The sequence below is a fragment of the Scytonema sp. NUACC21 genome (genome assembly GCF_054684315.1).
This window is the reverse complement of the sequence record NZ_BAAFZH010000104.1, coordinates 115,343-173,013: the sequence shown is the minus strand read 5'-3', so window position 1 is coordinate 173,013 and position 57,671 is coordinate 115,343. Positions and strand designations below refer to the sequence as shown.

49 protein-coding genes and 4 pseudogenes (2 of these 53 running past the window's edge) are annotated in these 57,671 nt (G+C 42.9%); 19 read left to right on the top strand and 34 right to left on the bottom strand.

What is annotated here, in order from left to right; genetic code table 11:
• From ACYRY3_RS36290 to ACYRY3_RS36280, 3 genes and pseudogenes are all read right to left on the bottom strand, one after another.
• Positions 1-116 carry the 5' end (the start) of an SDR family NAD(P)-dependent oxidoreductase gene (locus ACYRY3_RS36290; protein ID WP_460206566.1) on the bottom strand. It extends 688 nt beyond the left edge of the window, so 116 of the gene's 804 nt are visible here — the first part of the coding sequence; its start codon is at positions 114-116; its stop codon lies beyond the left edge, outside the window.
• A 332-nt stretch (positions 117-448) separates the two neighbouring features.
• Complete coding sequence (locus tag ACYRY3_RS36285; protein WP_460206565.1) at positions 449-1,012, bottom strand: DUF4126 domain-containing protein; 564 nt, start codon at positions 1,010-1,012, stop codon at positions 449-451.
• A 265-nt stretch (positions 1,013-1,277) separates the two neighbouring features.
• Positions 1,278-1,769: pseudogene (locus ACYRY3_RS36280) on the bottom strand (adenylosuccinate lyase); the annotation flags it as partial.
• On the opposite strand from ACYRY3_RS36280, the pseudogene ACYRY3_RS36275 reads away from it, so the two are divergent.
• Positions 1,769-2,092, top strand: a pseudogene (locus tag ACYRY3_RS36275) (GTP-binding protein); the annotation flags it as partial. The pseudogenes ACYRY3_RS36280 and ACYRY3_RS36275 sit on opposite strands and share 1 nt — an antisense overlap.
• A gap of 150 nt (positions 2,093-2,242) precedes the next feature.
• Here ACYRY3_RS36275 and ACYRY3_RS36270 read toward each other — a convergent pair.
• On the bottom strand, positions 2,243-2,647 hold the full coding sequence (locus ACYRY3_RS36270; protein WP_460206564.1) for an Rpn family recombination-promoting nuclease/putative transposase: 405 nt from the start codon (positions 2,645-2,647) through the stop codon (positions 2,243-2,245).
• 16 nt (positions 2,648-2,663) lie between these two features.
• Between ACYRY3_RS36270 and dtd the strand changes: the two genes are divergently transcribed.
• The 3 genes from dtd (at position 2,664) to ACYRY3_RS36255 (ending at position 4,269) form a co-directional block, all read left to right on the top strand.
• On the top strand, positions 2,664-3,119 hold the full coding sequence (dtd, locus tag ACYRY3_RS36265; protein WP_460206563.1) for a D-aminoacyl-tRNA deacylase: 456 nt from the start codon (positions 2,664-2,666) through the stop codon (positions 3,117-3,119).
• Between the two features lie 225 nt (positions 3,120-3,344).
• The gene (gene psb28, locus ACYRY3_RS36260; protein WP_460206562.1) at positions 3,345-3,680 is read left to right on the top strand and encodes a photosystem II reaction center protein Psb28; all 336 of its coding nucleotides are present in this window, start codon (positions 3,345-3,347) and stop codon (positions 3,678-3,680) included.
• Positions 3,681-3,768: 88 nt separating this feature from the next.
• Complete coding sequence (locus ACYRY3_RS36255) at positions 3,769-4,269, top strand: MogA/MoaB family molybdenum cofactor biosynthesis protein (RefSeq protein WP_460206561.1); 501 nt, start codon at positions 3,769-3,771, stop codon at positions 4,267-4,269.
• A 65-nt stretch (positions 4,270-4,334) separates the two neighbouring features.
• Here the strand turns inward: ACYRY3_RS36255 and mraY are convergent, their stop codons facing one another.
• Together mraY and ACYRY3_RS36245 are read right to left on the bottom strand one after the other, a co-directional pair.
• Entirely contained in the window at positions 4,335-5,438 is a 1,104-nt protein-coding gene (gene mraY / locus ACYRY3_RS36250) for a phospho-N-acetylmuramoyl-pentapeptide-transferase (protein ID WP_460206559.1), read from the bottom strand.
• Positions 5,439-5,516: 78 nt separating this feature from the next.
• On the bottom strand, positions 5,517-5,756 hold the full coding sequence (locus tag ACYRY3_RS36245) for a DUF3134 domain-containing protein (protein WP_460206558.1): 240 nt from the start codon (positions 5,754-5,756) through the stop codon (positions 5,517-5,519).
• Positions 5,757-5,970: 214 nt separating this feature from the next.
• On the opposite strand from ACYRY3_RS36245, the gene ACYRY3_RS36240 reads away from it, so the two are divergent.
• Complete coding sequence (locus ACYRY3_RS36240) at positions 5,971-6,555, top strand: PAP/fibrillin family protein (protein WP_460206557.1); 585 nt, start codon at positions 5,971-5,973, stop codon at positions 6,553-6,555.
• Between the two features lie 298 nt (positions 6,556-6,853).
• Here ACYRY3_RS36240 and ACYRY3_RS36235 read toward each other — a convergent pair whose 3' ends face one another.
• Positions 6,854-6,982, bottom strand: a complete 129-nt coding sequence (locus ACYRY3_RS36235; RefSeq protein WP_460206556.1) for a hypothetical protein — start codon at positions 6,980-6,982, stop codon at positions 6,854-6,856.
• Between the two features lie 348 nt (positions 6,983-7,330).
• Between ACYRY3_RS36235 and ACYRY3_RS36230 the strand changes: the two genes are divergently transcribed.
• The 4 genes and pseudogenes from ACYRY3_RS36230 to ACYRY3_RS36215 form a co-directional block, all read left to right on the top strand.
• Positions 7,331-7,540 carry a photosystem I reaction center subunit IV gene (locus ACYRY3_RS36230; protein WP_460206555.1) on the top strand — a complete coding sequence of 70 codons (210 nt, stop codon included), beginning with the start codon at positions 7,331-7,333 and terminating at the stop codon, positions 7,538-7,540.
• Positions 7,541-7,748: 208 nt separating this feature from the next.
• Positions 7,749-8,666, top strand: a complete 918-nt coding sequence (locus ACYRY3_RS36225; RefSeq protein ID WP_460206554.1) for a DNA-formamidopyrimidine glycosylase — start codon at positions 7,749-7,751, stop codon at positions 8,664-8,666.
• Between the two features lie 255 nt (positions 8,667-8,921).
• A complete protein-coding gene (gene ndhO, locus ACYRY3_RS36220) occupies positions 8,922-9,137 on the top strand; it encodes an NAD(P)H-quinone oxidoreductase subunit O (protein ID WP_460206553.1) in 216 nt (71 codons plus the stop codon).
• A gap of 87 nt (positions 9,138-9,224) precedes the next feature.
• Positions 9,225-9,428: pseudogene (locus ACYRY3_RS36215) on the top strand (lactate/malate family dehydrogenase); the annotation flags it as partial.
• Between the two features lie 209 nt (positions 9,429-9,637).
• Here the strand turns inward: ACYRY3_RS36215 and ACYRY3_RS36210 are convergent.
• Positions 9,638-10,015: pseudogene (locus ACYRY3_RS36210) on the bottom strand (ATP-binding cassette domain-containing protein); the annotation flags it as partial.
• Positions 9,964-10,365, bottom strand: coding sequence for a hypothetical protein (locus ACYRY3_RS36205; protein ID WP_460206552.1), 402 nt, complete (start codon positions 10,363-10,365; stop codon positions 9,964-9,966). The pseudogene ACYRY3_RS36210 and the gene ACYRY3_RS36205, both read right to left, overlap by 52 nt.
• 303 nt (positions 10,366-10,668) lie before the next feature.
• On the opposite strand from ACYRY3_RS36205, the gene ACYRY3_RS36200 reads away from it, so the two are divergent.
• Together ACYRY3_RS36200 and ACYRY3_RS36195 are read left to right on the top strand one after the other, a co-directional pair.
• The gene (locus ACYRY3_RS36200) at positions 10,669-12,168 is read left to right on the top strand and encodes an ABC transporter permease subunit (RefSeq protein WP_460206551.1); all 1,500 of its coding nucleotides are present in this window, start codon (positions 10,669-10,671) and stop codon (positions 12,166-12,168) included.
• A complete protein-coding gene (locus ACYRY3_RS36195) occupies positions 12,161-12,895 on the top strand; it encodes an amino acid ABC transporter ATP-binding protein (RefSeq protein WP_460206550.1) in 735 nt (244 codons plus the stop codon). Before ACYRY3_RS36200 ends, ACYRY3_RS36195 begins: the two co-directional genes overlap by 8 nt.
• Before the next feature lie 481 nt (positions 12,896-13,376).
• Here the strand turns inward: ACYRY3_RS36195 and ACYRY3_RS36190 are convergent, their stop codons facing one another.
• Positions 13,377-14,297 carry a LysR family transcriptional regulator gene (locus tag ACYRY3_RS36190; protein WP_460206549.1) on the bottom strand — a complete coding sequence of 307 codons (921 nt, stop codon included), beginning with the start codon at positions 14,295-14,297 and terminating at the stop codon, positions 13,377-13,379.
• 262 nt (positions 14,298-14,559) lie between these two features.
• Between ACYRY3_RS36190 and trpB the strand changes: the two genes are divergently transcribed.
• A complete protein-coding gene (trpB, locus tag ACYRY3_RS36185; protein ID WP_460206548.1) occupies positions 14,560-15,825 on the top strand; it encodes a tryptophan synthase subunit beta in 1,266 nt (421 codons plus the stop codon).
• A gap of 37 nt (positions 15,826-15,862) precedes the next feature.
• Positions 15,863-16,690 (top strand): tryptophan synthase subunit alpha, encoded by an 828-nt coding sequence (gene trpA, locus ACYRY3_RS36180; RefSeq protein WP_460206547.1) that lies wholly within the window; start codon positions 15,863-15,865, stop codon positions 16,688-16,690.
• Between the two features lie 288 nt (positions 16,691-16,978).
• On the opposite strand, the gene ACYRY3_RS36175 is transcribed toward trpA, so the two are convergent.
• The 6 genes from ACYRY3_RS36175 to psbQ form a co-directional block, all read right to left on the bottom strand.
• Positions 16,979-17,464: a hypothetical protein gene (locus ACYRY3_RS36175; RefSeq protein ID WP_460206546.1), complete on the bottom strand. Its 486-nt coding sequence runs from the start codon at positions 17,462-17,464 to the stop codon at positions 16,979-16,981.
• Between the two features lie 136 nt (positions 17,465-17,600).
• On the bottom strand, positions 17,601-17,831 hold the full coding sequence (locus ACYRY3_RS36170) for an addiction module protein (RefSeq protein ID WP_460206544.1): 231 nt from the start codon (positions 17,829-17,831) through the stop codon (positions 17,601-17,603).
• 100 nt (positions 17,832-17,931) lie between these two features.
• Entirely contained in the window at positions 17,932-18,510 is a 579-nt protein-coding gene (gene hemJ / locus ACYRY3_RS36165; protein WP_460206543.1) for a protoporphyrinogen oxidase HemJ, read from the bottom strand.
• Between the two features lie 189 nt (positions 18,511-18,699).
• Positions 18,700-19,548 (bottom strand): alpha/beta fold hydrolase, encoded by an 849-nt coding sequence (locus ACYRY3_RS36160; RefSeq protein WP_460206542.1) that lies wholly within the window; start codon positions 19,546-19,548, stop codon positions 18,700-18,702.
• Between the two features lie 317 nt (positions 19,549-19,865).
• Complete coding sequence (locus tag ACYRY3_RS36155; protein ID WP_460206541.1) at positions 19,866-21,002, bottom strand: NAD(P)/FAD-dependent oxidoreductase; 1,137 nt, start codon at positions 21,000-21,002, stop codon at positions 19,866-19,868.
• A gap of 138 nt (positions 21,003-21,140) precedes the next feature.
• Positions 21,141-21,608, bottom strand: coding sequence for a photosystem II protein PsbQ (psbQ, locus tag ACYRY3_RS36150; RefSeq protein ID WP_460206540.1), 468 nt, complete (start codon positions 21,606-21,608; stop codon positions 21,141-21,143).
• Positions 21,609-21,959: 351 nt separating this feature from the next.
• Between psbQ and ACYRY3_RS36145 the strand changes: the two genes are divergently transcribed.
• Positions 21,960-22,388 carry a hypothetical protein gene (locus tag ACYRY3_RS36145; RefSeq protein ID WP_460206539.1) on the top strand — a complete coding sequence of 143 codons (429 nt, stop codon included), beginning with the start codon at positions 21,960-21,962 and terminating at the stop codon, positions 22,386-22,388.
• A gap of 52 nt (positions 22,389-22,440) precedes the next feature.
• Here ACYRY3_RS36145 and ACYRY3_RS36140 read toward each other — a convergent pair whose 3' ends face one another.
• Positions 22,441-22,845: a thiol-disulfide oxidoreductase DCC family protein gene (locus ACYRY3_RS36140; protein ID WP_460206538.1), complete on the bottom strand. Its 405-nt coding sequence runs from the start codon at positions 22,843-22,845 to the stop codon at positions 22,441-22,443.
• A 161-nt stretch (positions 22,846-23,006) separates the two neighbouring features.
• Here ACYRY3_RS36140 and ACYRY3_RS36135 point away from each other — a divergent pair, with 161 nt between their 5' ends.
• The gene (locus ACYRY3_RS36135) at positions 23,007-23,894 is read left to right on the top strand and encodes a helix-turn-helix domain-containing protein (protein WP_460206537.1); all 888 of its coding nucleotides are present in this window, start codon (positions 23,007-23,009) and stop codon (positions 23,892-23,894) included.
• Between the two features lie 23 nt (positions 23,895-23,917).
• On the opposite strand, the gene ACYRY3_RS36130 is transcribed toward ACYRY3_RS36135, so the two are convergent.
• The 14 genes from ACYRY3_RS36130 to ACYRY3_RS36065 all read right to left on the bottom strand — a co-directional run bounded on the left by ACYRY3_RS36130 (position 23,918) and on the right by ACYRY3_RS36065 (position 49,228).
• Positions 23,918-25,375 carry an ATP-binding protein gene (locus tag ACYRY3_RS36130; RefSeq protein ID WP_460206536.1) on the bottom strand — a complete coding sequence of 486 codons (1,458 nt, stop codon included), beginning with the start codon at positions 25,373-25,375 and terminating at the stop codon, positions 23,918-23,920.
• A 157-nt stretch (positions 25,376-25,532) separates the two neighbouring features.
• Positions 25,533-26,918, bottom strand: coding sequence for an ATP-binding protein (locus tag ACYRY3_RS36125; protein WP_460206652.1), 1,386 nt, complete (start codon positions 26,916-26,918; stop codon positions 25,533-25,535).
• 53 nt (positions 26,919-26,971) lie between these two features.
• Positions 26,972-27,358 carry a type II toxin-antitoxin system VapC family toxin gene (locus tag ACYRY3_RS36120; RefSeq protein WP_460206535.1) on the bottom strand — a complete coding sequence of 129 codons (387 nt, stop codon included), beginning with the start codon at positions 27,356-27,358 and terminating at the stop codon, positions 26,972-26,974.
• Positions 27,358-27,582 carry a type II toxin-antitoxin system Phd/YefM family antitoxin gene (locus tag ACYRY3_RS36115; protein WP_460206534.1) on the bottom strand — a complete coding sequence of 75 codons (225 nt, stop codon included), beginning with the start codon at positions 27,580-27,582 and terminating at the stop codon, positions 27,358-27,360. The genes ACYRY3_RS36120 and ACYRY3_RS36115 overlap by 1 nt, the downstream gene beginning before the upstream one ends.
• A gap of 116 nt (positions 27,583-27,698) precedes the next feature.
• Positions 27,699-29,366, bottom strand: coding sequence for an FAD-dependent oxidoreductase (locus tag ACYRY3_RS36110; RefSeq protein WP_460206533.1), 1,668 nt, complete (start codon positions 29,364-29,366; stop codon positions 27,699-27,701).
• 41 nt (positions 29,367-29,407) lie between these two features.
• The gene (locus ACYRY3_RS36105; protein ID WP_460206532.1) at positions 29,408-29,803 is read right to left on the bottom strand and encodes a VOC family protein; all 396 of its coding nucleotides are present in this window, start codon (positions 29,801-29,803) and stop codon (positions 29,408-29,410) included.
• Positions 29,804-29,850: 47 nt separating this feature from the next.
• On the bottom strand, positions 29,851-30,531 hold the full coding sequence (locus tag ACYRY3_RS36100; RefSeq protein ID WP_460206531.1) for a TonB family protein: 681 nt from the start codon (positions 30,529-30,531) through the stop codon (positions 29,851-29,853).
• A 230-nt stretch (positions 30,532-30,761) separates the two neighbouring features.
• Entirely contained in the window at positions 30,762-37,742 is a 6,981-nt protein-coding gene (locus ACYRY3_RS36095) for an SDR family NAD(P)-dependent oxidoreductase (RefSeq protein ID WP_460206530.1), read from the bottom strand.
• Positions 37,743-37,747: 5 nt separating this feature from the next.
• Positions 37,748-45,859: an amino acid adenylation domain-containing protein gene (locus tag ACYRY3_RS36090; protein WP_460206529.1), complete on the bottom strand. Its 8,112-nt coding sequence runs from the start codon at positions 45,857-45,859 to the stop codon at positions 37,748-37,750.
• A gap of 60 nt (positions 45,860-45,919) precedes the next feature.
• Positions 45,920-47,335: a hypothetical protein gene (locus tag ACYRY3_RS36085; protein ID WP_460206528.1), complete on the bottom strand. Its 1,416-nt coding sequence runs from the start codon at positions 47,333-47,335 to the stop codon at positions 45,920-45,922.
• A 58-nt stretch (positions 47,336-47,393) separates the two neighbouring features.
• Positions 47,394-47,540: a hypothetical protein gene (locus ACYRY3_RS36080; RefSeq protein WP_460206527.1), complete on the bottom strand. Its 147-nt coding sequence runs from the start codon at positions 47,538-47,540 to the stop codon at positions 47,394-47,396.
• Between the two features lie 376 nt (positions 47,541-47,916).
• Positions 47,917-48,249, bottom strand: coding sequence for an acyl carrier protein (locus ACYRY3_RS36075; protein ID WP_460206526.1), 333 nt, complete (start codon positions 48,247-48,249; stop codon positions 47,917-47,919).
• A gap of 10 nt (positions 48,250-48,259) precedes the next feature.
• The gene (locus ACYRY3_RS36070; protein WP_460206525.1) at positions 48,260-48,394 is read right to left on the bottom strand and encodes a hypothetical protein; all 135 of its coding nucleotides are present in this window, start codon (positions 48,392-48,394) and stop codon (positions 48,260-48,262) included.
• A 333-nt stretch (positions 48,395-48,727) separates the two neighbouring features.
• Positions 48,728-49,228, bottom strand: coding sequence for an ureidoglycolate lyase (locus ACYRY3_RS36065; RefSeq protein ID WP_460206524.1), 501 nt, complete (start codon positions 49,226-49,228; stop codon positions 48,728-48,730).
• 146 nt (positions 49,229-49,374) lie between these two features.
• Between ACYRY3_RS36065 and ACYRY3_RS36060 the strand changes: the two genes are divergently transcribed.
• Positions 49,375-50,418 carry a BMP family protein gene (locus tag ACYRY3_RS36060; protein ID WP_460206523.1) on the top strand — a complete coding sequence of 348 codons (1,044 nt, stop codon included), beginning with the start codon at positions 49,375-49,377 and terminating at the stop codon, positions 50,416-50,418.
• A 255-nt stretch (positions 50,419-50,673) separates the two neighbouring features.
• On the opposite strand, the gene ACYRY3_RS36055 is transcribed toward ACYRY3_RS36060, so the two are convergent.
• On the bottom strand, positions 50,674-51,114 hold the full coding sequence (locus ACYRY3_RS36055) for a hypothetical protein (RefSeq protein ID WP_460206522.1): 441 nt from the start codon (positions 51,112-51,114) through the stop codon (positions 50,674-50,676).
• A gap of 391 nt (positions 51,115-51,505) precedes the next feature.
• Between ACYRY3_RS36055 and ACYRY3_RS36050 the strand changes: the two genes are divergently transcribed.
• Positions 51,506-52,588, top strand: a complete 1,083-nt coding sequence (locus ACYRY3_RS36050) for a spore photoproduct lyase family protein (RefSeq protein ID WP_460206521.1) — start codon at positions 51,506-51,508, stop codon at positions 52,586-52,588.
• A gap of 368 nt (positions 52,589-52,956) precedes the next feature.
• On the opposite strand, the gene ACYRY3_RS36045 is transcribed toward ACYRY3_RS36050, so the two are convergent.
• Positions 52,957-53,889 carry a DMT family transporter gene (locus ACYRY3_RS36045; protein WP_460206520.1) on the bottom strand — a complete coding sequence of 311 codons (933 nt, stop codon included), beginning with the start codon at positions 53,887-53,889 and terminating at the stop codon, positions 52,957-52,959.
• Positions 53,890-54,795: 906 nt separating this feature from the next.
• Here ACYRY3_RS36045 and ACYRY3_RS36040 point away from each other — a divergent pair.
• A complete protein-coding gene (locus ACYRY3_RS36040; RefSeq protein WP_460206519.1) occupies positions 54,796-56,295 on the top strand; it encodes an ABC transporter ATP-binding protein in 1,500 nt (499 codons plus the stop codon).
• 150 nt (positions 56,296-56,445) lie between these two features.
• Entirely contained in the window at positions 56,446-56,943 is a 498-nt protein-coding gene (locus tag ACYRY3_RS36035) for a hypothetical protein (RefSeq protein WP_460206518.1), read from the top strand.
• Here the strand turns inward: ACYRY3_RS36035 and ACYRY3_RS36030 are convergent.
• Positions 56,940-57,671: the 3' portion of a hypothetical protein gene (locus tag ACYRY3_RS36030; RefSeq protein ID WP_460206517.1), read on the bottom strand. It continues 366 nt past the right edge of the window; 732 of the gene's 1,098 nt are visible here — the last part of the coding sequence; its start codon lies beyond the right edge, outside the window; it ends in the stop codon at positions 56,940-56,942. The two genes, ACYRY3_RS36035 and ACYRY3_RS36030, sit on opposite strands and share 4 nt — an antisense overlap.

The following is a 57,671-nucleotide window of genomic DNA, read 5'->3' as shown; positions in this document are numbered from 1 at the left end:
AGGACAAGATTGTAACCATCTTGGGCAAATAACTTAACAAGTTCATAGCCAATTCCACCAGATGCCCCAGTAATGACAGCAGTTTGCTTCCGATTACCCTGGGTCGTTGTTTTCATAACTGTCTTTTGAAAAATGGGGACAAATCCATCATGAAGGAAAAAAAGCTATTACGCAGTCTAAATTTATGCAGTCTAATTTTTTTTTAATTGTTGCTTGCGCGACAGCTTAGAAACAGTGTATATCGGCATTTTGGCAGATGAATGGATTTAAGGGTAAGTATTATATAAATTAAGTGCAAGAGTGTCGAAAGACACATATCCCGGCTATATGTCGGGATTTTTATTAAGCACTACTGGAAACAAAAGCAAGTAATTGTTACAAAATTTATTTAGAATCACTGATTCATCGCTGTCTATCTGCAAAATCTTGGCAACAAAGCAAAAGCCAGTTATGTGAGAGATTTGTTTTGATGCTGAGGTTTTCTCTTATACCAGCGGTACCAAATCTTAGAACTGCGAATGGCAAACCAAAGCAAAATTAAAGCAATTAATCCGCCTTGCTGGGGAGCATCTAAGGCAAAAAATACTAAAGCAACGCACAAAGCGTCTTGTATGAAGACTACCCATATTGGTATGCCTCGCAGGCGGTAAAACCAACCAATTTGAACAAGTTGAAGCACAAATGCTAGTGAGCCACCCAATAGAGCAATCAGCCAATTTGGAGTCGCTGTAGCACGAGCAACGGCTAACCCCATAATTGCTCCCACAATTGGGGCTAGTAATACGTGAAACACTTGTAGCACTCGTTGACCCAATAGCTTTTTTGAGGCAAATATCTCAACTAATGACCAACTCGTTAACGAGAACAGTAAGAACGGTGTAGAAACGTGCGATAGGATTGGAACATCTGACCAAAGGTTGGCACCTTGAAGCAGTCCGATAAAAAGCAGAGGCAGGGCTATTCTAATTCCTGCCGCCGCAGATGCAGATAGTGCGGCTAGGATATCAATCATGTAGTTACTCTAAACTAGCGCTTAACTGGATTTGTAAGGGTCGGCGCTGAAACTTACCCTCATTAGGTAGAGTTTGGCACAAAAATTAAAATTTGGCACTATAATACTCATACTTATTTTAAATTATACAAGTATTTTAAAAAAAGGCAGTAGTTCTTTGTAAAGTAATGGTGCTATGCAGTTTTTGTGGTTTGGGTGGGAAAGCCTTATTGGGAAAGTAGTGTGGGCTGTGCCCATACTACTGGTAATCAATTGCTGGTAACTGTTAAATGCCCAATCTTTGATACACCTGCTCTAGGTGCCTGAGATGGTGCTGGGGATCGAAACAGTCTGCAATTTCTGCAGGTGATAACTTTTGGGTAACGCGAGAGTCTTTTGCAATTAAGTCACGGAAATTACCGTCTGGTTTATTCCAAGCAGTGTGAGCATTTTGTTGCACAATAGCATAAGCTTCCTCACGGCTCATGCCTTTGTCTATCAATGTCAGTAGTACTCTTTGGCTAAAGACAACACCGCCATAGGAGTTCAAATTGCGCTCCATGTTCTCGGGATAAACTAACAGGTTTTTCACCAAGTCAGTTATTTCTTTAAGCATAAAGTGAGTCAAAATACAAGCATCTGGTAAAATGACTCGCTCTACAGAACTGTGAGAAATGTCTCTCTCATGCCACAGCGCAACGTTTTCTAAAGCGGCTCCAGCATGGCTGCGGACTATTCGCGCCATTCCCGTCAGCCGTTCCGAACGGATGGGGTTTCGTAGAAAATGATGGTTTCACCTCAATCTCATTCCAAAGCGATCGACCTTTTGCCATTAGAAAGTTTCAATATTTTTTAGATAACCAGCTCCCCTCTAACATTTTTCGAGCAAAGGGGATTATGTGGTTTGATGAAAGCCCAAAACGGCACATTTTTCACTTGTGTGGCAAACGCTTCACTCTTGAAGATGATGAGTGGAAGGGAGAAAAGAAAAACCAATTGGTGCTGATAGGTCAAAATCTCGATCGCGAAACTTTACTAAAACAGCTGGAAAACTGTGTCTGTTTGCCTTCTACCTCTCGCGGTAAAGGCTTTGGAAAATAGATTCTAGCCAAACAACTGCAATCAACAAAACTATATGACCCCCAAACCTTTGAAAAAAGGGAACTAGGGGGTCAACTCGCGAGTGCTCCAATTCGTAATTCGTAATTCATGAATTTTTAATTACGAATTACGAATTATTTAGTAGTTTCCTTAATTCTCAGTCTCCGGAAGTTGAAATTGTTGTAACTGTTCTATTGATAAACCAGTAACTTTCGCCACTGCATCAAAAGACATTCCCTCTCTCAGCAGATTGACAGCCACAAGGCGAATACCGTCTAGAATCCCCTCAGTCCGACCTTCTTCGCGACCTTCTTCGCGACCTTCTTCGCGACCTTCTGCTTTAATAGATTGATAAATGACTGATTCTTGCATCAAATCCCTCCGCAATAATCGCCGAATCATCTCCTCCTCTAATACTAGCCCAGCTAAAATTGCTGTTGAGGCAGTTACATTGCTCTGGGTTCTTGAGTCAGCAATATTATCTATCTCCGACGCCACCTGACGTAATGTCCTAGCACGATCGCCTGTTTGAGTTAGAGCTGCAAATGGTAACAATCCGGGGTAGTTATTTATGCGCGTTATTATTCAAAGAGTGAAATCATCTCAAGTTAGCATTAACAGTGAAATTATTGGCAAAATTGGTCGAGGGCTTAACTTGCTTGTCGGGATTGCCAGTACTGATACGAATACCGAGCTCGACTGGATGGTGCGTAAGTGCTTGGAATTGCGACTGTTCCCTGATGGTGAAGAAGATGGGGCGCGGTGGCAAAAATCCGTGCAAGAGATTGGCGGCGAGTTGCTGGTCGTAAGCCAATTTACGCTTTACGGTGATTGTCGTAAAGGTCGCCGCCCTTCCTTTGACCGTTCGGCTGCCCCTCAAGTCGCCGAAGAGTTATACGACAATTTTGTAGCCAAATTGCGCTCAAGTGGTTTGCGGGTGGAAACAGGGAAATTTGGAGCAATGATGCAAGTCTCAATTGAAAATGACGGTCCTGTCACTTTGTTACTAGAAACAGAAGCCTCTTAAGCAATTTTACGTAAGAAAAATTTTTAGCAGTATCGAGAGCATTGATACGGTAATTCCAGAAACCCGGTTTCCGATCGCAGGAAAGACCGAGTTTTCGTTGGCTCAACTCGAAAAAACCGGGTTTTTACGCCATGCCTGACTAATGTACCGACTCTCTAGAGAGCAAAGTGCTAAATGATGAGAAAATATTAAATTAACCATAACAAAACTTTAAATTCACGCATCATGGCTCAAATTCAATTTTCTCGAGGTATCAACGAAGAGGTCATTCCAGAAGTGCGCTTAACACGATCGCGTGATGGCGGCAGTGGTCAGGCGATATTTATCTTCACAAATCCCAAAGCTTTGGACAGTGGCAGCACTGAGGAAATTACGGGTATGTATCTGATTGATGAAGAAGGAGAACTCGTTACCCGTGAAGTGAAGGGTAAATTCATCAACGGCAAGCCAGAAGCAATAGAAGCAGTTTACTCAATGAAGTCCGCAGAACAATGGGATCGCTTTATGCGGTTTATGGAGCGGTATGCTGAAGAGAACGGTTTGGGATTCAGTAAGTCGTAAGTAGTTAGTAGTTAGTAGTTAGTAGTTAGTTGCTGGTTATCCTACTAACTGCTATCCACTAACCACTAACAAATATATAGTTTTACCTATGGCTCATCTTCCCCATCCAGATACCTCAAATATCACGGTAGCCTGTGCAGTTGTTACCGTCAGCGACACACGCAATCCAGACACAGACAAAAGCGGTCAACTTATTCAGGAATTACTTCGTAATGCCAACCACAGTATAGTACATTACACAATCGTCAAAGATGAACCAGCACAAATTCAAGAGCAAGTCAAATTGCTGGGTCAGCAGCCTCATTTAGATGCTGTCATTTTTAATGGTGGTACGGGTATTGCACCAAGAGACACAACATACGATGCAATTGAGAAACTGCTAGAAAAAACTTTGCCTGGGTTTGGAGAAATATTCCGCTTTTTAAGTTATCAGGAAATTGGTTCGCGGGCGATCGCATCTCGTGCCGTTGCTGGTGTTTATCAAAACAAACTGATTTTCTCACTCCCCGGTTCCAGTAATGCCGTGCGACTGGCTATGGAAAAACTGATTTTGCCTGAACTTATTCATCTGGTGGGGCAAATGCGGTGATAAAAAAACAAACCCCCTCAAGTTGAGGAGGTTAACAAGCTGTCTGTAAGTTGATGTTCAACACATCAAAACTGACCAACTGTTAAAGCTATAACAGCCAGAATTGCACCGATGATGTAAAACACAGCAACAACTTGTAACTCAGACCAACCGGAAAGTTCCAAATGATGGTGTAACGGTGCCATTTTCAGCAGGCGCTTACCTTTCCCATCAGGACCTTTTGTAGCTTTGTAGTAGCTGACTTGCGCCATAACAGAAAGGGTTTCTACGAAGAAGATACCGCTGAGAATAAACAGTGCTACCAGACTGTTAGTCAGCAAGCCTACGGCTGCTAAAGCACCTCCTAAAGCCAAGGACCCAGTGTCTCCCATGAAAACTCGTGCAGGATTGCGGTTGTGGGCTAAGAAACCCAAACAGCCACCACTTAAACAAGCACAGAAAACCATTAATCCAGGCGAAGTAGGCGCTACTAAAGCACCCAAAGCTAAGAATGCGATCGCTACCGTTCCACCTGCCAAACCATCAATGCCATCCGTGAGATTGGTAGCATTACTTTCTGCTACGAGCACAAAGCCTGCTAGGGGCCAAAAAAGTAATCCTAAAGGTAGATAAAAATTAAAAGGTAAAGCTATGTTCGTAATATGAGCGGGATGAGAGATCAAAAGCCACAGACAGAACCCTACTGCAAATGTAATTTGCAAAGCCATTTTCATGCGTGGAGACATGCCTTTATTCGACTTGCGGCGGAGAATTTGCCAGTCGTCGATCCAGCCAATCAACCCGTAGCTTAATGTTAAAGCAGAAACGGCAAGTACTTCTGTTGCAAAGTTAGACCAGATGCAGGCGGACAAGACTGCAACGGGAACAAAGAATATGCCCCCCATTGTTGGCGTACCTGCTTTTTTCAAATGAGCTTGAGGTCCATCCTCGCGGATTATTTGCCCAGTTTTCAGCGCTTGTAGCACTGGTACTGCCCAGAAACCAACTCCGGCGGAAACGACCGCGCAGAAAAGTAGAGGTAAGGTAAGCGATATACCTTGCCAGGGCATTCTATTTGCCATCAGATCTAGAATCAGCGCTGATACACCCAGTCCTACACCGAGTAGGGAGGCTAAACCTATGCCATTAATGATACTTAACCCTTGGTTAGGAGATAATTTAGCGTCCACGGAAATTTCCCTTCACTCCACACTTGCAAAACTATACAAAGAGGATTAATTATGCTATACGTCTCTAGCCAGAATTAGCTAATCTTCATCCGGGACGATATCGTCATCGTCATCGAAGTCATAATCGTTAATTCCGTCTTCAGTACTTAAAAACTCTGATATTTCTTCTTCTTCGTCCCGGTACTCGGGTTCGTGGACATCACGGGCAATAAGACGATTAGCTGATTGCAACCAGTCCAATAAAGAGGATTCTTGTTTTAATGGTATTACGGGTGCCCGTCGATTACGGGGTTCTTCACGCAGTGGAGAATTTAGCATATTAACGAAGACACTATATGTTGATGATAACTAGACACTTAGAGTCTATCACTTGATAATGCACGATTTACTTGTTAATTCAACCCCTTTTTCACAAATCCGACAAAATTATTTCCTAAAAGGGGAAAAGTCAAAGTAAATTGGCTTTTGGTATGGTGCTATACATGGCCCATCAATCTCTTTTCAAGATTATCGTTTTGGAGGTGGAGTAACGATGTTAGGAAAAGCGGCTCTTTTAGAAGCAATTGTTGGTAAAAATCGCGGGCTTATTGCGACCGAACAAGAGAAACAAGCGATTTTAGTAGCAATTGCAAACTTGGAATATAACAATCCTACACCGCGTCCGTTTGAAGCAGCCAATTTGCTAGAAGGCAACTGGCGTCTTGTATACACCACAAGTAGAGCCCTATTGAATCTTGATAATTTCCCCTTATACAAGCTCGGTCAAATTTTCCAGTGTATTCGCATACAAACTAATAGTATATACAACATCGCTGAAGTTTATGGCTTACCATTTTTAGAAACCATAATCAGTGTTGCTGCAAAATTTGAACCTGTATCAGAGCGGCGGGTTAATGTAAAATTTGAGCGCTCCATTGTCGGATTTCAACGTTTATTAGATTACCAATCTCCCGATAATTTTATCCAAAAAATTGAGGATGGTAAAAAATTTACTGCCATTGATTTTGCTCTAAACAGTAATGAACAACAAGGCTGGTTGGACATTACCTATTTAGACAGCAATTTGCGTATTGGCAGGGGAAACGAGGGAAGTGTGTTTGTCTTGACTAAAGCATAAGGCTTACCCAAAAAAAGTACTTGCGTCCAAAGAAAATATGCGATCCCAGGGTCTTTGTCAAGGTAGGTTTCACCCACTTATGCCCTAGGACGCAGAGATTCGCTAGTAAAATTACGGAACAAAGAAAGATGGTAGAGCGAAGGAGACAGTGTGCTGCAACCGAGAAGTACGAACACGAACCGGGAGTTCTCTTCGATTGTTGCTACTGTCACACGACAGGGATAGTAACGCGTTGTTCCAGTGTCCACTAGTTGAAGCAACTGGCATGAGGCAGAAGCGTTGGCTTTCTTCCCCCTTCCTATAGCAACTGCTGTAAAGCAGGGGAAGAAATCATTCCGTTACCTCTTTTTACCATTGCCCCTATTTCTTTTTTGTCCCAATAAAGATAGATTGCTTTGAGATAACCCTGTGGACGAAAACTAATCAAATAAGTTTCCTAGGTTTTAGGTAGAGGTCAGTGGTTAGCAATCGGTGGCAAAATCCCAGATTCATAAGCCATGGAACCACTAGCTGAATGCCGACCCACCACCCACAACCCTAATACAACGCGTGTAACTGTTACACACATGAGCTTAGTCTGAGCTACCTATAGAGATCCACACACAGAATCTGTAAATCTGGATAAAATTTTCTTTTTTCTTCCAGCGTCTCCTGCACCCCGTGCCTCTTGCCAGACAAATAACTTAACAAAGCGCCTGTAAGAGCCCTTAAACCTGTAAATTGAAATCAATTAGCCTACTAGATTGGCGATTGATAAGTAAAAGGGAAAAAACTCATGGTTCAACGTGGTTCTAAAGTCCGTATTCTCCGCCCGGAATCCTTCTGGTATCAAGATATAGGAACCGTGGCAACTGTTGACCAAAGCGGTATCAAATACCCAGTCATCGTCCGTTTTAACAACGTCAATTACGCTGGTGTTAGCACCAACAACTTCGCCTTGGAAGAATTAATAGAGGTTGAAGCTCCTAAGAAGGCGAAAAAGTAACGGGCTCTCGCCAGATATGATGGGGTAAAAGAAGACTTGGGGGATAAGGTGGACTTGGGAAGGTGGACTTGGGGGATGAGAAAGGGAAGGTGGACTTGGGGGAATTTACTACCTTGTCTTCTGCCTCTGGCTTTTCTCCCCACTCTACCTTGTCTTCCCCCTCTGCTTTGTCTCCCTTGTCTTTTATCTCTTCACGCTTACCGAACAGATGCCAGAACTGCCTGAAGTTGAAACAGTCCGACGTGGCTTAAATCAATTAACCCTCAATCAAGAAATGACAGGTGGAGATGTCCTCCTCGATCGCACAATTGCCTATCCATTCTCACCAGACGAGTTTTTAAGTGCAATCAGTGGTCATGCCATCGCCAGTTGGCATCGTCGCGGTAAATATCTCCTAGCCGAACTGATGGAGAACAAGGGGACAATCAGACTCACCAGGGATAAGGAAAAAGAAATTGTCCACCAATCCCCCCCTTCCATCTTCCCCTCATGCTCTTCAGGCTGGCTGGGGGTTCATCTAAGAATGACCGGTCAACTGTTGTGGCTGCATCAAGATGAACCGTTGCACAAGCACACGCGAGTTCGATTGTTTTTTCAAGATAACTATGAATTGCGTTTTGTTGACCAGCGCACCTTCGGTCAAATGTGGTGGGTTCCCCCAGACAAAGCCCCAGAAACCATCATCACTGGTTTGGCAAAACTAGCAATCGATCCTTTTTCACCGGAATTTACTGTCGATTACCTAGCAAGTAAACTCAGCAACCGTCGCCGCCCAATCAAAACAGCACTCCTGGATCAATCAGTCGTGGCGGGATTGGGCAACATATACGCTGATGAAGCACTATTTTTAAGTGGCATACTCCCAGAAACCTTGTGTACGGATTTGCGGCGAGAGCAAATCGAGGTTCTGCGATCGCGCATTATTCGGGTGTTAGAAACCAGTATTGAGGCTGGTGGCACCACTTTTAGTAATTTCTTAAACGTCAAGGGCATCAACGGTAACTACGGTGGTGTTGCGTGGGTTTACAACCGCACTGGGGAACCTTGCCGAGTTTGTGGCACTGCCATTCACCGTACTAGGTTGGCTGGCCGTTCAAGTCATTATTGTTCGCAGTGCCAACGATAAGTTATTCAAAATTTCACTTATTGCATCTAAATAGCAAACAGCTTAATGTATAAAAATTAAAAGTACATCTAGCCAATATCATGTAACTTTAAATTCCAAATCCTTCATCAATGCTGATGAGGGCAGGTAATTCTTTGAATGTCATCTGCGTACATCTGCTACAGTCCTCAGTTTCTATTTTATCTTTACAGAATAAAAACTAGGCACGGGTTAAAATCCTTGATAAAACAGTGTACAAACTCAAGAGGATTCCTCATGGCTGTGAAAAAAGGAGATTTGGTTCGTGCCATCCGCGAAAAGCTGGAGAACAGTATAGAAGCACAAGCCAGTGACACTCGCTTTCCTTCCTACTTGTTTGAAACTAAAGGTGAAGTTGTCGATCTCAAAGGCGACTACGCCCTAGTTAAATTTGGGAAAGTGCCAACACCAAACATCTGGCTGCGCCTGGATCAACTTGAGGAATTTAAGTAGTAAGCCATTAGCTAAAGGCTATCAATCACTGATAGCTGGTAGCTGGTGGCTGTGCATCAACCAAAGCGCAAAGATACTCTAATTATGATAATCAATTCCCCTTCCCTTTCAAAAAAGTGTCCTTCACCCCGTGTCACCGTTATCGGTGCTGGTAAAGTTGGCAGTACCCTAGCCCAACGCATTGCTGAAAAAAACTTGGCAGATGTCGTTCTGCTGGATATTATTCCAGGCATGCCTCAAGGGCTGGCACTGGATTTGATGGAGGCAAGGGGAATTGAACTGCACAACCGTCACAGAGTTAAACCTTACAGATGCTGAAATAAGTGCTCTACACGCTAGTGCAAATGCTGTACGCCAACAAATTGATAGAGCGCGGGAAATTTTTGTAGGTGTTGGTAGGTAAGGAAATTACAGAGTAGACTTGTAGCTGCAGTCCATTTCTCGGACTGCGTAATATTACTTAAAATAACTGGTTTTATTTCTACCGATCTATTGAATTTTTATAATTTATTATGCAGTTGCTTGTTATACTCAATCCTGCCGTAGTCTAATTTCACGATGCGATAGCTTCGCTCCTGCCCTCTGGGCAGATCGGCTAGGTCAAAATAGCGATCGTCATGAGTGATTGCTACTATAGCTTTGCCTTGGTTTCTTAACTCTGGTAAAAGTTGGGTGTAAAAAATCTTTTTGAACATGGGGTCTTGGTCTGAAGCCCATTCGTCAAAGACATAAATTGCCCGATTTTCAAGATAAGCTGTCAACAGAGCAAGGCGTTTTCTTTGTCCTTGGGATAATGCTGTAGTCGAGAAGGCACCATTATTGACTTTTACTTTGTGCTCGAGTTGAAGTTTTTCCAGATACTCTTGCGTTTGACGATCGCGACTATGTCCTGCGTCAGTGCTGCCAGTAGTCGAGGGATGCCAATCTCCTCTATTTGGCGCAATGGGCATACCAAAATACGACGAGTCAAAAGCAATCGCAGATCGTAGATAATCTGTTCTACTAATCGACTGATAAACATCTGAGAAACAGTTGTTGCAATCAAAAGCAAGACACAAAGCCCCAAGAAGCCGAAAGCAAGTGTACTATTTGGCAGATTTGTTCCTTGGAGAGTCAAATTGATGAGTGCAATCAGCCCTGCAGTACTCGCACCACTTAGTAGCCCAGTGAACACTGCAAGGACAATGTTTTTCCAAGAGGTATTCAGGAAAAGACGAATTAAATTCATGTCAAGTTAAATTTTCACTTGTTGTATCAGAGTCATATGGAGCCTAGATTCACCCTGTTGGGTGATAATGACAACATTTTTCATGTCAAGCCTATTTTTTATGAGTATTGGGGGATTAAGGTTTTTAAAATGCATCTTTAGCCATAGGAAAAATATTTGCACAGATAGAAGACCAATCAGAGAGAAACTGCCAAAATTTCATCAAAACTGCCTGCTTTTGCTGGTGGAATAACTCAAAGGATTCTATTTACAGAATTAAGCGAAAACTTGCTGCTCAATCAGCTGCATCTTGTTACTACATCGATGAAGAAACGTAAAGTATTTTTATTGACGCTGTTATTTGCAGCCGCGATCGCAATTAGCACCACAATCAGTTCAGGAAATCTACTGCACGCAGCTCCATCAGTTGGCAAAGACACGCTGACGATGGTGACATCCCCCGACTACCCTCCTTACGAGTACTACGACACTAAGGGCGGTCAACGGAAAATTGTTGGCTTTGACATTGACATTGCCAACACCATTGCCAAAGAACTTGGGTTCAAGCTTCGGGTGATGGAATCTGATTTTAACGGTTTGATTCCCGCAGTTCAGGCACAACGGGCTGACTTTGTGATGGCTGGGATGACGCCCACAGCAGAACGTCGGAAAAATGTGGATTTTTCCATCATCTATTATGAAGCAAAAGATACAATCGTTGCACCTAAAGGTAGTAATCTAACAAAACCAGAAGACTTATCTGGTAAAACAGTTGGCGTCCAACTAGGGACAATCCAGGAGCAAAACGCCAAGAAAATAGCTCAAAAAGTTCCTAATTTACAGTTAAAGCAACTGAACAAAGTCCCTGAAGCCATTCAAGAAATCAAATCAAAACGAATTGATGCTGCAATTGTCGAAGATACTGTTGCCAAGGGATTTGCTCAAGCTAACTCGGATTTAGAGTTTAACATCATCCCCTCAGCAGAAGAGGAGACTGGTTCGGCAATAGCTTTTCCCAAAGGTTCTCCTTTAGTAGAACCGTTTAACAAAGTTCTTCAACAAATGAAGGACAGTGGCGAACTGGAAAAACTGGCAACAAAGTGGTTTTCTCTCAACACAGCAATAGACGCGGCTTCGTCCACAGCACCAGCCACTCAAGGTGGACTAAATTTAGACTTCGGCAGAATTGTTTCAGATATTCCGTTTATTCTTAAAGGCATACCTTTAACTTTATTGTTCACTGTATTGTCAGTCTTTTTGGGTCTAATTTGGGGAACAGTACTATCCCTCTTCAAGATTTCTGGTATACAACCATTGGGCTGGCTTGCCAACGCTTATACCTCTATCTTTCGAGGTACACCACTGCTTTTGCAGTTGGCGTTGGTTTACTATGCAACACCTCAGTTAACTGGCTATGATATACCAGCTTTGCAAGCAGGAGTGCTGACTTTTACCCTCAACTCTGGGGCTTATATGTCAGAAACCATTCGAGGTGGGATTCAAGCCGTTGATAAGGGACAGCGTGAGGCAGCAATGTCAATGGGTGTTCCTTATTGGCTGATGATGTGGGACATCATTTTGCCTCAAGGATTGAAAAACATTCTCCCTGCTTTGGTGAATGAAACCATTGGGCTGTTAAAAGATTCCGCTTTGGTATCAACTATTGGTGTGGTGGAAATCTTACGCAGTGCTCAAATTATCGGAGCTAATCAATATATCTACTTTGAACCCCTGCTGTTTGCTGGGTTAATTTACTATGTTTTAGTCATGGGTCTGACCTTTGGCGCATCTGCACTCGAAAGGAGGTTGAGGCAAAGTGAGTGAATCTGTTATTCGTACTGAATTTTTGTGGAAATCCTTTGGTAAACTCGACGTACTTAAAGATATTTCTACTGAAATTTACCAAGGGGAAGTTGTTGCTATCTTGGGTCCTTCGGGGTCGGGGAAGTCAACTTTTCTGCGCTGCATGAATTTGTTGGAATGTCCTACCAGAGGAAGAATTTATTTCAAAGATTACGATCTGACCAAATCTAAAGCAAATATCGCTAAAGTTCGCCAACGCTTGGTTATGGTGTTTCAACACTTCAATCTTTTTCCTCACATGACGGTGTTGCAAAATGTTACCTATGCTCCTATTAAGGTGAAGGGGATGGGTAAACAGGAGGCAAGGAACAAGGGGTTAGAATTGCTGACTAAGGTAGGTTTGGCTGAAAAAGCAGATGTCTATCCTGCACGACTGTCTGGCGGACAAAAACAGCGCGTCGCGATCGCCCGCGCACTGGCTATGGAACCGGAGATGATTTTGTTTGATGAACCAACCTCTGCTTTAGATCCGGAAATGGTTAAGGATGTACTAGAGGTGATGAAAGCTTTGGCTCAAACAGGCATAACTATGGCAATCGTCACTCATGAAATGGGATTTGCTAGAGAAGTTGCGAGTCGGATTATGTTCCTAGACCAAGGATATTTGGCGGAAAATACCACGCCTAGTGAGTTTTTCCAAAATCCTCAGTGCGATCGCGCTAAGCAATTCTTAGAAAAAATGCTTTAGCTCCCTTGTTTGCTTCTCCCTTCTCCCTCAACCATCCATGACTTTTTGCATATTTTTTAGATAATTGTCACCATAACTTCATTCTCAATTGCTACACTAGTAAAAGCAAACATTCAGTTTGCTCCTCACACCACACCGTAGCTCTCTTGTTCGTCAATGGCGAGAGGGCTTTTTTCTATGACAAACCGGAATTTCTCTTTTAATTGTACCATTTTTTACAATCTAAATGCGGTATTTAACATTGTTAGCGCACAAGCACCCCTAGGATCTATCTAAAGGTAGAAAGGAATTGAAAAAATTTATGACTTGAGATAAGAAACTTCCCAACCATCAAAAAGATAAGATGACTGGGAAGAATAAGGATGTTATTGTTATCCAATTTTAGTGTTTGCAAATAAGGAAGGGTGCTCTACTATCTAAAGGTAGATATTATGTGACGAGAACTTGTATTTTTTACTACGTTTATACTGTAAAAGCTGCCTTAAAAAGGATATGCGTCAGGCAAAGGTATAGTGCAGGATTTTTGTACAAGAGAAGCCAATTTAAGGAATTCATGAAGCACGGGAGACAAATCATTCCGTCTCCAAGCCACAACAATTTCTATTTCAAACGTTTCGTCGTATAATGCTTTATAAATTACCCCTTTTCTCTGAAGATTTTGCATGGAAGCTGGAACGATGGCAACACCAACTCTACCAGCGACTAATCCCAAAACTGTTTGCAACCACACAGCTTGCTGAACTACTTTTGGAGTAAAACCAGCTTGCTGACAAAGATTCATAACTTGGTTGTAAAATCCTTGCCCTGTATGATGTACGGGCAAAATAAAAGACTCTTGTGCTAGTTGGTTTAGGGGAATTAAAGACTCCTTCGCTAAAGGATGACCGACGGGCAAAGCAACAATCACTGGTTCTTTTAGTACAGATGCATAACTCAGGTTGGTATGATTCTGATTGTGTGAATGCAGAAAACCACAGTCGATTCGGTTACTAAGAAGGCTCTGGATTTGGTTGTAAGAATCCATCTCCCGTAAAATGAGTTCTACATTTGGGAAGCGATCGTGAAAACGGGTGAGAATTTCGGGTAAAACACTCTGAGTTGCTGAACTGTTAAACCCCACAATCAAATGTCCAACCTCACCACGGCTGGCTCGTTGTGCTAGTTGAGTTGCCTGTTCCACTTGAGAAAGAATCAAACGTGCTTCTTTTAAGAATTCTTTTCCTGCGCTCGTTAACTGGAGTGGGCGCTTGCTACGCTCAAACAGTTTAACGCCCAAGTCTGCTTCTAAATCGCTTATTTGCTGGCTCAGTGGTGGTTGAGCAATATGTAAGCGCTCGGCAGCACGAGTAAAATTCAGTTCTTCTGCAACAGTAATGAAATATCGTAAGTGTCGAAGTTCCATGATCGAAATCACTGAATAGTTACTAGTAAACAGCGATAAGTGGTAAGTGATGATATTACAGTTCTTAACATACTATATGTATAAAGTATAATCTTTCAATTAACTAAATATTGGACATATAGTTTTTTTTCTCTTATGGTAAGTAACAGAGAGGTTGAACTTCTCTACTGTTTGTAAGTGGAACTTAGTGTATAGAGATATCGTAAGTAACAGAGAGGTTCAACCCTCTCTGCTATTTATAAATAAAACTTCGTCTTTAAAAATGATGTATTTTCATTCAGAATTCTCTTCTCCCTATTTATTAAGCCATAATGGTTACTATGGGGAATTTGGGGGTAAATTCATTCCCGAAATTTTACATGAAACATTTGAAGATCTGATTGGAGTATATAAAGCTGCACGTTTAGACCCTACCTTTTGGCAAGAGTTTACATTTTTGTTATCTACCTACTCCTGCCGTCCGACACCACTAACCCATGCAGAAAATTTAACAAAATATTTAGGTGGAGCCAAAATTTTTATTAAACGTGAGGATTTAAATCATACAGGAGCACACATATTAAATAGTGTTTTAGGGCAGGCTTTGCTTGCTAAAAGAATGGGAAAAACAAGAGTTATTGCCGAAACAGGGGCAGGTCAGCATGGTGTAGCAACAGCAACCATCGCTGCAAAATTTGGACTAAAATGCACAGTTTACATGGGGGCCATAGATGTTAAACGCCAATATCCTAATGTCTTTTGGATGCAAAAACTCGGAGCAGAAGTTATCCCAGTATCCACAGGAACCCAAACTCTAAAAGACGCAATGAATGAAGCACTTCGAGATTGGTCGGCGAACATGGATTCAACTTATTACATAGTTGGAACAGCCTGTGGTCCACATCCATATCCCGAAATGGTGTCTTGGTTTCAGTCTGTCATTGGGATGGAAGCACGCCAACAAATTTTACAACAAACTGGCACACTTCCTTCTGCTGTATATGCTTGTGTCGGTGGAGGTTCCAATGCTATTGGAATTTTCAGTGGGTTCTTGGATGAGTCTAGTGTTCAATTGATTGGTGTAGAAGCAGGTGGAAGCGGTCTTGACTCAAAAAAGCATGCAGCCTGTCTTACATCAAAAGATGCAACAATTGGCGTGGCTCAGGGCTATAAAACCTATTTCTTACAAAATGATGATGGGCAAATGCAAGAAACCCATTCAATTGCTGCAGGTTTAGATTACATTGGTGTATCGCCAATACTAGCACATTTATTAGAAATAGGGCGTATTCAAGTCAGTACAGCCACAGACCAAGAGGTTTTAAATACTCTCAAAATTTGCATTAGTAAAGAAGGTCTTATCCCAGCTTTAGAGTCTACCCACGCTTTTGTTCAAGCATTTAAGGATGCACCTCGCTTTTCCAACGAAAATTGTATTGTTATTAACCAATCAGGACGCGGAGACAAAGATATTTTCACAATTGCAAATGCCTTGGGCGATACTTCGTGGAAAGAATTCTTAAGCAACAAAATAGAACAATTGAGTTAACTGCAGGAAATCAAGAGACAGAACAAGGAAAAGACTCATGAAAACATTATCGGTTACCAATACCTTCACCACCACTCTGGAGAAACGCATCGTTGAGCTTCGCCGTCAAAAAGACATTTTATTGATGTCTCACACTGTCCTTGGATATCCTTCATTTGAAAGTAATAGAGTTGCTATTAATTCACTTGTCAATGCAGGTGTTGAGTTGATTGAATTACAATTCCCATTTTCAGAACCTGTAGCAGATGGACTTGTTTTGATTAAGGCAAATCAAGAGGCAGTGGCAAATGGCACGACTGTCAACGATTGTTTTCAGCTTGCCAGAGAAATTGTGAAGAAATACCCTCGCACTCTCTTTCTCATCACGACTTACTACAATATTCTGTTCAAATACGGAATTAAGAAATTTATTAAGTTAGCAGCTAAAATCGGCATGGCGGGAATTATTATCCCTGACTTACCTCCTCAAGAAGCTGCCGAGTACCTGGAAATCTGTAAAATCAATGAGATCGCCGCTATTTTTCTCTTAACTCCTAAAACACGTTATTCACGAATTCAAGAAATTGCAGGAATGGCAAGTGGAATGGTTTATTGTATTGCTCGTACAGGGGTGACAGGCGATCGCACCAATTTTTCAGAAGATTTTGACAGTTACATACAGCGTGTTCGAGAAGCAACTAGTTTACCAATTAGTGTTGGTTTTGGAATTCAAACCAAAGAAGATATCGAATATTTAAAGGGGCGAGCTGATATTGCAGTTATTGGTACACAAGCCGTCAAGCTGTTTGTTGAAAAGGGGGCACAATCACTGGGTGAGTATATGAGAAGTTTGCGAAGTGAAACTATGAGTTTTGTAAAGTTGTAAGCTTACCGTTTCATACCCCTCCCTAACCCTCCCCTTATAAAGGGGAGGGAATTTGATTTCTAGTTTCCCCTTTGATAAGGCAATACGATTCAGTTAAGGCTGGTGTGTCAATAATCACGTTGTAGAGACCAGCCATGCTTAGTCTCTACGTTATGGCGCGTCTCTACGTTGTCTTCCCAATCAGGCTTCTGGTCTTATCTGAACCGTATTGCTTGATAAGGGGGAGCCACTGCGAAGAAAGCGGGTTCCCCGACTTATAGCAAGTGGCGTGGATTAAGGGAGGTAAATTCAACTGGCATTAGCTGATAGTAAAGGAATGTTCTCAGCCAAAAAGTCCTTCACCACCATTCCCTGTTCCTTTGCCCAAAATTGACTTAAAAAGTGAATTTGTCTCAAGCCAACAATTAAATTCAACCCTGGTATAAATAGCCACCAAATCACCAAAGGTTCTTTCATTCCAGCTTGACGGTACAGTTCGTTGACGGTTCTGTATAACCTGAACTGCACAATGTAGATCCAAACAACACCTAATAAAGAAAACCAACCAAACCATCCTGGGACATCAGGATCGAATATTCGCAGTAACTGAGGAACAGCTACACCTAATACAAACGGTGCCAAACACAAGGTTCCTGACCAACCATAACCGTTATAGCGCCTTAATTCTTCTTGAATAATCCACTTGTACCACCCATAGTAAAGCAATAAGGTGGCACCAGATAAAAAAATCACGCGCCATAGAGGACGGGGTTGACCCAATGGTTTATCTGACATACTGATGTCTGATGTATAAAATCTATTTTTTTACATTTCTTAATTAAATTAATATTAATATTATTAGGTATCAAATAGTTACTGTTCTGAACAGCTTCAGAGTACTCCGTCAACACTGCTGGATGAAATACATACTTCATTGCTGCAAAAGCCGTCTAACTTCAGCCAAGGCTTCTTCGCCTGGAACTGCTTGAACGATACCCTGACGAATTTCATCTCGGCGTTTCTTCGCTTCTGTTATCCACAATGTTTGAATGGTCTCGTCTAGGTCAAACTCAAGGCTTTCTACCAACTTCTCTGCTAGAATTGCCCTCGATACACTAGGTAACGCAAGGGCTTCTTGGATCAGTTGTTCAATTGACATCATAATCACGACAATAATTAGGATTGTTTATAGTCTAACGAATAGCTTTCGTAGGGAGAAAAGCCCTGCAGGCGGGAACCCCGCCCGTAGGAAATTTAGGGAATTAACTAGTTTGTTGCTGTGGCAATTGTTCTGTAAGCTTTTCCTTATCTAGACGGCGCTTTCTTGCGTAAAGCTGAATTGCCGCTGCCGTAGCAATAATCATACCTACAACCAACCAAGCGGTAATATCTGTGGGTAGATTGTTCTTAAACACAGCTAGCAAGACAATAACGACTAACATCACTGTAGGTGCTTCATTGAATGCACGCAGCTGCTGACCAGTCCATTTGCATTCGTCCTTTGCCAATTGCTTCATGAGGCGCTTGCAGTAATGATGGTAGCCAATCAAAAGAAGGACAAATGCCAGTTTGACGTGTAACCAACCTTGTTTGAGAACTTCTGGTTCGGTAGTCAATAAACCAATTGCCATTGCCACCGTCACGAACATCCCCGGATTGGTAATAATGTTGTAGAGCCGCTTGTCCATAATTTGATACTGATTTTTTAGTATCGTGCGTGCTGGTTCCGGTTCTTGGTTCGCTTCAACATGGTAGATAAAAAGACGTACTAGATAGAATAAACCAGCAAACCAAACCACTATTCCAACAATGTGAAAAGCTTTAAACCAGGAATAGGCCATGACTCTTTAATCTCCATCAAAAGATTTTTTTGGCACAAATCAATAATTTCGAGGTGCTATACAGCAATCCTATCCGATCCCCATATTTTATTTCTATTTTCAGCTAATATCTCAACATTTGTACCATAACGCGTTACCAAAAATAGTGCGTTACATTTTGTTAGCTTATCCTTGACTTCCTGAATTCTATCAATCAGCTTTTACACGAACAAAAGGTAAAAGGTCTTGAAGAATTGTGTCGGAATGGTGTTCTTGGGGATAATGTCCTACATTATTAAGTTTAATTAATTCAGCGTGAGGCAGTGAATTCACAAAATTTTGTGCTACGTCTGTAGATAACCAAGGGTCTATCGTACCCCACTGGATTAAAATTGGCTGTTGCCATTGTTTAAAGCCAGATTCAATTTCTGCCATTGCCGAGTTTAACTGTAAATTGCGAATAGTAGCCAATAGACTTCTGCCTGGTGCAGAACTTTTCAAAAACGGTTTGCGGTAAACATCTAAATCGGCATCTTTTATGACATATCGACTACCACCTTCTAGAGTACGGTCAACAAGTAGGGGGTCTTGGGTCATCATTTCACCTGCAAAGGGTAAACCCATTTGTTGAATTTTCCAAGGTAGCTTTGCGTTACTAGAAATGGGTGTATTGAGGATAGCTACATTTGCTATTTGTTCTGGATGACGTAAAGCGTATTGCAGACCTACAGAACCTAAAAAACCTTGCACAACTAAGGAAAAACGTTGAAGTTTTATAGCTTTGATAAATTCTTCTAACGCAGTTAGAAAAGCCTCAGGAGTATAAGCAAAATCTCTTTTCTCGGGTTTTGCAGAGAAACCAAAACCAATCCAATCTGGTGCAATTGATTTTGTTCCTTGTTGTGCCAAAGCGGGCATTATGTTGCGCCAGCTGTAACTTTGTGATGGTAAGCCGTGTAGTAATAAAACGGGTAGTAAATCAGTTCTACCAATTGGCTCGGACTCGCGATAAAACCATTCTAATGACCCTGCTTGAATTTTGTTTTCTGTTATTGTCATTTTTTGAATTGAATGTTTACAAAAAAGTTATGTTGAAAAGGTGGTTTGTTATTGAGAATTGCTGAAAACCCTAAATTGTAGTTCCGATTACGATCTACAGAGAGGATGGTGTGCAGTTCCTTTAAGATTTGTTAAGAGGCTGGTGGGCAGTGGCCACCCTACTTTCAGCAAGAGGGTTGTGGGCAGTGCTCACCCTACTTTCTTTAAGATTTGTTAAGAGGTTGGTGGGCACTGCCCACCCTACTTTCAGCAAGAGGGTTGTAGGCAGTGCCCAACGGTTCCCTGTTTCCCGTTCCCCATTCCCTGTGACTGGCAGATTATTTATCGCTACCAACGATCATCTCACGAATCGCGCAAGCAGTAGCTGGTGCCAGTAAAACGCCGTTGCGGTAGTGCCCTGTAGCTAACAGGACATTACTATACCCTGATAGCAGACCAATGACGGGTGCGGGGCGTCCTTCCGGTCGGGGACGTAAGCCAGACCATGTACGAATGGTTGTTGCTTTAGCTAATTCCGGACAAAAGGAAACTGCTTGTTGGATGACGGACTCAAGCAGTTCTTTGTCAGGTGGTACCTCATCACCATTGTTAGGAAATTCAACTGTTGCACCAACCCAGTAATCGCCGCCACCAACGGAAACGATGTGGACGTCATGGCCTGTGATGACTGGTTGGAAGTTTGGATCTCCCAGAAAAGATCCCAAGCGAACCTGCAAAGCTTGTCCCAAAACTGGGCGTATATCAATCATCTGGTTTAATTGTGCCGATAGATGAGATGAACCCAGCCCAGCTGCCAAGACAAACCAATCAGCTGCGATTTTTCCCTCTGTTGTCTTGAGTTGATGACATTTTCGCTCTTCCCTGTTTCCCTTTCCAAGGGGGGGAGGGGAAGGAATGTGGGTATGTTCTGTGTCTGTGCCTAAAACATCGACACCAAATTTGAAAGTGACGCCACGATATCTTGCAGCATCAACTAATGCCAAAGTCAGTGCTGCAGGATCGACTTGGCGATCGCCTGGAGAGTAAACAGCACCTATAATTTTGTCATTCTCGACTTGAGGACAGAACTGCTTGAGTTTTGCTGCATCCCAAATTTCTAGGGATAAACCTTGGGCGTGGCGAAGTTCCTGTAACTTTTCCCATTCTGCTAAATTATCCCCTTCCAGGCATAAACTGAGGATTCCCTGGCGGTTAAACAAAATTTGGCGACCCGTAAGGGCAACAAGTTCTGGAATTAGGGTTTCATAGCGCTCAATGCTTGTTTGTCGCATCCGCCAAGCATTGCCTTTGACTTTTTGGCTAATAATACCCATCAAAACGCCTAACGCTGCCCCTGTAGAGGCTTGCGCTGGTGGTTGGCGGTCAACAACAGTTATTTTTAACCCTTTTACCAGGCTGAGTTCATAAGCAATTGCTGCCCCAACCACACCACAACCAATAATCGCTACATTCATGCTGTTTTTCGTGGAAGTAGGGGAGCCTGCGCCGTTTGCGGGTTTCCCCCATTAAGGCGACTGGCTGCGTAGGAAATGGGGAATGGGGTAAGAACTTCCCACTCACCATTCACCATTTACCATTCCCCATCTTAACTATTAACTCTCTTGAGGTTGAGTACTCGGTTGAGGAATGAGTTTGAGGAAGTTGTCGATGTCGGTAAATGCAGCTTGAGAGTTAATCACAGCTTTCTGATAGTTGGCAGTGTCAGCGGCTTGGTCGATTTTCACCAAGTGGTCTAACATATCCCGTACTATCTCGCGTGCTGGTGCTTGGTCTTTGGGTAGCAGATTGGATGCGATGTAATTCATCGATAACCGTGCTTCTGCCATAGGACCGTGTATAAAGTTACCGACCTTGATCCACTGTTTTGTTTGGATCAGCCTTTGTAGTTCTGTCGCACGATCGCGAACAGTTAAAACTTCAGGGACATATTCTTGAATTTTTGCCACCTGAGCAGTCGTATAAGTTGGAGGTGGTGTTGCGACTGTAGGCCCGCCACAACTAACGAGGAATGTTGCCAACAATACCAGAACCAGTGACAGAATTGAGCGATAACGCGCCATAACCTAAAGTTGTATTTTTGCCTGTTTTTGCCAATTATCAGTGACATTTTATATCGCTTGGGTATCTTATCGTTCTTGTTAGCAACGGATTTTGCTGAAAATCCTCCAACCGAGTTTAATATTTTCTGCCTAAAGGACGGTTTTTGCTTTTTTCTGACAATTTTAAGTATAATTGCTTAACATAATCCTTTGGTTCCAAAAATATCAAATTAAAATTTTTGGACGACAATTGTCAGGAAAGTTTAATGTAGAGTTGCCCAAACAAAGAGCTTCTTGATAATCTGTAACACCAATACAACAAGCCTTCTGGTGGTTTTCTGTCTTCACATCCGAAAAGGGAGCAGTTTTGTCGTGAATGCAGCTGAGATGGCAACAAACTTTGAGTTGGCTAGCAAGATTGCTACGGTGGTTAATTTATTCAAGATTGAGTTTCCAGATGCCAAATCTGACCTCAAACCTTGGAGAAATGACCCGCAAACCAGGGAGTTAGTAGATCCAGATTCTATAGACATTGGTTTTCACTTCCCAGGTATCAGTAAATCCTGGCAAAGCCGCAGTATCTTGATTCAAATCCGTTTCTATCACGATCCTATCAGAGATTTGTATCGTGCTATTGGGGTGGAAGTCGCTGGTTTTAACCATCTTGGTGAACAGTGGCGACTTTCTACTGTGGAAAACTGGAATTTTGTTGGTGCATCTGAACCTTCCCCGGAAATAGGAGAAAAGCTCAAACAATTTTGTCGCCAAATATTGGAGATATTCAATCAACAGGGTGGTTAGTAGTTAGTGGTTAGTGGTTGGCAGCCACTATCCACTATCTACTCACTAGGATCTAATTATTACAGCTGCCACTAGCACAATAGGGCGATGTATAAGTACTAGAACGCTTTCCAAAAATGGTGTAACGGTTGTCGCGGATTTGCTCGTAAAAGCGATCGCCTACCCATTTTACTCCTGGTAAAGCACGATAAGCATCCACGAACACACTGCCCAGAGGTAGGAGTCGCCCAATTTCTTCGGCAGCGGCACTGCCTTGCCAGCGTCTTTCTGGGGCATTTACATCCAGAAGAATCATGCCTAACTCACAATCACTAGGTGTAACACCCCATTGTGAGAGCATTTGCTCATCTTGCATGGGAACATAGCGGAACACTTGTCCTCGATCGAGGGTTTCTAGCATCTGTACGAGAGAGACGCACAGATTGCAATTCCCGTCGTAAATCACAAAATAACTCATTGGAGTAAAAGACTGTTTTCAGACTGAATGTGTTAATATTTTTAACATTAACTTTTTTGCTTTTGCATACAGCACATACTGGCTGTTTAAAAAAGCAAATATAGCTTAAAGAGGCAAATGCTATCGTTTCTGGGGTAAAAACGGTGCTACAGGAGAAAATTGTGCGTGTTGATTTTGCTAAAGAAGACGCATATACAGACATTTTACCGCGATCTCCTCTTGCTTCCAGTTACCGTGCTAATTGGGAATGTATTCGATTAGATCATCATCAACAACCTGCCTTTGAGACTCCAGAACACACTTCGCAACAGTATTCTATCGGGATTAGCCTTGAAAAAGGTTCAATCAACGCACAAAGGGTGTTAAACGGTCAGGTAAAACACGAACGTATTAGCTACGGTGATGTTGTTGTTGTTCCAGCCAACAGCCATCATAAATTCAGCTGGGATTTAGAAGCGGAATTTTTAGTTCTCAGCTTAGAGGAGTCTATGTTTGTCCGTGCCGTTTATGACTCAGTGGATTTACAGCAGCTAGAAATATTACCTCATTTTGCTGCCCCAGATCCCTTGATTCAGCAAATAGGATTGGTGCTGAAATCAGAACTAGAAGCCCAGGGTAAGGGTAGCCGTATTTACATAGAATCTTTAGCAACCACTCTTTGCATTCATCTACTTAAAAACTATGCTGGCTCTTCTGCAAAAATAGCTATAGAAACAGAAGGTCTTTCGCGTTTAAAGTTGCGGCAAGCAATTGAATACATAAATCAAAACTTAGAAAAAGATTTAACCTTAGCTGAGATTGCAGCAGCTGTAGGAATGAGTATGTACCATTTCTCCCGCTTATTTAAGCAATCAACCGGTTATTCACCGCACCAATATGTTCTGAATTCTAGAATAGAGAAATCGAAAAGATTATTAGCTAAGACAGAAGAAGCGATAGACCAAATCTGCCAACAAGTTGGGTTTCAAAGCCAAAGCCACTTTACAAATGTATTTCGTAAATTTATAGGCACAACACCCAAGGCATATAGAAAGCAGGTGAAAATTTAGAGAGTTTCCTCTGTTTGAAAATTTCAATTGAGTCGATTGACAAGAAACTTGTCAGTGCTTGCTTCCTCCCTTTGGTTATGAGATTTTGACCTGCTAGTCGGCAACCGCACCTGAAATTTTGTCTCTCCTGGCTGGGATAAGACCCGAATATCACCCTGATGTTGACTGACAACAATACGATAGACAATGTGTAAACCCAATCCCGTACCTTGACCTACACCTTTGGTAGTGAAAAATGGCTCGAAAATATGAGACTGAATCTCTGGAGGAATACCAGGTCCATTATCAGCAATCTCTACGAGCAAAAAATCATTTTCACAGCTTGTACGAATCCATATCTTCCCGTTTCCATCAACGGCATCAATCGCATTATCTATCAAATTCGTCCATACTTGGTTCAGTTCACTACCATAAGCCTGGATTAGCGGTACCTCACAATCATAATCCCGCGTGAGTACAACTTGGCTCTGCTTCAGCTTGTGATTCAAAATTGTTAAGGTACTTTCTATACCGTCATGTACATCTATTTCTTGTAGCGGTGCCCTATCCATATAGGAATAATCTTTAACTGCTTCAACCAGGGTAGAAATCCGCGCCGTGCAATGGTCAATTTCGTTCAGTAAGCCCATCTCCTGCAGCGATACACATATCCAATGCAGGACATTGTCAAGCAATAAGTTGCCTACATTGTTCCTCACATTTTCCAACCATTCGATATCCAATCCTGCCGTAACCATTGTAGGGGCGACTCTCCAAGCATCAGTAATATTTTGTGCTTCCAGCCATTGCGTCACTTCATCCTCTAAATCGCTTTGTGTTATCGGATCTAGTTGCGGTGCCGTTTGTGCGCGGGCTAATGCGTCTTGTTGCAATTCCATAAGAAATGCTTTTTTGGTACAAATCGATTGCTGCTGATTAAGCTTAACAGTGAGTGGTTGCAGCACCTGTCGAGTTTGGCGTAATTGTCCTACAGCCCGACGACATGCAGAGGCAGGATTATTTAACTCGTGGGCAAGACCGGCTGCCAAAGTGCCCAATGCTATTAACTTTTCACGATGCTGGGAAATTGTTTGTACCTCTTGCAACCGCTGCGCCATTGTACGCAGAATCGAGGTCATGACGCAAGTGCAACTAGAAAGCAGTTCCCAAAATGCTTGGTTGGGCAATTCAAAAATATGACAACGAGTTACAGCCCGACCACTTGCCCAAAAGTATTCCTGACCCATTAATACGGGCAATTCACCAAACAGCGTTTTTGGTTCGTAAGTTACCAACAAAACCTCTCGTGAGCCTACTTTTTGTGTAATACGAATTTGACCTTCAAGCAGTACAAAGACATGGTCGGCGGGGTCTCCTTCTCGGCGATGAATTTCTCCAGGTTCCCGCCATACCTCTTTACCTTGGTTAAGTAGCCATTCCAATTGTTTGTTTGAGAGTTTGGAAAAGTGTGATACTTGGCGTAAAGTATTGATGTCTATCATATTTCAGTAAACCATCAGAAAATAAAGTTAACTAGTTAGGGTTGTCATTTATCATTGTTTATGTGTCATTTGTCCTTTGTTGTTTGTAAGGATTTCAGTTATTTGAAATTTTTTCACATAGTTGCTTTTATCTGGTTCCAGTTACTGAAACCTTTTGCTATGACTGTGATTGTCCCAAAGGCAAACGTACTTGAAAGCAAGTATTTCCTGGTTGAGATTTAAAGTAAATGTTACCTTGATGTCGGTTAACAATAATACGATAAGCAATTTCTAAACCCAAGCCTGTCCCTTTACCTACTCCTTTAGTTGTAAAAAATGGTTCAAAAATTCGAGGTTGAATTTCTAGAGGAATACCCATTCCAGTATCAATAATTTCTACAATAAGACAATCATTATCTCTATACGTGCGAATTGTCAAATCCCCTTTGCCATTCATTGCATCTATGGCATTGTCAATCAAATTTGACCACACTTGGTTAAGTTCAGCTGCATAGACAGAAATTTTTGGTAGAGTGCAATCGTACTCTTTATTAACGATAACTCCCTGTTTAAGGCGATGATGTAGGATGAGTAAAGTTGTTTCAATACCTTCGTGGATATCTATTTCCTGTAGGGGGGCTCGATCCATGTAGGAATAGCCTTTAATTGCTTTTACTAATTCAGAAATACGAGTTGTGCTTTGCTCAATTTCACCGATCAGCCCATAGGTTGCCAATGTTCCTTCTAGCCAGTTAAGAACACTCCCAAAACATTCAGCAGGGATGTTGTCAGCCAGAAAATCCAGTTTTTCAACGTTGAATTTGGCATTAACTAATGTGGGAGCGAGTTTCCAAGCTTTGCTGATATCATGGTCTTCCAACCAATCTGTGATTTCATCTTCTTTATCGCTTTGAGTCAGAGGATCGAGTTTAGATTGGTGTGTAAATCCATCCGTTGCTTGACGTTGAATCTCACTAATCAGTTGAATTTGCTCTTTAGAAAGAGAATTGAGTTGCAAAGATAGAGTTTGCAAATTTTGGAAATTCTCGCGCAATTGGCAAGCCGCCCGTCGCGCAGCTACTCCTGGATTATTCAATTCGTGAGCAAGACCTGCGGACATTTTACCCAGCGCCGCCATCTTTTCTTGTTGCCTGAGTTGCGCTTCCACATCTTGTGTTCGCCCTGCCATAGCTGTAAGAATCATGTCAGCAAGAGGCGAACATTCGGTAAGAATATGTCGGAACATATCTACTTCGATTCGCAAAACAAGACAGGGTGCGATCGCACGGGCGGTGGCGATGGAACTTGAACCAGTCAGCATTGAAATTTCGCCCATAAATTCACCAGGGCGATGAACTGCAAGCACCCTGGTCTCATTACCCACTTGCTTTGTTACTTGAATTTCACCTTCAAGGACAACATGAAAGCAATAATTAGAGTCCCCTTCATTAAACAATACATCACCCTCATGGAGTTGTATTTCCGTACCATACTGCCTCATATCTTCTAAAGCTTCATCCGACAACTTAGGAAACAGCATCATGTGATTTGGATCGTGCAGCATGGCAATTCCTTTATTAGCTAATTTTTCATTTGAGATAGTCAAGCCATGTTTTCCTACCACAGCCGCTGAACTGGATAGGCATCAAAGGCTGAATCAGCACTCAAAATAGGTATTATTTCTACAATAGCTTGTGCAATTAAAAGCATATCAAAAGGGTCACGATGGTGAAAAGGTAGGGTTGCAACAACAGCAAGGTGGTTAATTGAGATGTTTAGCAAAGAAAAGTCGTTTAAACTAAGTTGCTGCTCTATAAATCCCTGAAATGGTTGGTTAAAAGTAAGCTTGCCAGTGCTTTGCTTTATCGCCATTTCCCACATACTAGCTGTACTTAATAGCTTTTCGTTATCCTCATCCTCAATCAGCAACCGTATTTGATTGCTGATTTTGGGATTTCCAGTGAAGAACCAAATAAAGGTGTGAGTATCAAGCAGTAATCTCATTACATATATTCCTTAAAGTCCTCTAATGGTTCGTCAAAATCATCTGATACTGTAATTAAGTCTTTAGCGCTTCCAAATAAGGGAGGACGTTTAACAGGTGATACAAGCGTGAGTTTAACAACAGGCTGATTATCTTCTGTGATGATAATTTCTTCACCACTCTTCACAGCTTCAATTAATTCTGCCAAATTTTGAGATGCCTCAGCGAGAGTGATTTCTTGCATGGCTGTTACCTATAACGATTAAATCCATTCTAAATGGCTGGTTAGTGGTTAATGGTTAGTTATGATACATTAAAATATAAGTATTTTCACTAGTAACTACTAACTACTAACAGCACTTACAACACATTACTCAGGTATCGATGAACAAACTGAACGCAGATTGAACCTTCTCCAACACCAGAAGCAACTCGTTTCACCGAACCATGCCGTACATCACCAACTGCAAAAATACCGGGGATGCTGGTCTCTAGTAAAAAGGGATCGCGTTCTAGTGTCCATCCTTTAATGCGGTTGCCATCTTTTTGCAAGTCCGGACCTGCTAAGATATATCCTCGTTCATCTCGTTGAATAACCCCATCTAGCCAATCAGTACGGGGTACTGCACCAATAAAAATAAATAAAGAAGTGGCAGGAACAGTTTGCATTTCACCAGTTAAGGAATTGTGAATGGTAATTGCTTCTAAACTTGTGTCGCCTTTTGCCTCTATTACACTGCTGTGTGTCTGAACGAAAATATTTGGTGTGCCTGCAATTTGGTCAATTAGGTATTGGGACATACTCTTTGCCAAAGAATCGGCGCGTACCAACATAGTGACTTTGTTGGCGTACTTGGAAAAGTGCATTGCTGCTTGTCCGGCTGAGTTTGCTCCTCCAATGATGTAAACTTCTTCCCCTTGGCAAGTCAAAGCTTCACTCTGGGCTGCACCGTAGTAAACTCCCGCACCTGTGAGACGTTCAAGCCCTGGGATATCTAACCGCCGCCAAGATACACCAAGGGCCAAAATCATGGCATGGCAACTAATTTCAATGCCATCTGCGAGTTGCACAATCCGATATTGGTTTTCTACACGAATCCCTGTCACTTCTTGCGGTGTCAGAATTTCTACACCAAAGCGTTTTGCTTGTGTAACAGCACGCCGAGCTAAGTCTGCTCCACTCAAGCCTACGGGAAAACCAAGGTAATTTTCAATACGCGAGCTTGTTCCTGCCTGACCTCCAGGGGCTTCACGTTCTATCATGACGGTGCGTAGCCCTTCTGATGCTCCGTATACTGCAGCTGCTAAACCAGCTGGACCACCACCAATGATGATCAAATCATAAAACTGGTTTTCTGCTTGAGTTCGCAGCCCAATTTTCTCGGCAATTTGCAAGTTTGTTGGCTGTATTAGATTGGAGCCATCCTCAAAGAGAACGAGGGGGAGGTGCAATTTATCGCAGTGAGCATATCCCGCTAGGTTTTGTGCTTCTTGTGATAACTCAATATCCATCCACTGATAGGGCACGTGATTTCGCGCTAGAAAGTCTTTCACTTTATGGGAGTGGGGAGACCACCGATTGCCAATAACACGAATCCCGTCAAATGGTGGGCGGAAACTTGCTTGCCAATAATCCAGCAAATCGTCAAGCACTGGGTACAAGCGTTCTTCTGGTGGGTCCCAAGGCTTCATTAAGTAGTAATCAACTTTTGTAGTGTTGATGGCGCGAATGGCAGCATCAGTATCTGCATAGGCAGTCAATAATGCTCGTTTTGCATCGGGGAACATTGATATCGCTTGTTCCAAAAATTCCACACCAGACATCTGTGGCATTCGTTGATCTACTAAAAACATTGCTACTGGCTGATTGCGGAGTTTAATCTGTTCCAATGCTTCTAATGCACTAGCACCAGAATCAGCACGCATGATTCGGAAGCGATCGCCGTACTCTTGCCGTAGATCCCGCGCCACCGCTTGTAAAACTTCTGGGTCATCATCAACCGTCATAATTACAGGTTTGCTAGCCATTGCGATCCGACAACCTCATTCTATAAATTGTGTACTATATATCACATTAAATACTGGTATAGACCAATTAATGTTCCATCTGGATCTCGAAGATAAGCAGTTTTCATGCCGTAACAAGGGTTACTTATAGGGGCTGCAGCAAATGGCACACCTTTATGTCTTAATCGCTGATATTCTTCTTCTAAATCTTGCACTGTAAAAATTAGTGCTACGGTGTCCTGGCATTCGGCATGAGCGGGTTTGTCAGCATTGTGAATCATTTGTGCCATTTCTTGGCGTCGGAATATACTTAACCTCATATCTCCCGCTTTAAACTCACCATATCCGCCCTCTTCATCTGCCACTGCAACATCAAATCCCATAACATCTTTGTAGAACAAAAAGCAAGCTTTCCAATCTTTTACCAGCAATCTTGTGTATGCTAAAGCGACTTTCATTTTGACTCCAGATTCTTCAATTTCAACTTCTTTTTTCTTGCAAATCGTTATTGCCCCATTAATAAATCTAACTCCCCATAAACGTTGATACTAAACGTAAATTCAATATACAGGTTGTTGCTTGAATATGTTGTAGGTAAAGGAGCAAAGGGTGCTGCTCGCTTGACAGCACTAAGTGCGGCTTCATCAATCGCATTAAATCCAGATGGCTGTGCAACTCGCAGACCGGTTACTTGACCCGAACGGCTGATAATAAAGTGAAGTACTGTACGTCGGGAATATTGGGTGAGCCCTGGTATCCACTGCTGCTTCACTTGTCTCTGTAGTTGTGCGAGATAAGGACCTAAATCTGCATCTTTGCGGGCATCTATACCTTCAAAAGCTGGATTGGATTGGTTGGAATTAGGTAGAGCTGCTAAATGGTTCTCAAAATTACGATTAGATAAACTAACTGGACCACCCAAGCGGCTTGCTGCCCCCGATTTTCGCTCTGGCTGAACTTTAGACGGTGTACGTTGAGTTGACTGAGGTTGTTGCCCAGACAAAGGGCTTGCTGCAAGTTTCCCCCGTCTTGTTTGACGCCCAGAAGGTACTGAAGGTTTAACAACAGGAGCAATGTTTGTTTGATTGGGTTTGGGTTTTGTCGGTGTGCTGGCGCGACGAGAAACAGTTGTTGGTTGGGCTTTGGGTTTTGATGGTGTGGCAGATTGAGCCTCTGCTGTTGACAAGGGTTGAGGTGCTGGTTTTGGTAATGTAGAGGGGATAATGTTTGGCTCTAAGGGTGCTGATGTATTTAATGCAGCAGCTGGGGTTTTAACTGTTTCTCGAAGTTTGTTTGTCAGCGCTGTTGTATCGGGGGCTACATTTGTTGATGGCGGTTTGGGTGTCGCTGGTCTTGTGATGGGACGGGTAAGCGTTGACTGTCTGAGTTTGTTTGTCAGCGCTGTTGTATCGGGAGCTACATTTGTTGATGGCGGTTTGGGTGTCGCTGGTCTTGTGATGGGACGGGTAAGCGTTGACTGTCTGAGTTTGTTGGACCATAGAGATTGTGCAACTCACACTGAAGACGAGCAAAAAAGCGTTCGGTGAGGTCAAAGGGTAAGGCTTCACCGCTACAAAAAACTTGCCTTAAGCATGCACAAGCTTCGATATCCGGTTCTTCCAGAAAAATCTGGAGCATAGAAGGAACAAAATGCAGTGTTGTAATCTGCTGCTTTGCAATGAATTCTACCAGGTAAGCACTATCTTTATGCTTACCTGGTTGAGCTATAACAACGCAGCTACCTGTTAACAGGGGCCAAAAGAATTCCCAAACAGAGACATCAAAGCTAAATGGGGTCTTTTGCAACACGCGTTCGGCTGCCGTTAATTGGTAAGTTTCCTGCATCCAGAGCAGGCGGTTAACGATTCCACGATGGGTATTGACAACACCTTTTGGTTGACCTGTTGACCCGGAAGTATATATAACATAAGCCGAGTTTTCAGCATATACTTTGCACGATGGGTTTCGATCGCTGGCTTGGGAAATACTTAAACAATCGGTATCCAAGCAAATGAGCTGGGTTGTTTGCTCGTGAAGTTGAGTCAAGAACTTGTGTTGAGTTAGCAATACTGATACCTGAGAATCAGCTAACATAAAGCTCAGACGTTCTGGGGGGTAGTCTGGGTCAAGGGGTACATAGGCACCTCCAGTCTTAAGAATACCCAGTAAACCCACAAGCATCTCTATAGAGCGTTCTACACAGATACCAACTAAAACCTCAGTTCCCACCCCTAATGTTTGTAAGTAATTAGCTAACTGATTAGCACGAGCGTTTAACTCGGCGTAAGTTATGTGTTGTTGTTCAAATATGACCGCCAAAGCATCAGGTGTCCGTTGAACCTGTTCTTCAAATAGCTGATGAATGCATTTGTCTTTTGGGTAATTGGTTTGAGAATTGTTCCATTTTATTAATAACTGGTGCAACTCTTGTTCTGTTAGCAGTGGCAGCTGAGCAACCCGAACATCGGGGTCTGCTAAAATCCCCTCTAACAACATCTGGAAATGTCCCATCATTCGACGAATAGTGCTTGCCTCAAACAAGTCACTGTTGTACTTCCACATCCCCATGAGTTCGGTGTTAGCTTCAATCAGTGATAGGTTCAAATCAAACTGAGCAAAAGTTTGCGGTAGCTCCAGTGGTGTCATGGTCAACCCAGGCAAATCCAGCACTTCTATTGGGGCGTTTTGTAGCACAAACATCACTTGGAACAGCGGATGGTTGCTTAAACTCCGCTTCGGTTGCAGCGTTTCTACTAGATGCTCAAAAGGCAAGTCCTGGTGAGTAAAAGCATCTAGAGTCATCTGCCGCACCCTGAGCAGCAACTCCCTAAAGGTAGGGTTTCCTTGTAGGTCAATGCGTAGTACCAAGGTATTGACAAAAAAGCCAATCAATGGTTCAATTTCCTGGCGGTTGCGGTTGGCAATGGGAGAGCCGATAACAATGTCTTCTTGATTGCTGTAGCGTGACAGCAGCAAAGCAAAGGCGGCTAGCAAAGTCATGAAGAGGGTCGCTCCCGCCTGTTGGCTTAAGTGCTTGAGCTTTTGGGTCAGGTCTGTGTTGAGTACGAAAGTCTCAGTACTTCCCCGAAGGCTTTGCACCATTCTGCGAGGTCGGTCGGTGGGTAACTCTAGCAGCGCTGTTGAATCTGCAAGCTGTTTTTTCCAGTAGTTAAGTTGAGTTTCCAAAACTTCTCCACTCAGCCACCGCCGTTGCCAAACAGTGAAGTCAGCATACTGAATCGGTAACTCAGGTAATGGAGTGGATGCTCCCGACTGAAAGGCTTGATATAAAGTGGATAGTTCCTGGATAAATAAGCCAATCGACCAGTCATCGGAGATAATGTGGTGCATGGTTACTAGCAGCACGTGGGATAATTCCCCAAGCTGTAGCAGGGTAATGTGCAGCAGTGAATCGGTGGCTAGGTCAAAGGAGCGTGTTTGCTCTTGTGCAATCATCTGTTGTACTTTTGCGGTTTGCTCGGATTCAAGGAGCGATCGCAAGTCCATAACAGGGATAGTCACCGCAGTGGGTGCAACGATTACCTGGGTGGGAGTTCCATTAACTGTGGGAAAGACGGTACGTAAAATTTCGTGGCGGCGTACAATTTCCGTAAAGGCTTGTTCCAAGGTCGCGATCTCAAGCTTTCCCGTCAGTTGTACGGCTAATGGTATATTATAAGCCGCACTGAGTCCTTCCAATTGGCACAAAAACCACAGCCGTTCCTGTGCCCAACTCAGGGGTAATGGTTCACCATTCCCGATCGCAGGATAGATCGGTTCAAGAGTAGAATTTGGAACAGATGTCCTACAAATCTTCTCAATACGTTGAGCTAAGTTTGCAACTGTAGGTTCTTCAAACAGGTAGTGTGGAGTCAGTTCCACCTGGAAAATGTTCTCTAAACGTAAGACTATTTGAGTAGCTAGCAGCGAATGCCCTCCTAACTCAAAAAAGTTGTCATAAATGCCAATTGTCTCAATGCCAAGCAGTTTTTGCCATATAAGAGCCACTTTTTGTTCAAACTCATTGCGGGGAGCAACGTAAGTATTACTGAGTTTGGGTCGCTGATGTAAAGGTTTGGATGAGTTGACTTTCTCCAAAGCTTCCCGGAAAAGTTTTGCTTGGTGCTTGGACTCCTGTTCGCGCCGAAGTTGGAAATCACGGGTTGAGATTAATACCTGAGTGAATATCAGAGGGGTCATATTACCCAAGATACAATCAAATACTTCTATACCCTCTTGGGGCAATATTCCTTGTTGCAGATTCTGAGAATACAGGTCTTGCAATTCAAGGGGTACACTTGTACGGGCAGCCATTCCTACTTCTTGCCAAATATCCCAGTTAATAGCTATTGTCAAGAAACCTTTTTTTGAATTTTGGTAAGCGCTAAAGGCGTCAAGAAAGGCGTTGGCTGCTGCATAATCTACTTGTCCAAATTCCCCAAGGATGGATGTTATTGACGATACCAGGATGAAAAAATCTAACTTAACGTCTTTCAGGAGATGGTCGAGAACTAAAGCCCCTTTCACTTTAGGAGCCAGAATTTTTGCAGCTTCTTCTGGTTGTTTGTGCTGGGTCATCCCGCCCCCAGGAACTCCTGCCGCTAGGATAACTCCATCGATCTTACCGAAACGCTGTTTTGCCTGAGCGATCGCTACAAGCATTTGTTGCTCGTCAGTCACATCAACGCTTTGGACTAAAACTTCAGCGCTCAGTCTTTCTAGTTCCTCAATTTTCTTAATTTTGCGGCTGACGCTGTCTTGGTCATCGTGATTTAGCAACCAAGTGTCCCACTCCTCTGGTTGAGGAAAAGCTGAACGACCTGTGAGGATAAGCTTTGCTTTTACAGTTTTAGCAAGATGCTCGGCCAAAACAAAACCAATACCACCCAATCCACCGATAATCAAATATACCCCTGCTTCCTTTAATCGGTTCTGGTGATGGCGTTGCAATGGAACTTGTTCAAAAGTTTGTATCCAACGATACTTACCACGATAAGCAACAATCGGGTCAGCAGCATTGCTTCGTAACTCACACAGTAACTGTTCTACTAGTTCTTGCGCTACTGCCTCTTGGTCTGGAAAAACAACATCCAAACTGCGACAGCTAATGTGAGGATATTCTTGGGGAATCACCCTCACAGGTCCGAGTACAGTTGCTTTTTCTGGACATACCACCTCTTCTCCTGTGACGTCCTGTAAATTGTTCGAGACAATCGTAATTTGCAACGCCTCAGATACATTCTGTTTGCCAAGAGCCTGGGTCAGAAAAAGCAGACTATAGAAACCCAAGTCTTGGGACTTTTCAAGGTTTAATAGCGGCGATTGGATATTATCCTGTGGTGTAACTCCCCACATATGAACAATTGTTTTTGGGTATTTACCCAGAGATCGCAACTGTTGGAGCAAAGCATCATAATCTCCACGTTGGCGAGGATTCAGACTCACCTCAAAATGGTTTTGTTCGTCATCTTGTTTGCCATCTTGAGATTTATTCACAAAAGAAAACGCTGAACCTATCCTCACCGTAACTACATCTTGTCCTTCTAACTTTAGCTGCTTTACCAGTTTAGACCCCAAACCACACTCATCCACAAAAACCAGCACGCTAGTTTGCATTTGTGTTTGACCGTTTTGGCAACTCAGCAGTGGCTTACGCCGCCATGAAGGAATGTAAAACCAGTCTGCAATATTTGAACTTTTGTGTAGATAAGACGTATTGTTTGCTTCTTTGGCAGGGTCAATCCAATAGTGCTGGTGCTCAAAAGGATAAGTTGGTAAGGGTAAGCGGTGACGATGTTCATCCCTATAGAAACCAGACCAATCTATGTCTACCCCTGCAAGCCAAAGATTGCTCAAAGTTTTTAGCAAGAAAGCAATATCTGATTGCCGATCCTTGGGATGGCGAATTGAAGTCAGTACAATTTTATCAGTTATATTACCTAAATATTCTTTTGTGAGAGTGCTTAATGTGTGCCCAGGTCCAACCTCTAGCATAATTTGCTCCGACCCCTGACAAAGCTGTTGCAGACCGTCGGCAAATTGTACAGTTTGGCGTAAGTGTCTGACCCAGTACTCAGGGTCAGTTACCTCCGCCGCAGTCACCCAATTTCCTGTAAGATTAGATACATATGGAATTTGAGGTGGGTGCAAGGTAATTTTGTTGATTTGTTGGCGAAATAACGTTAAGATTGGCTCCATCATTATTGAATGGAATGCGTGAGAGGTATGTAAACGATGGCACTCCACTCTCTGTTGAGCTAAGTGTTTTTGCAATGCCTCCACAGCTGATAATGTCCCTGAAACTACGCAAAGGGATGGTCCATTAATTGCCGCTAAGGAAAGGCTCTCACTCAAAAAGGGCTCCACCTCTTTTGCTGGCAGTGGAACTGAGAGCATTGTACCGGGAGGCAATTGCTGCATCAACTGTCCTCGTTTAGCCACCAAAACTAGAGCTTCTGGAAGTGAAAAGACACCAGCCAAACACGCAGCCACATATTCACCAACACTATGACCGATCGTTGCGTGAGGATGAACTCCCCACTGCATCCATAATTGGGCTAAAGCATACTCAACTGCAAAAAGCGCTGGTTGGGTAATGGCAGTTTGCTTTAATTTTTCTGCTGCTGCTCCTTCCTGCTCTGGGGGAGGGTAAAGTATATTACATAAATTCCACCCAAATTGAGAATTGAGGATTTCCGAGCACTGCTCAATATAGTGACGAAATATCGGCTCATTTTGATAAATTTCCCAACCCATATTTACGTACTGTGAGCCTTGACCCGGAAACATAAATACAACTGGTCGCTTCTCTGATTCCCGTACTGCAGAGAAAACACGTTGTGGGTCTTGGGTTTTTAGTGCGGTTGCTGCTTCCTGAAGGGTTTGGCAAACCAGCGCTCGTCGATGCTTAAAAGCTTTACGCCCGTGATTCAGCGTAAAAGCAACATCAGCAAGGTTAATGTTAGGATACCGTTCAAAATGCTCGAGTATTGAAGCAGTTGCAATATCGAGTGCAGAGCTAGTTTGAGCCGATATTACCAGTAATTGCCACGGTCTAGATTCTTGAGAAGGTTCAAGGGTCGGGGCTTCTTCTAAGACAACATGAGCATTTGTCCCACCAATACCAAAAGAACTGACCCCTGCACGACGAGGAGTTCCGTTTGTTTTCCACTCTAAAAGATTAGTATTAACGTAAAAAGGGCTGTTGGACAAATCAATTTTAGGATTTGGGCGCTCAAAGTGCAGAGTTGGAGGTAAGCGTTTGTGTTTCAGGGCTAGAACTGTCTTGATGAGACCAGCGATACCAGCTGCGGTATCCAGATGTCCAAAATTGGTTTTGACCGAACCAATAGCGCAAAAATGATTATTTTGGCTGCTAGCGCGGAAAACTTGTGTTAAAGCAGCGATTTCTATAGGGTCTCCAAGAGCTGTTCCTGTACCGTGGGCTTCTATATAAGTCACAGTTTTAGCCTCAATCCCTGCTATAGACTGGGCTTCTGCAATTGCTGCTGCCTGACGTTCTACACTTGGTGCAGTATAGCCCACCTTCAAAGAACCATCGTTATTGATAGCCGAACCTTTAATAACCGCATGAATACAGTCCCCATCTGCGATCGCATCTGACAACCGCTTAAGGACAACGATCCCCAGACCACTACCATCAATGGTACCCTGTGCTTGAGCATCAAAAGCCCGACAGTGCCCATCGGGAGAGAAAATATCACCTGTGTGGTACAGATATCCTGCCTTTTGTGGAACGCGGATAGAAGCGCTACCAGCTAGTGCCATATCACATTGGTAATTTAGCAACCCTTGGCAAGCCAAATGCACTGCAACTAATGAAGTTGAACAGGCAGTATTAACGTTGACACTCGGGCCTGTGAGATTTAACTTATAGGAAATACGTGTAGGGGCAAAATCTTTATCGTTACCAATAAAAATAGAAAAGTCACTCACCGAGTCTAGTAACTCGTGATTTTTAGCCAGGTTTTTGAGTAAATACTGATTAAAGCCAACACCAGCATAAACGCCTATTTGACCGTCGTAGGTTTCAGTATTGTAACCAGCATTTTCCAGGGCTTCCCACCCACACTCTAAGAGCAGGCGGTGCTGTGGGTCCATAACTTCTGCTTCCAATGGAGATAAACCAAAAAAAGCGCTGTCGAATCCTGCAATATCTCCTATCGTACCGTGGGCTTTAACATAATTGGGTTTTTCCAGTAGCGATGGAGCTACACCTGAGGATAATAACTCCTCATCGGTAAAAAAAGTAATAGACTCAACTCCGTTACACAGATTCTGCCAAAATTCATCAATGTTCTTAGCTCCGGGAAAACGGATAGCCATACCAATAATTGCTATAGGATCTAAAGCATCAAGCACGCTGTCTAGCCCCATTCTTCTCAACCTCCTTTTTTACGTTGCTTTGATATTTGTTGTTGCTTTAAAAGTGCTTCCCTTTGCTTTCCTGTTCGGTTGTGAATTTTTTCTAAACTAGTGGGTTGTTGTGTGTTTTGGTTGAGATATTGAGCCAAAGCGCTAATCGTTGGATATTTGAATAAATCAACAATTTCAATATCTGTCTTCAAAGCTTTGTGTATCTTGCGGTTAAGCAAGATGATGAGAAGTGAATTACCTCCTATGTCAAAAAAATTATCATAAATACTGACCCTTTCGCACTGAAGAACTTCACTCCAAATTGCCGCTATAGCTGCTTCTGTTGCTGTGCGAGGACCTACAAAGCTGTTTTCTAGAATTCTTTGGGAGACATCAGGCGCTGGTAAACGACGGCGGTCTACTTTTCCGTTAGGCGTAAGAGGGAGTGTATCCAGCATGACAAATGTACTGGGCATCATGTATGCCGGAACCCTCTTTCTTAATAAATTACGTAACTCATCAGCGGTTACTTCTTGATGTTGTGCTAACACTACATAAGCAACCAAGCGTTCTTCTCCTGGTCGATCCAATGAAGCAATCACCACGACTTCGCGCACCATCGGATGTTGACTCAGTGCAGCTTCGATTTCGCCTAATTCGATACGAAAACCATGAATTTTAACTTGATTATCCAGCCGACCGAGAAATTCAATGCTACCATCGCTCTTGTAACGACCTAAATCCCCAGTTTTATACAACTGCCCTTCTAGAGAACTGCTAAAGGGATTTGGAATAAATCGCTCCTTAGTTAACTCTGGATGGTTGAGGTAGCCCCGTGCTAATCCAACACCGCCGAGATGAATCTCTCCAACAACGCCAATTGGTACCGGTTGTAGATACCGATCCAAGATATAAACCAGGGTATTGGCAATTGGCTTTCCAATTGGTACTACTGCAGGCAAGTTGTTGATGTCTGCGGTAGAGCCTTCTAATCTGCAAATCATTGACCAAATAGTCGTTTCTGTTGGACCGTAGAAGTTCCAAACTTTACTACCTGTCTCTAGTAGTTGCTGAGCAAGTTTACCAGTTAAGGCTTCTCCGCCACAGAAGACTTTTAGTGGCTGAGTACCCGACCAGCCAGAAGCTAAAAGCATTTGCCAGGTAACGGGAGTTGCTTGCATTGCAGTAATCTGTGAGGCAGCCAGTTCGCTCAATAATCTAGTACCATCAATAGCAATTTCACGACTAGCAATGATGACCTTTGCGCCAACAATCAGGGGTAAAAAGAATTCTAGTACAGAGATATCAAAACAAATAGTTGTCACCGCTAGGAGGGTATCAGCAGAGGTCAATTCTAGGCGCTGACGCATTGCTTCTAAAAAGTTGACCGCAGATTGGTGGGAAATTTGAACACCCTTAGGTCGCCCAGTTGAACCAGAGGTATAAATGATGTACGCTAAATTACGAGCAGAGACAGAACTAAGTGGGCTATCTAGGGTTTGCCAAAAGTCCATATCCAAGCAGATAACCTTTGCTTGATGTTCTGGTAAAGAATCCACCAATTCTTGCTGAGTAAGTAGCAGCGATACCCCAGCATCATTGAGGATATAGGTTAGACGTTCTTGGGGATAAGTGGGGTCTAGAGGAACATAAGTACCGCCAGCTTTAAGAATCCCCAGCAAGCCCACCATCATATCTAAAGAGCGCTCTACATAGATACCAACTAGAACCTCTGGTTGAATTCCCATTTCCTGTAGAAAATGCGCTAATTGATTAGCCCGTTTGTTTAATTCCCGGTAAGTCAAACTCTGGGTTTCAAACTCCACTGCTACAGCGTCAGGTGTTTTCTTCACCTGCTCTTCAAAAAGCTGATGGATACATAAGTCAGCAGGATAGTAGGTATCTGTTGCATTCCAGCTGACTAACAACTGATGTTGCTCTACACTAGTAAGCAAAGACAATTGCCAAACTGACTGTTCCGGATTACTTGCGATCGCTGCTAGTAGGGTCTGAAAGTAACCTAACCAGCGCTCCACAGTAGCGGCTTCAAACAAATCTGTACTGTAATCAGCCTCTACTAGTAGTGTTCCATCCCCCAACTCAACGATATTAAACTGGATGTCATAGGCAGCAAAACTAGTTGATTGAGATAATATATTGACTTCCAAACCTATGAACTCCGGTACAACTGCTCGTTCCAAGTTAAACATGGTTGTAACCAGTGGAGTTCTGCTTGTATCTCTTTTAATATCCAGTTTATCAATCAATTTAGCAAAATGGTAATTCTGGTGTTCGTAAAGCTCTAGCAGCAACCCCTTAATAGTTGCCAGATAATCAGAAAACGTTGGTTGTCCAACAATACGACTACGTATAGGCAATAGATTAGCACAATAACCCACAAGCTTGTCACTTCCCGCAAGTGTTCGCAGGCTCGTAGGAATGCCAACAATAATATCGTCTTGCCCTGTAAGTCGGTGTAGCAAAACAAAGTAAGTTGACAGCAGTGTCATAAACAGCGTGCAACCTTTTTCTTTGCTCACTTTTTTCAGGGCTTGACAAAGTTCGGTATCAAGTATTACATTCCTCCGACTTCCTTGATATGTTTTAATTGGTGGACGAGTGCGGTCTGTAGGAAGTTCTAAAACTGGTATACCGTCAGAAAATTGTCTCAACCAGTAAGATTCATGGGCATCCATCGCCTGGATCTGACTTTGCTGCTCGTGCCTGGAGATGTATTCCCGAAATTGCATTGGTGATTCAAGGGAGGAAGCAACATTTTGGCACTTTGCAGAATACAGCTCTCCTAACTCCTGGATAATCAAGCCCATAGACCAACCATCCACAACAATATGATGAGCCTTAAGCACCAGCAAATGGAATTGCTCCTCTAACTTTAGGAGACGAACGCGAAAGAGGGGTTGATTTATCAACTCAAACGGTAACTTGTTCTCAAAAGCCAACCACGCTGAGATTTTCAACTCCTGTTCGCGGACATCAAACCCGGAAAAGTCAATTACCGGAACCTGAATTTTTACCTCAGGTAAGATTTGCTGAGATTCTCCCTCAGGGTTAATAATTGTTCGCAGTGCTTCATGACGGTCTACAATCTTCTGTAGCACCTGTTGCAGAATATTGAGGTGTAATACTCCCCGTAATTGAAGATTGATAGAGACATTGTAGGCAAGAGAACCTTCATCTCCTCCTATCTGTGCCAGAATCCAGAGTTGTTGTTGCGCTTTCGTCAGGAGAAAAGTTTTTTCTATTTTCTTCTCCTGGGACACCACAGGAGCCTTTCCTCTAGGAAAAAAGCCCCCTTCTCGTAATTCCTCTATACTTTGCTTGACAGCAGATAGTACGTAATTAATATCTTCATCAGTATGGGCTGTTGACAGAAAGCAAGTGCGACCTTCCCAAATATAGATTCCCTTTTCAATTAAGTGATAAAACAACAGATCCATTTCTAATGGCTGAAATAGATAGCTGGGGTTGTTGAATCGAAAAAGTGAGCCACAATGTACAACCGAAAGAGGTATTTCCGCTTCCTGAAAATAAGCATTGAGCCCAAACACTAACTCAGAAGTTTTTTGGTTTAGGCGCTCCTGCAGTTCTGCTCCCTCCGCCTTTAAATGTTGTAGCACCGCTCGCGCTGCCGCCATTGCTAACGGATGCTTTGAGAAAGTGCCAGCAAAAAATGTCGTTTCTACCTCAGGGTAGGAAGTATCGCCATAATACCACTGACCACCATCGATCGCATCCAGGTAAGTTGTCTTACCTGCAACGACTCCGATGGGCATCCCACCACCTAGGCTTTTACCATAAGTAACAATATCCGCCTCAACGCCAAACCATGCTTGTGCCCCTCCAGGATGAATTCGGAAACCAGTAATAATTTCATCAAAAATGAGCGCAATCCCAGCCTTTTGCGTTATGGCTGATAGCTCATGAAGAAATTCTCTTGGCTGTAAGTCTGGCTGACGGCTTTGCACTGGTTCAACCAGCACAGCAGCTAGTTCGTGGGCATGGGCTTTGATAAAATCCAGCGCTTGGGGAGCACCATAAGTAAGAAGCAGAACATCATCAACCATGTGTTGCAGCACCCCTGACATCATAGGAGCGGCTTGCTGGTTTCCTTCTCCCTGAGATACTGGGATCGCTAAGGTTCCATCAAAATGACCGTGGTAAGAACCTTTAAAAAGTACAATTTTGCTCCGACCGGTCACTGCTCGTGCCAGACGTACTGCGGTCATCACCGCTTCTGTGCCTGAATTGCAAAAACAAACACGGGAAGTACCTGTTAGCTTGCAGATAAGCTCTGCAACTTCGCCCGCCAGGTAAGACTGTGGTCCAATCTGCGCTCCTTGCTTAATTTGAGACTCCAATGCTTCAGCTATAAATGGAGCATTATGACCAAAAAGATGCACTCCAAATCCCATAGTGAGATCGATATATTCGTTCCCATCAATATCCCACATTCTAGAACTATGAAAACGCTCCCCAACAATGGGGTACAGCATCTCTTTGGTTTCAAAACGGAACCCAATTGAAGATCTTTTATCTGCAAGCACTGGGCGATAGGTTTGCGAACGCTGTTTAGACTTTTGGGTTCGTTTGGTATAACGTTCAATCAGCGCTTGTAAGTGATGTTGCTGCTCTTGATTGAGTTCTCTTGGTTGGAGTTTGTGTGCTTCCCAGTGGAAAAATGGTTTTGATGCTGGTGCAGTTACATTAGCAATAGAAGATTTTGTTTCAATAGGCTGCTGCAATGGTGAAGATTTTGTTTCAATAGGCTGCGGCAATGATAAAGTTTGGGCATCTTGGGATGCTGATTTTGGCCCACTAACCCCATTTTGAGGAGAAAATGTCTGTGGTGAGTTACTTAAACTGGTTTGCAATAATTCTAGCTGCTGAGATGTGACTTGGAGTTGTTGCTGCATCATCTGGATTTGCTGCACGATTATCTGCCCAAATCCTGCTTCTGGTATGGATGTTTGTGTAATTCCATTTGGAGGGGTTGACGTTTGCAGCGCTGGCGGGGTTGGCGGTGACTGGGGATGAGGTTTTGACCCGACAGCAGGCGTATCGCCCAAAGTCAACTCCGGGGAAAGGTTTTGGTCAATGTAGTTTGCTAAAGCCTCAATAGTTGCCAACTCTTCAAATACCTGTCGAATGGATATTTTTATTCCATAAAGGCTTTCTAGCTTTCGTGTAGCCTCCATCAAAACAATTGAATCAGCCCCCATCTGTAGTAGCGGTGTATCAAGGTCAATTTCAGCTACTCCAATATTAAGCGCATTCCCAACAAGCGATCGCAGCTTTGAAACAATCTTATCTCTTCGGTTTGTTTGAGTGAGTAAAAGATTTTGAGGTTCATTTGAATCTTTGGCTTGCGAATGCGATCGCCTAGCGTCCATCGGAGGCTCTCCTTCTTTAAACCAGTAGTGCTGTCGTTGGAACGGATAAGTAGGCAGGCATAGTCGTTTGTATAAGTAGTCTTTATTAAAACCACCCCAGTTTACATTTATACCTCTTACGTATAGCTTAGATAAACTACTCAGCAAGATTTCCCAATCTTCTTGCTGCTGCATTAATGAGGGTAACCACACTACATCATTATTTACGATACACTGTTTACCGAGTGTTAACAAAGTGGGCTTTGGTCCAATTTCTAGAAATATCTTGTAACCGGACTCCAATAAAGTATTTAACCCTGCTGCAAATTTTACCGATTCTCGGATGTGGCGTCGCCAGTATTTGCCATCAGGAACCTGACCTGATGCTAGCATATCACCTGTTAGGTTGGAAACGAAGGGAATTTGGGGAGATTGGCAGGGAACTTGATTGGCTATTTGCTCAAAGGTATCTAAAATTGGCTCCATTAGAGGAGAATGAAAGGCATGGGAGACGGATAATGGTCTGGTCTCAACTCCTCGAGCTGCCAAAGCCACTTTCACTTCCTCCATAACCTGGCGCTTTCCAGAAATCACAATGTTTGTCGAACCGTTATATGCGGCGATTGCGACATCTTGAGCGTGGGACCCAATAGCACCACGCACCTGTTCTTCATCAGCAAACACAACTACCATCGCGCCATCCTGCGGTAGAGTTTGCATTAAACGAGCCCGTTGGGCAACCATCTTCAATCCATGTTCAAGACTGAAGACTCCTGCACATACGGCAGCAATGTATTCACCAACACTGTGCCCTAAAACAGCACTGGGTTCAACCCCCCAAGACTTCCACAATTCAGCGAGGGCATATCCTAGGGCAAAAATTGCTGGTTGAGTATAAGCTGTTTCATTCAACAGTGGATTTTGGATGTTAGAGCTACTTTCTTGTGGAGATGTTACCTGTGGAGCAAAGTGGCACGATTTTGGATAAAGAATGTTGAGTAAAGACTGATTGAGTTCAGGTTGCAAAATTTCTGCACAGCGTTCAATAGAGGAGCGAAAAGTAGGTTGGGTTTCATAGAGTTGGCGTCCCATGTTTATATACTGAGACCCTTGACCAGTGAATAAAAATGCTATTTTCTGACGCTTTTTGCTGATGAGTTGACTACTCACCCAGGCTGGTGTATCCCGACGGGCGGTGAAAGCATTTAACTGCTCGCGCATCTGTTCAGTTGATTTAGCGACAACCGCCAGACGGTGTTGAAAATGCGATCGCCCTGTATTGGCTGTAAAACAAACATCCCCTAGCGGTAGCTTGGGGTGAGAGGCTAAGAAATTTTCATAACGCTGTACTAGTTCTCCCAGTGCCCGCTCACATTTTGCTGAAAGCGTCAAAATATGAGCAGGAGGTTCTATAAAACCTTCTTTTTGACCCTGAACCTTGAGCCCTTGACTTTCTTCTAGGATGACATGACAATTCGTACCACCAAAGCTAAACGCACTTACCCCAGCAAAGCGGCGTTCACCTTGAACCGACCAAGGAGTGCATTCAGTAGCAGTAGGAATAGAGAATGGAGTCCCTTGGAGAGAAATATAAGGATTGAGCTGTTTCAAATGTAAGTGGGGTGGAATTTCCCGATGCTGTAGTGAAAGTACCACCTTGAGCAAACCAGCAATTCCAGCAGCATTTTCCAAATGACCAATATTGGTTTTGACCGAGCCAATCCAACAAAGCTGTTCTGGCTTACGACCTTCCATAAGTACGGCTTTTAGAGAATCAAATTCAATTGGGTCTCCCAAAGGAGTACCGGTGCCGTGAGCTTCAACATAGCTAATCTGCGCTGGTGCCACAAGAGCGTTTTTCAAAGCTTGGCGAATAACCGCTTGCTGGGAAGGTCCATTAGGGGCTGTCAGTCCATTGCTGAGCCCATCTTGGTTAACAGCCGAGCCTTTGATGATTGCCCGAACATTGTCTCCATCCATGAGAGCATCCTGAAGGCGCTTGAGTATAACTACACCGCAGCCCTCTCCCCGAACATAACCGTCAGCACTAGCGTCAAAAGTCTTACAGCGACCATCTGATGCCATCATACCAGCATGGGAGTAAGCAATAGTTGGCTCTGGAGATAGCATCAAATTGACCCCACCAACCAAGCACAGATTGGTTTCCCTACTCTGCAAACTTTGGCAGGCAAAGTGGACGGCTACTAGAGACGAAGAGCAAGCAGTTTCTATCGCCATACTAGGTCCCCGTAAATCGAGCATATAAGACAGACGATTGGCTGCTATGCTGGGCGTACAGCCGATGGCAGTGTAAGCGTTTATGCAAGTTAAATCCCTTAATTGCAAGCTGGTATAGTCTTGGTTTCCAATGGCAATAAAAACACCCGTCTGACTGCCTGCTAGCTTGTCCGGTACTATTCCTGCATTTTCTAGAGCTTCCCAACTCACCTCCAAAACTAGTCTTTGCTGGGGATCGATTTGCTTTGCTTCCCGAGGGGAAATCCTAAAGAAGCCTGGATCGAACTCAACTACCTGCTCCAGAAAACCACCCCATCGGGTGTTCATTTTTCCTGGTATTGCTGGCTTTGGGTCGTAGAAGGTTTCCAGATCCCATCGCGGTTTTGGAACCTCAGTAACTGCATTTACACCGTTACGCAACAGATCCCAGAATGATTCGGGATCGTTTGCTCCTGGAAAACGACAGCCAATACCAATAATTGCTATGGGTTCCACTTCAAAGCCTCTCATTGTAATTTGTCATTTATTCTTGGTTATACAAATAACCAAGGACTGATTGCACGCTGCCTACTAGTTCTGAGTCACAGACCTTGAGAATTGTTTAAATGCCTTAACGTTACTTTGAATAGCCTTACTAATAGAGCTGCCTGCACTCATCAGGCGCATTTCACGATTGACAGGCCACAGGTAGTCAATGGGATCGAAAAATCGACGTAGTGCTGACAACAGGGTTCGATGAAAGTTGAGATTTACATGAAAACCTTGGTGTTCGTGACACAAGCACCTGTGCATCCACTCAAGTGCTTCTGAAGCAGACATATCAAATAGAGGAGACTGCAACAGTCTGTAAAAAGAGAGCATGAAATAGGCGTCATCTCGGAATACACTAACTAAACCTCCCGAAAGCCCACTTAAAACCTTAATTTGCGCCATGTATACAGTGAGATTAGCTAGAAATTTTTCGTATGCTGTTGGCTTTGAAAAGTCTTTGTACAAATCTTGTGCGATCAGTCTAGAAGTCGTAGTATGGAAAGACTCATCTAGTAAATGGTAATAGGAGACTGCTGTTGGAACTGGGATAAACCCACTCTCCTTTTCTAACTGTTTGAAGTGCTTGTAATAGAGATATTCATAGTTTTTCAAAGATATATTTGCAATTATCCGGATTGCATAGTACTGCGACGCTAAAAAAGGCGAACTCCCCCAGTTTAAGATGAAAAACTTTTGTAAAGGTTCTTCTGCTACTAGTCCAGCAAGACCACCACTCATAGCTGGAATGCATTTTTTGTCTATCTTCTGTAAATCCTTCAAATAACTCGAATAGTAGCTTCCTTGGCTTTTATGCATTGTTGTAGTTAGAAAGCGAAAGGCACGGTCTTGGAACGCCTTAGAAGATGCTGTCTCCCAATTGAAGTTGAAGAACTTTAGTAGAGGTTGAGGTGTTAATCGTCTTATACTACCATCTCTTGCCAATTTATACGACTTGCCAAGCAAGGGAGCGTTCAATGCTTTCTTACCTAGTAAAGCTACCTTTGTCTTGTAACCAATACTTTGAAAGGCGTGTATGTGGCAAAATTCCTGATTGGTTTCCAATTCTAGCTCTTGACAAAGCGTTTCGCAGCCACCCAAGTTAGAAAAAACACCAGCCGTTACTTGATTGCCAAGCACTGTATTACTTTCGCTAGCAGCAGTATGACTATATTGTGCCGTCCAATAAAGGTGATTGAGTGCTATTCTTTGGGAAGAGGAAGCCTCTTCGTAGAGTGGGGTGCCGTACAGAGTTGAAAGCTCGGGAGGACCCCAATAATTATTGTTGTTGCTACTGTAATCAAAGTTCTTGTCTAGCTCTTCTATTCTTTCAGTGTATTCTGAATTCGAGTTTCGCTGATAGTTGATTTCTGTCAGTTTGATATGCTTCTTTATGTTTTCTTGGAGTAAGGTGGAAAATTGATTTGTTGACTCTGGTAATTTAGCGGGCTCGCTCATCAGGATCTCCTTAAAGGATGTCTGAAAAGTTATGGACAAGTGATTTCGATCGCGGAAGTTACTTGAGCATCAAACGAATCATTGCAACATAAATAAACGCCTCTGTTGTCTCAGGTAGAACCTCATAGTCTTTGCTCAATCTGCGACACTCTTCAGATTTGCCAATCGCTACAACGGAGGGGACTCCCGCAACGCACTGGCTCATCAATTTACCCTGTCAAACTTCCTTTCAAAAAGCCAAGGTTTTGTTTTAATACAACCCTTTGTGCTCCTCGCGGCGTCTCACAACACTCCAAAACCAACTACAAATCTCAATAACCCAGTGTGTGAAATCCTTACCGCGATAACCGAACTCATTCCAAATCTTAATTAAACGTCGAAAGCGAGCCTCCTAACGGAGCAGCTTCCCTAACATGCACGGAATCACGTTTCGCCAAAACTTAGCACCCGCTTGTCCGCGTTCCACCTACACTTTTTCAGTTTCTTATAGATAATGGTCGGTTTATTTACGCCGAACTGTACTAGGATGTTTGTTGATTTTACATTTCGTTAAATTGATTTTTAAAGGCTAACCGACTTACTTAGGATTTGAATGTTTCTGCCAAATGTTGGGACAAAGCCTCAACAGTTGGGTAATCGTACAGTAGGGTTGGCTTAAGCTTTCTTCCCAGCCAACCTTGCAGATCGTCGCTCATACCTACTGTTGCCAAGGAATCGATACCATAGCTGTCGAAGGGAATTGTGACCTCGACTTCATCCGGGTCAATTTCCATCTGTGCGGCTAGATAAGAAACTATCCAGGCTTGAATCTCTGCAGCCGACTTTGACTCGATACGTCTTTCCCCTTCAATATCAGCTTTGTTATTCTCTGAAACTGTAGGTTTTTGGTTGACTTCAAGATTTTGGATTTTCATTTTTTACATCCTAGGTCAGGATATTGGTTGAAATTCTAACATAGGGGGCATCTTTTACGATCGCATTTCGCAACCTTTGTACCTTGAGGCATTTTTCCAATTTCTTTTGGCTTTTGTGAATCTTTAATCCTAGTGAATGAGCCATTCTCAAATACACCCTTTAGTTCTCATTATCAGCTTAGCTTAGCAATCCATTTCTACTCGAATTATTAAGCTCATTGTTACAAACACTTAGTATAAGTTGTAAAAATAGAATTTCTTTAACAATTACAAAACTTAATATTTTGTTGAGAGTTTTTTGAAAAATTGTGAAAGTACAGCAAGCGATTGCTTGCTGCAGGGGGAGGGCTATAACCTTTAAAGACCAGTACTTAGACGTTTTACAGAACTCAATTGCTACACTGCTTTCGTTATTGGACTTTCTCAACTAGTGATTGAGAATGTGGTAACACGTCTAAGTGGTAATGCCCAACTTCAACTACAAAATATCAAATTCAAACTCCAGATTGTGACTCTTGAGAAAATCGTGAGTGAAGTGGTCTACAACGTTTGTATCGCTCAACTCTAAATTGTAAAAATCTACAACCTCATGCTCGAAGTATGGTCCGGCGTGCCAAGTTCCTACTTCTAGCTTAATAAAGCAATTACCAGGAATGCGGAAGGCTGCAATCTCCTCTAACAGCGGTTCATTCACATCATTTTTGGGAGGACAAACTGCCATCAACCAATCTTTGCCTTCTAGAGAACCCAGACATTGAGTGCATTGTACGTGACGGGTAATCTTGTGGAAATTCCTCCCCCTACGGTGCAACCGCATAATATAAAAGCGAGGAGTTCCTTTGTCAAGTACTAATTGAGCATCTTCTGTATCGAAGTGTTTACCGTCATGACTGGGAACAATCACCTGTCCGTATCGGCTGAAATTCTCAGGAGTTATCCATTCAGCCCGCAATTGTTGCACCGTCTTTGATGTACTCATATACCGTCTGCTTGTTGCACACAATTATTTTACAACAATGAAAGCAGAAAAATTGTAGAGACTTAAAATACTACGTCTCTACCAAGAGAATGTACGATGCTGCAAAATATTTATGAAAAAATAATCATACCTATATAAGATGGTCTATGATAGAAAACTTCAACAGGCGTCAATTTCTCTTATACGGTTCAGCTACCTTAAGCACCAGTTTATTGTTGAAAGCTTGCACTAATAATCCCACAGCCACAGAAGGTAATAAAGGGTTCAGGATAGCGCTCGCCCTCCCTGGAGTTATCACCGATAGAGCTTGGAATCAATCTGGTTACGAAGGCGTACAGCTGGCAAAACAAAAGCTGGGTGTGGAAACCTCATATATTGAACAAGTTGCACAAGCCGACCAAACAGAAGCACTGACCGATTTTGGGCGTCGGGGTTATAACCTCGTCATCGCTCACGGCGGTCAATTTGATGCTGCGATTCAACAGGTTGCACCCAAGTTTCCCAAAACCTTCTTTGTTGGTGTTAATGGTGCTGTCAGTGGTTCCAATATAGCTGCTTTGCGAATAGACCACCTGCAAGCTAGCTACCTTTGCGGAATTATCGGTGCATCTATGACCAAATCTAATAAGTTAGCTTATATTGCGGGACAAGAATTTGAAGCGACTCAGCAAGAATTGCGCGGTTTTGAGCTAGGGGCAAAATCTGTCAAGCCCGATATCCAAATTAGCTCTACATTCACGGGGGATTGGAATGATGTTGCTAAGGCAAAAGAAGCTACAGTAGCGATCGTTTCTGCTGGTGCTGATGTTATCTACCAATGGTTGGATAATGCTTCCTCTGCTGTTTTGCAAACTGCTAGTGAAAAAGGAGTTTATGCTTTTGGGAACACCCTAGACCAATTAGATATTGCACCCAAATCAGTTTTAACAAGTGCTGTTAAACGGATTGATTTAGCTATAGCTTTTTTAGCACAACTTGCAAAACAAGAACAACTTAAAGGTCAAATTTACACAATTGGTTTAGAACAACCAGATATTTTGAGTTTGGGAAAGTTTGGCACGATGGTTCCCAAACCACTCCAACAAAGAGCATTAAATACACAACAAGAAATTGTTGCTAAAAAAATCACTTTTGAAAAATGTCAGGAGGGTGGTAAAGATACCCGTTGTGTAAAAAAAGGAACAGCGTAGTGAAAGGCTGAAGTATGAAGGCTAAAGGATGAAAGTAACAGGCTGATACTGCAAGCTTTTTTACAATGGTCGCCTTATTTTCGTCAGTGTATACAAAGATGCATCTACTTTCATTCTGTGCATTTTGATTTTCTTGTGGTACGGGCGAGACGCCCGTTTTTATATTCATAATTGTTTATTCATACACCATTTTTCAGGTAAATAAAGTAGGGGCGAACAACCCTTGCCTGGGCGAACAACCGTTCGCCCTGACAGCTATTGGCGAATGCAGGTCATCCCATAAACATTGCCATTCCATTTTGAAAAGCCACTAGCATAGCGTTGGTTCCATGTATGCATGGCTAAAAACCACTGGGTTTGATTGCTGTTAACAGATAGAGGCAGTACGTGATCTTTGCGATCGGTAGGAGGATCGATAGAAGGAGCGTAACTTCTTTCTATAACGGCCCAATAATCATCACCTATTTGCCCTATGACTGAACCATAATGCAGCCAGAACCTGACTTGTACTGGAGGGTGACCGTCATTATTGCAAGTCCATGTTCCTACCCAATCTGCGCCTGCGATCGCTTCTGCTTTTTGGGTGGTTGATAAACAAATTCCTGCCGTATTAATTACACTCACACCTAAAAAAAGTGGTAGTAGACGGGTAATTTTTTTCATCCAAGTTTTTCTAGTGGCGCAGATACTACCCATTGTCATCTCTCCCAAACTTGTGTATTTATTTTGACTAAAAATATGGAAGTTCTCATTTTGAACCCACTGAGGACTTATCAGAGGTTCCTCAAGGTTTTACGCACTTAAAAGAAAAATTTTTGGTGATACAGGTTTCGATATTCTAAAGCGATCGCAGGACTCTCAGGAGCGTCCAGTCAATTAGGTAATCGAAAACCACAATTGCGATCGACAAACAACAGAAAACCACTCCACTTAATGGGGTATAACCCGTACTAAGTGTAAAAACCCGGTGAATCGTTCAAATTTTATAATAGGAGTATGCACTAAAGACAACTGTTATTCAAATCCCTTCATTCATCCACACCAACAGTCCATATCTTTTTTCCCTAATCCCTAATCCCTAATTCAAATGATTGCAAACACTGCTTTAACACCGAAACAACATTCCTTGCGAGAACCGAAATTATGGATGCCAGAGCGGGTGTTGTTTACACCAGCCGCCCTGGATGAACCGTGGGGACAGCAAATTCTCCAGCGAGTGCAATCCTACAACCTACCCATCGAAGAATTACCGCGAAATCGCCTCACAGGTTTGCGCGGTGAAACAGAGCGTGAGACTTATAGCATAGCCAAGCGTACCCTTGCAGTTGTGACTGCTCCACCCAGTTCCTTAAAACTTAGCCCTATCCCACCATCAGCGGATTGGCAATTCCACATTGCAGAAGGTTGTCCAGCCCACTGCCAATACTGCTACCTAGCAGGAAGCTTGCAAGGTCCACCAGTTATCCGGGTGTTTGCCAATTTACCTCAAATCTTGGAGAACTTGGCAGCATACGAGCAACCAGGAAAGGCAACAAGTTATGAGGTCAGCTGTTACACCGATCCTTTAGGTATCGAACATCTTACCGGAAGCCTTGCCGAATGCATCCGCTACTTTGGCACTCGCGATGATGCATATCTGCGTTGCGTGTCCAAGTTTGATGCAGTAGATAAGCTCCTTGAAATACCACACAACGGTCATACCCGCTTCCGGATGAGCGTAAATGCAGCTCCTGTTTCAGGTCGTTTCGAGGGAGGTACTGCATCAGTATCATCGCGGCTTATGGCATTGCGACGGTTAGCATTACCACCAGAACGCGGAGGCGGTGGCTATCCTGTTGGTTTGGTCATTGCGCCTATTATGCTTCTAGATGATTGGCAGTCTTCTTACGATCGCCTCTTTGACCAGATAAGCGAAGCCCTAGATTTTGATTGCGACCTGACTTTTGAACTTATCTCGCACCGCTTTACACCGGGGTCGAAGGAGGTCTTGCAAACTTGGTATCCCCAATCAAAGCTAGATATGGACGAGGAGAAACGCAGCGTTAAGCGAAATAAGTTTGGTGGAACGAAGTATGTTTATGAAGCTGACGCGATGAAGGCATTACGGCGCTATTTTGAAAATGAGATTCAACGCCGCTTTCCAAAAGCTCAAATTCTTTATTGGACATAGACTTATACAGAGGAACGAAAGCTCATATCAATTCAAAAAATGTTTGCTCCAGATAACCCCACCCGCCCTATCGGGTACCCTGCCCTTGATAAGGGGAGGCTTAGGGAGGGGTATTATTAATGTGTTGCATTCTTTTTTCAATTTGCCCGCAATCTTACATTTGTTGGGTTTCGTTCCTCAACCCAACCTACTGTATTGAAAACAATCAAAAACCCGGTCATGTTAACCGGGCTTTTGATTGGGGTATATCCCCTTCTGTTTGTTATATAAGTGTTATAGAGATTCGGTATAGGTTGCTTATCTGATAGTTACTACCACAGATGACACTCCAATTCCGGAAAACGAAAAACTTGATTTTTACCGATTGGTCAAACGAGACCCAACAATAGCCCTATACCCGCAAAGGCTATAAGAACGCCTTGAATAGCGCGAAAACTGACTTTCTCACCCATCCACATAGCAATTGGCAGAATGAAAACGGGGCTCGTTGCACTGAGAGCTTGAACCACTCCAGTAGCTGCATATTTGAAGGCAGTTTGTTGCAACCAGATACCTAAGAAGGTGGCGAAAAAAGCACTTACAGCAACTCTAACCAGAGTATCCAGAGATAATCCACCAAATTGCTTTTGCTGTTGTTTACCAGGGGATTGCTTTCTTGTTTGAAGAGTATGCCACAGTAGCAAGGCAATCACTCCTGCACTCAGTCGCAGCAAGGTACTCCATAAAGGATTGAGACTACTTTGGGTCAAAGCAGCCCTACACAAGACGGCGGCTGCAGCTTGTCCCATAGCTGCTAAAAGACCGTAAATAGCTCCTTTTTTCAATTGCAGCGATTGTTTGCTGTTACACTCTTCAGAACTTCGTTCACCTATGACCCAAGCTACCCCAAAAATTGTCACTCCCATTCCCATCCAGTTAATGAGACTGAGGTTTTCCTGTAGAAAGGTAAATGCCAGTAAGGCAGAACAAGGAGAGGTTAATGTCAGTAGGAGCAAAGTCCGCCTAGCACCCAGACAGTAAAGGGCTTGGAAATAACATGTATCACTAAAACTAATTCCTATGACACCACTGAGTAACAGGAATCCTAAATTGACAGGGCTTAAGGTTGGAAACCCTACGCCTTGCCAAAGTAAAGCCAAGGCTGTTAACACAATTCCTGTTGCCCCCTTGAAGAAAACCATGTGTCTGGGTGAAATCTTTTCTCCTAAAAGATTATCAATGATTGAAGTACCTGCCCAAATTGAAGCCGCAGCGAGTGCTGCTAGTTCTCCTATAGAATTTGTTAATATCTCTACAAACATAAAAATTACTCTTACTTTTTACATGATGAAGGGCTTGAAAAACGTAAATATCTTCGCTCGCCAGCATCTAAGACCAATAGCGTTTAGCTATTAGCCCGAGCAAGGCAAGTGAATTCATTGCCACTTAATTTTGTAGTTCAGTAAAGTTATGATTTAAAATAGATGTTGATGTTTTAAAATATATTTTTTGGTTTTAATCATTGGATCGATTTGTCAATACCATAACTAAGGATTAAAGAAATATGTATCTCTCCAACTCCTTATTCAATATAAGGAATCGATGCAAGAGAGAAGCAAGCATCTAGAATTATGGTGCAAAATTTTTATACTGACTTGGGTAGCAATACTGATATTTGAATTACTGATAAATACTTATATTATGTAATTTTTCGTATATTTACACACCAGTCACCTTAAATATCGTGTCCGGTGAAACATTTATGGAAAAAATACCCCACCCACCTAATGGCACCTTCCCCGTACCAATTACTGTGGTGGAGTACAAGTCGGATTTACCCCCCTAAATTCCCCTTAGTTTGTTGATTCACCGTTATTAGTTAACTCTTCTAGCCCCAACTCGTCTATTGACTGTATACCCCACGCTTTTAATGTGGCGGGGGACAGTGTGTTATTTTCCATAATAGGGCTCTCCTCATCGTTATTTCCTTTGTAGAGAATAACCAGATTATGGTAAAAGTGTATGGCAACAATATGCTTGTCAAAATAAGATGGGGAATATCCTGGTTTCAAAAATTCCTGATGATTCAGGCAATTAACCTTATATCAATAAAATTTTGTTACAAAATGTAACTTTTGCAAAATTCTACCAATGACAGATGACAAAACACTAAGAACATCACTCATGAGTAAACTTTAATTTGTGTCATCCTAGTAAAATGGAGCATAATGTCATATCTACGCTTAGAAGGCATTACCAAACGTTTTGGCACATTCATTGCCAATGAAAATATCAGTTTTAACGTTGAGCCTGGGGAAATTCACGCCATCTTGGGTGAAAATGGCGCGGGGAAGACGACGTTAATGAATATTATTAGCGGGCTTTATCAGCCTGATGCCGGTCACATCTATTTGCAAGGAAAACCCGTCAAAATTACCTCTTCCAGTACAGCGATTAAACTCGGGATTGGTATGATTCACCAACATTTCATGCTAGTACCCCAATTAACCGTGACGGAAAATATCATTTTGGGAACATCAAAGAACTGGCGTTTAAATCTGCGTCAGAAACAACAGGAAATTGCTGCTTTATCCCAAGCATACGGGCTAGATGTTAACCCGGCAGCTAAAGTGGGAAGTTTACCAGTGGGGGTGCAGCAACGGGTAGAAATTCTCAAAGTTCTTTACCGTCAAGCTAAGTTGTTGATTCTTGATGAACCAACGGCAGTGCTTACACCCCCGGAAGTGGACTCTTTGATTGCTATTTTGCAACAGCTTGCACGAAAGGGTGGGCACACGATTCTTTTTATCAGTCACAAGCTTGATGAGGTGATGAGTTTGTGCGACACGGTAACGGTGCTGCGTCGGGGAAAAGTAGTAGCAAATACAACTATCCCAGAAACAACACCCCAAAAGTTAGCCGAATTGATGGTTGGGCGTGAGGTTATCCTGGAGTTAAATAAATCTCCTGCAACACCGGGGAATGTTGTTTTGTCAGTGCAAGGGTTGCAAGTTGTGGATGACCGAGGTGTGACTGCTGTTCGAGATGTCTCTTTTGAACTGAGGGCAGGAGAAATTTTGGGAATTGCAGGTGTAGATGGCAATGGACAGCGAGAATTAGCTGATGCGATCGCAACAGTGCAAATACTCAAGCAAGGAAAAATTCAGTTGTTTCAGAACTCCCCTAGCCCTCTATCCCAGAGGCAACCCTTAGCCTCGTTGGGTTACATCCCGGAAGATAGGCAGAAAATGGGTTTGGTGTTGCAGTTTAATATTGCCGAAAATCTCATTTTGAAGGCTTTTAAGAAATTGCCCTTTTGCCGTCGCTTTTTGTTGCAGGGGAAAGCGATAAAGAACCATGCCTTAGCTGCTATGCAAGAGTTTGATATTCGGGGGACAAGCGAAGCAGTCAAAGTCAGTCAGCTTTCAGGGGGGAATCAACAAAAAGTGGTGCTCGCACGGGAACTGGCACGGGAACCAATGTTAATTGTAGCTATGCAACCAACAAGGGGGCTGGATGTGGGAGCAACGGAAGCAGTTCAGCAACGGTTATTGGCAGAACGCGATCGCGGTGCTGCTATTTTGTACATTTCTACTGAGTTGGAGGCAGTGATGGCAATGAGCGATCGCATTGCGGTTATGTACGGAGGTGAGTTTGTCAATATTTTGGATGCAAGAACGGCAACGGTGGAGGAGATTGGTTTGTTGATGGGTGGGGGAAAAAGGTGACCGGGCGCACCACGAGAGGAGCAGTTCTTTTGTGTTATTTTGGGTTTAGGGTAGTTTCCTAAAATTAACACTTACAACAATCACGATTGCGGAGCCAGTTAAGGTTAGCAAAATTTTGAAGTGTTTTTTTTAATATCAAGATTTTAACCTATGCAGCTAGAAATTGAGAACACCGCCAATTTAAAACTGCCAGCCATCGAGATTTTTGAAATAGAACAGAAGTATACAAAAGGGTATAAATACCGTCTTATCGCTTGCGACCAAAGATTTGAATATGATGTTTCTCCGACTTTCAGCGATCCCTTACACTGTAGGTCTGTGGCAGAAATGAAGGCTTTGAAGTGGGCAGCAGATGAAGAAGAAACAATCATAGGATTTATAGATCTTCATTCCACAATGATTCTTTTTCAAAATCAGATTGGGTTTGAATTTTTTGGCTTTAGTGGCGGAGTTTCTACATACGAGCATTGTGTAGAACCTGCTTTAATGGATGAATGGTACCTAAAATTGAAGCAAGAAGGGCAGGCTGAACATTTGTTAAAGTTATATGATTGCGATGGCAAATTATTAAGAGATAAAATTTCGCGGGCAAGGATTATAAATGTAGGACATAATAGACCAACGATTGTCTCGCGGCTTTATGACTAGAACTTATTCTGCAAGTGAGTTATTAAATTATGTTCATTATCTCTCTGTAAATCCATAAGGTAATCTTCAAAACTTACATATTTTTGTAAGGAATTTAGTTCTGGTGTATTGTCATGCCAATAGTAAACTAAGAAAAGTTTACGAGCAATGGCATCTAAATCTTCTATGAAAATTTTTAGCCCTTCTTCATCTCCGCGTTGCAACTTCCTTGCTAGAGCAATTTTGATTCCTGTCGTTTCAACGAGCCATCTCGAAAGTACTTCTCCACAAATCTTAACAATTCCAGTTTGAAGAGTCGCTGACAATGTCAGATGTTTGGCTAGGCGAACAGAGTCACGAGCTGTTAGCCTGTAAGCTCCTTCTTGTTTCATCACAGCCTCTTGTTCACTCATGTTTGCGAGTGAAGATTTTATTTTAGCTGTGGGACTGAAACTTTTGGCATGAGGGGTGAATTCCCGAGCAGTGTTAGACAAATGTTCTGTCAGGAGAGTTGGGCTACTCACCTCAGCAGCAATTAACATCAATTCCTCAGTTTTACAGGGGAAAAAACCTAATTCAGCGATCGCATTCACAAGCTCCCAGTCTATTTTAGACAATTCATACTGAATTTTCTCCAGGGAATAGTAAGATGTCTGGAAACCTCGTTCCTTTAACTGGTTGTGAACAAAGTGTAACGAATGTTCACCTCGTCCATAGCGGAATAATTTGCTCAGCTTAATTATTCCAGT

Excerpts from the sequence above, each read along its gene's own strand:
- ACYRY3_RS36285 (WP_460206565.1), bottom strand. The coding sequence starts at position 1,012 with ATGATTGATATCCTAGCCGCACTATCTGCATCTGCGGCGGCAGGAATT.
- dtd (WP_460206563.1), top strand. The coding sequence starts at position 2,664 with ATGCGCGTTATTATTCAAAGAGTGAAATCATCTCAAGTTAGCATTAAC.
- psb28 (WP_460206562.1), top strand. The coding sequence starts at position 3,345 with ATGGCTCAAATTCAATTTTCTCGAGGTATCAACGAAGAGGTCATTCCA.
- ACYRY3_RS36255 (WP_460206561.1), top strand. The coding sequence starts at position 3,769 with ATGGCTCATCTTCCCCATCCAGATACCTCAAATATCACGGTAGCCTGT.
- ACYRY3_RS36245 (WP_460206558.1), bottom strand. The coding sequence starts at position 5,756 with ATGCTAAATTCTCCACTGCGTGAAGAACCCCGTAATCGACGGGCACCC.
- ACYRY3_RS36240 (WP_460206557.1), top strand. The coding sequence starts at position 5,971 with ATGTTAGGAAAAGCGGCTCTTTTAGAAGCAATTGTTGGTAAAAATCGC.
- ACYRY3_RS36230 (WP_460206555.1), top strand. The coding sequence starts at position 7,331 with ATGGTTCAACGTGGTTCTAAAGTCCGTATTCTCCGCCCGGAATCCTTC.
- ACYRY3_RS36225 (WP_460206554.1), top strand. The coding sequence starts at position 7,749 with ATGCCAGAACTGCCTGAAGTTGAAACAGTCCGACGTGGCTTAAATCAA.
- ndhO (WP_460206553.1), top strand. The coding sequence starts at position 8,922 with ATGGCTGTGAAAAAAGGAGATTTGGTTCGTGCCATCCGCGAAAAGCTG.
- ACYRY3_RS36205 (WP_460206552.1), bottom strand. The coding sequence starts at position 10,365 with ATGAATTTAATTCGTCTTTTCCTGAATACCTCTTGGAAAAACATTGTC.
- ACYRY3_RS36200 (WP_460206551.1), top strand. The coding sequence starts at position 10,669 with ATGAAGAAACGTAAAGTATTTTTATTGACGCTGTTATTTGCAGCCGCG.
- ACYRY3_RS36190 (WP_460206549.1), bottom strand. The coding sequence starts at position 14,297 with ATGGAACTTCGACACTTACGATATTTCATTACTGTTGCAGAAGAACTG.
- trpB (WP_460206548.1), top strand. The coding sequence starts at position 14,560 with ATGATGTATTTTCATTCAGAATTCTCTTCTCCCTATTTATTAAGCCAT.
- trpA (WP_460206547.1), top strand. The coding sequence starts at position 15,863 with ATGAAAACATTATCGGTTACCAATACCTTCACCACCACTCTGGAGAAA.
- ACYRY3_RS36175 (WP_460206546.1), bottom strand. The coding sequence starts at position 17,464 with ATGTCAGATAAACCATTGGGTCAACCCCGTCCTCTATGGCGCGTGATT.
- ACYRY3_RS36170 (WP_460206544.1), bottom strand. The coding sequence starts at position 17,831 with ATGATGTCAATTGAACAACTGATCCAAGAAGCCCTTGCGTTACCTAGT.
- hemJ (WP_460206543.1), bottom strand. The coding sequence starts at position 18,510 with ATGGCCTATTCCTGGTTTAAAGCTTTTCACATTGTTGGAATAGTGGTT.
- ACYRY3_RS36160 (WP_460206542.1), bottom strand. The coding sequence starts at position 19,548 with ATGACAATAACAGAAAACAAAATTCAAGCAGGGTCATTAGAATGGTTT.
- ACYRY3_RS36155 (WP_460206541.1), bottom strand. The coding sequence starts at position 21,002 with ATGAATGTAGCGATTATTGGTTGTGGTGTGGTTGGGGCAGCAATTGCT.
- psbQ (WP_460206540.1), bottom strand. The coding sequence starts at position 21,608 with ATGGCGCGTTATCGCTCAATTCTGTCACTGGTTCTGGTATTGTTGGCA.
- ACYRY3_RS36140 (WP_460206538.1), bottom strand. The coding sequence starts at position 22,845 with ATGAGTTATTTTGTGATTTACGACGGGAATTGCAATCTGTGCGTCTCT.
- ACYRY3_RS36130 (WP_460206536.1), bottom strand. The coding sequence starts at position 25,375 with ATGATAGACATCAATACTTTACGCCAAGTATCACACTTTTCCAAACTC.
- ACYRY3_RS36125 (WP_460206652.1), bottom strand. The coding sequence starts at position 26,918 with ATGCTGCACGATCCAAATCACATGATGCTGTTTCCTAAGTTGTCGGAT.
- ACYRY3_RS36120 (WP_460206535.1), bottom strand. The coding sequence starts at position 27,358 with ATGAGATTACTGCTTGATACTCACACCTTTATTTGGTTCTTCACTGGA.
- ACYRY3_RS36115 (WP_460206534.1), bottom strand. The coding sequence starts at position 27,582 with ATGCAAGAAATCACTCTCGCTGAGGCATCTCAAAATTTGGCAGAATTA.
- ACYRY3_RS36110 (WP_460206533.1), bottom strand. The coding sequence starts at position 29,366 with ATGGCTAGCAAACCTGTAATTATGACGGTTGATGATGACCCAGAAGTT.
- ACYRY3_RS36105 (WP_460206532.1), bottom strand. The coding sequence starts at position 29,803 with ATGAAAGTCGCTTTAGCATACACAAGATTGCTGGTAAAAGATTGGAAA.
- ACYRY3_RS36095 (WP_460206530.1), bottom strand. The coding sequence starts at position 37,742 with ATGGGGCTAGACAGCGTGCTTGATGCTTTAGATCCTATAGCAATTATT.
- ACYRY3_RS36090 (WP_460206529.1), bottom strand. The coding sequence starts at position 45,859 with ATGAGAGGCTTTGAAGTGGAACCCATAGCAATTATTGGTATTGGCTGT.
- ACYRY3_RS36085 (WP_460206528.1), bottom strand. The coding sequence starts at position 47,335 with ATGAGCGAGCCCGCTAAATTACCAGAGTCAACAAATCAATTTTCCACC.
- ACYRY3_RS36080 (WP_460206527.1), bottom strand. The coding sequence starts at position 47,540 with ATGAGCCAGTGCGTTGCGGGAGTCCCCTCCGTTGTAGCGATTGGCAAA.
- ACYRY3_RS36075 (WP_460206526.1), bottom strand. The coding sequence starts at position 48,249 with ATGAAAATCCAAAATCTTGAAGTCAACCAAAAACCTACAGTTTCAGAG.
- ACYRY3_RS36070 (WP_460206525.1), bottom strand. The coding sequence starts at position 48,394 with ATGGCTCATTCACTAGGATTAAAGATTCACAAAAGCCAAAAGAAATTG.
- ACYRY3_RS36065 (WP_460206524.1), bottom strand. The coding sequence starts at position 49,228 with ATGAGTACATCAAAGACGGTGCAACAATTGCGGGCTGAATGGATAACT.
- ACYRY3_RS36060 (WP_460206523.1), top strand. The coding sequence starts at position 49,375 with ATGATAGAAAACTTCAACAGGCGTCAATTTCTCTTATACGGTTCAGCT.
- ACYRY3_RS36055 (WP_460206522.1), bottom strand. The coding sequence starts at position 51,114 with ATGGGTAGTATCTGCGCCACTAGAAAAACTTGGATGAAAAAAATTACC.
- ACYRY3_RS36050 (WP_460206521.1), top strand. The coding sequence starts at position 51,506 with ATGATTGCAAACACTGCTTTAACACCGAAACAACATTCCTTGCGAGAA.
- ACYRY3_RS36045 (WP_460206520.1), bottom strand. The coding sequence starts at position 53,889 with ATGTTTGTAGAGATATTAACAAATTCTATAGGAGAACTAGCAGCACTC.
- ACYRY3_RS36040 (WP_460206519.1), top strand. The coding sequence starts at position 54,796 with ATGTCATATCTACGCTTAGAAGGCATTACCAAACGTTTTGGCACATTC.
- ACYRY3_RS36035 (WP_460206518.1), top strand. The coding sequence starts at position 56,446 with ATGCAGCTAGAAATTGAGAACACCGCCAATTTAAAACTGCCAGCCATC.